The 43992-nt window shown below is 73.5% G+C and carries 39 protein-coding genes; 19 read left to right on the top strand and 20 right to left on the bottom strand.

All coding sequences use genetic code 11. The annotated features are described in order from the left end of the window. Positions 1-131 precede the first annotated feature (131 nt). Positions 132-1901 (top strand): ABC transporter ATP-binding protein, encoded by a 1770-nt coding sequence (locus ACFV9Q_RS04730; protein WP_377233391.1) that lies wholly within the window; start codon positions 132-134, stop codon positions 1899-1901. Between the two features lie 116 nt (positions 1902-2017). Here the strand turns inward: ACFV9Q_RS04730 and ACFV9Q_RS04725 are convergent, their stop codons facing one another. Beyond that, positions 2018-2488: a winged helix-turn-helix transcriptional regulator gene (locus tag ACFV9Q_RS04725; protein WP_377233390.1), complete on the bottom strand. Its 471-nt coding sequence runs from the start codon at positions 2486-2488 to the stop codon at positions 2018-2020. 74 nt (positions 2489-2562) lie between these two features. On the opposite strand from ACFV9Q_RS04725, the gene ACFV9Q_RS04720 reads away from it, so the two are divergent. Further along, complete coding sequence (locus ACFV9Q_RS04720) at positions 2563-3825, top strand: MFS transporter (protein ID WP_377233389.1); 1263 nt, start codon at positions 2563-2565, stop codon at positions 3823-3825. Next, positions 3825-4529 (top strand): SDR family oxidoreductase, encoded by a 705-nt coding sequence (locus ACFV9Q_RS04715; protein WP_377233388.1) that lies wholly within the window; start codon positions 3825-3827, stop codon positions 4527-4529. Before ACFV9Q_RS04720 ends, ACFV9Q_RS04715 begins: the two co-directional genes overlap by 1 nt. Positions 4530-4538: 9 nt before the next feature. Here the strand turns inward: ACFV9Q_RS04715 and ACFV9Q_RS04710 are convergent, their stop codons facing one another. Next, entirely contained in the window at positions 4539-5705 is a 1167-nt protein-coding gene (locus ACFV9Q_RS04710) for a sensor histidine kinase (protein WP_377233387.1), read from the bottom strand. Beyond that, positions 5702-6364 carry a response regulator transcription factor gene (locus ACFV9Q_RS04705; RefSeq protein WP_377233386.1) on the bottom strand — a complete coding sequence of 221 codons (663 nt, stop codon included), beginning with the start codon at positions 6362-6364 and terminating at the stop codon, positions 5702-5704. Before ACFV9Q_RS04705 ends, ACFV9Q_RS04710 begins: the two co-directional genes overlap by 4 nt. 88 nt (positions 6365-6452) lie before the next feature. Between ACFV9Q_RS04705 and ACFV9Q_RS04700 the strand changes: the two genes are divergently transcribed. Then, positions 6453-7124, top strand: coding sequence for a M15 family metallopeptidase (locus ACFV9Q_RS04700; RefSeq protein WP_377233385.1), 672 nt, complete (start codon positions 6453-6455; stop codon positions 7122-7124). Between the two features lie 28 nt (positions 7125-7152). Here the strand turns inward: ACFV9Q_RS04700 and ACFV9Q_RS04695 are convergent, their stop codons facing one another. The 3 genes from ACFV9Q_RS04695 to ACFV9Q_RS04685 all read right to left on the bottom strand — a co-directional run bounded on the left by ACFV9Q_RS04695 (position 7153) and on the right by ACFV9Q_RS04685 (position 15378). Beyond that, positions 7153-8190, bottom strand: a complete 1038-nt coding sequence (locus ACFV9Q_RS04695) for a DUF4037 domain-containing protein (protein WP_377233384.1) — start codon at positions 8188-8190, stop codon at positions 7153-7155. A gap of 908 nt (positions 8191-9098) precedes the next feature. Beyond that, a complete protein-coding gene (locus ACFV9Q_RS04690; protein ID WP_377233383.1) occupies positions 9099-10601 on the bottom strand; it encodes a BadF/BadG/BcrA/BcrD ATPase family protein in 1503 nt (500 codons plus the stop codon). A 127-nt stretch (positions 10602-10728) separates the two neighbouring features. Then, positions 10729-15378: a hypothetical protein gene (locus ACFV9Q_RS04685; protein WP_377233382.1), complete on the bottom strand. Its 4650-nt coding sequence runs from the start codon at positions 15376-15378 to the stop codon at positions 10729-10731. A 268-nt stretch (positions 15379-15646) separates the two neighbouring features. Here ACFV9Q_RS04685 and ACFV9Q_RS04680 point away from each other — a divergent pair, with 268 nt between their 5' ends. The 4 genes from ACFV9Q_RS04680 to ACFV9Q_RS04665 all read left to right on the top strand — a co-directional run bounded on the left by ACFV9Q_RS04680 (position 15647) and on the right by ACFV9Q_RS04665 (position 20262). Further along, positions 15647-16204 carry a hypothetical protein gene (locus ACFV9Q_RS04680; protein ID WP_377233381.1) on the top strand — a complete coding sequence of 186 codons (558 nt, stop codon included), beginning with the start codon at positions 15647-15649 and terminating at the stop codon, positions 16202-16204. A gap of 90 nt (positions 16205-16294) precedes the next feature. Then, positions 16295-16816, top strand: a complete 522-nt coding sequence (locus ACFV9Q_RS04675) for a DUF1269 domain-containing protein (protein ID WP_377233380.1) — start codon at positions 16295-16297, stop codon at positions 16814-16816. Then, positions 16813-17271, top strand: a complete 459-nt coding sequence (locus ACFV9Q_RS04670; protein WP_377233379.1) for a hypothetical protein — start codon at positions 16813-16815, stop codon at positions 17269-17271. Before ACFV9Q_RS04675 ends, ACFV9Q_RS04670 begins: the two co-directional genes overlap by 4 nt. A 207-nt stretch (positions 17272-17478) precedes the next feature. After that, a complete protein-coding gene (locus ACFV9Q_RS04665) occupies positions 17479-20262 on the top strand; it encodes a LuxR C-terminal-related transcriptional regulator (protein WP_377233378.1) in 2784 nt (927 codons plus the stop codon). A 36-nt stretch (positions 20263-20298) separates the two neighbouring features. Here the strand turns inward: ACFV9Q_RS04665 and ACFV9Q_RS04660 are convergent, their stop codons facing one another. The 8 genes from ACFV9Q_RS04660 to ACFV9Q_RS04625 form a co-directional block, all read right to left on the bottom strand. Further along, positions 20299-20706, bottom strand: coding sequence for a hypothetical protein (locus ACFV9Q_RS04660; RefSeq protein ID WP_377233377.1), 408 nt, complete (start codon positions 20704-20706; stop codon positions 20299-20301). A gap of 31 nt (positions 20707-20737) precedes the next feature. Next, positions 20738-21649, bottom strand: a complete 912-nt coding sequence (locus ACFV9Q_RS04655) for a haloacid dehalogenase-like hydrolase (RefSeq protein ID WP_377228352.1) — start codon at positions 21647-21649, stop codon at positions 20738-20740. Continuing rightward, a complete protein-coding gene (locus tag ACFV9Q_RS04650; protein ID WP_377233376.1) occupies positions 21646-22704 on the bottom strand; it encodes a formylglycine-generating enzyme family protein in 1059 nt (352 codons plus the stop codon). The genes ACFV9Q_RS04655 and ACFV9Q_RS04650 overlap by 4 nt, the downstream gene beginning before the upstream one ends. Then, positions 22701-24200 carry an arylsulfatase gene (locus tag ACFV9Q_RS04645; RefSeq protein WP_377233375.1) on the bottom strand — a complete coding sequence of 500 codons (1500 nt, stop codon included), beginning with the start codon at positions 24198-24200 and terminating at the stop codon, positions 22701-22703. The genes ACFV9Q_RS04650 and ACFV9Q_RS04645 overlap by 4 nt, the downstream gene beginning before the upstream one ends. Positions 24201-24331: 131 nt before the next feature. After that, entirely contained in the window at positions 24332-25054 is a 723-nt protein-coding gene (locus ACFV9Q_RS04640; RefSeq protein ID WP_377233374.1) for a ZIP family metal transporter, read from the bottom strand. A gap of 117 nt (positions 25055-25171) precedes the next feature. After that, positions 25172-26455 (bottom strand): ABC transporter permease, encoded by a 1284-nt coding sequence (locus ACFV9Q_RS04635; RefSeq protein WP_377233373.1) that lies wholly within the window; start codon positions 26453-26455, stop codon positions 25172-25174. After that, positions 26452-27147 (bottom strand): ABC transporter ATP-binding protein, encoded by a 696-nt coding sequence (locus ACFV9Q_RS04630; RefSeq protein WP_377233372.1) that lies wholly within the window; start codon positions 27145-27147, stop codon positions 26452-26454. Before ACFV9Q_RS04630 ends, ACFV9Q_RS04635 begins: the two co-directional genes overlap by 4 nt. A gap of 110 nt (positions 27148-27257) precedes the next feature. Beyond that, positions 27258-27968, bottom strand: a complete 711-nt coding sequence (locus ACFV9Q_RS04625; protein ID WP_377233371.1) for a GntR family transcriptional regulator — start codon at positions 27966-27968, stop codon at positions 27258-27260. 167 nt (positions 27969-28135) lie between these two features. On the opposite strand from ACFV9Q_RS04625, the gene ACFV9Q_RS04620 reads away from it, so the two are divergent. The 4 genes from ACFV9Q_RS04620 (at position 28136) to ACFV9Q_RS04605 (ending at position 32089) form a co-directional block, all read left to right on the top strand. Beyond that, the gene (locus ACFV9Q_RS04620) at positions 28136-29521 is read left to right on the top strand and encodes an MFS transporter (RefSeq protein ID WP_377233452.1); all 1386 of its coding nucleotides are present in this window, start codon (positions 28136-28138) and stop codon (positions 29519-29521) included. Beyond that, positions 29518-30540, top strand: a complete 1023-nt coding sequence (locus ACFV9Q_RS04615) for an L-idonate 5-dehydrogenase (RefSeq protein WP_377233370.1) — start codon at positions 29518-29520, stop codon at positions 30538-30540. The genes ACFV9Q_RS04620 and ACFV9Q_RS04615 overlap by 4 nt, the downstream gene beginning before the upstream one ends. Before the next feature lie 89 nt (positions 30541-30629). Beyond that, entirely contained in the window at positions 30630-31142 is a 513-nt protein-coding gene (locus ACFV9Q_RS04610) for a DUF664 domain-containing protein (RefSeq protein WP_377231731.1), read from the top strand. A 74-nt stretch (positions 31143-31216) separates the two neighbouring features. After that, positions 31217-32089, top strand: coding sequence for a DUF4184 family protein (locus ACFV9Q_RS04605; protein ID WP_377233369.1), 873 nt, complete (start codon positions 31217-31219; stop codon positions 32087-32089). Positions 32090-32095: 6 nt separating this feature from the next. On the opposite strand, the gene ACFV9Q_RS04600 is transcribed toward ACFV9Q_RS04605, so the two are convergent. Next, positions 32096-32608: a MarR family winged helix-turn-helix transcriptional regulator gene (locus ACFV9Q_RS04600; RefSeq protein WP_377233368.1), complete on the bottom strand. Its 513-nt coding sequence runs from the start codon at positions 32606-32608 to the stop codon at positions 32096-32098. Between the two features lie 5 nt (positions 32609-32613). Further along, positions 32614-32973: a nuclear transport factor 2 family protein gene (locus tag ACFV9Q_RS04595; protein WP_377231126.1), complete on the bottom strand. Its 360-nt coding sequence runs from the start codon at positions 32971-32973 to the stop codon at positions 32614-32616. A gap of 155 nt (positions 32974-33128) precedes the next feature. On the opposite strand from ACFV9Q_RS04595, the gene ACFV9Q_RS04590 reads away from it, so the two are divergent. Continuing rightward, positions 33129-34682 carry a zf-HC2 domain-containing protein gene (locus ACFV9Q_RS04590; RefSeq protein ID WP_377233367.1) on the top strand — a complete coding sequence of 518 codons (1554 nt, stop codon included), beginning with the start codon at positions 33129-33131 and terminating at the stop codon, positions 34680-34682. Positions 34683-35002: 320 nt separating this feature from the next. After that, positions 35003-35797, top strand: a complete 795-nt coding sequence (locus ACFV9Q_RS04585; protein ID WP_377233366.1) for an SDR family NAD(P)-dependent oxidoreductase — start codon at positions 35003-35005, stop codon at positions 35795-35797. A 24-nt stretch (positions 35798-35821) separates the two neighbouring features. Here ACFV9Q_RS04585 and ACFV9Q_RS04580 read toward each other — a convergent pair whose 3' ends face one another. From ACFV9Q_RS04580 to ACFV9Q_RS04570, 3 genes are read right to left on the bottom strand one after another with little or no spacing between them, the layout of a single operon-like run. Next, positions 35822-37171, bottom strand: a complete 1350-nt coding sequence (locus tag ACFV9Q_RS04580; protein WP_377233365.1) for an SLC13 family permease — start codon at positions 37169-37171, stop codon at positions 35822-35824. Between the two features lie 52 nt (positions 37172-37223). Continuing rightward, positions 37224-37703: a hypothetical protein gene (locus ACFV9Q_RS04575; protein WP_377233364.1), complete on the bottom strand. Its 480-nt coding sequence runs from the start codon at positions 37701-37703 to the stop codon at positions 37224-37226. Beyond that, the gene (locus ACFV9Q_RS04570; RefSeq protein ID WP_377233363.1) at positions 37637-38614 is read right to left on the bottom strand and encodes a hypothetical protein; all 978 of its coding nucleotides are present in this window, start codon (positions 38612-38614) and stop codon (positions 37637-37639) included. The genes ACFV9Q_RS04575 and ACFV9Q_RS04570 overlap by 67 nt, the downstream gene beginning before the upstream one ends. A gap of 120 nt (positions 38615-38734) precedes the next feature. Between ACFV9Q_RS04570 and otnK the strand changes: the two genes are divergently transcribed. The 4 genes from otnK (at position 38735) to ACFV9Q_RS04550 (ending at position 42351) form a co-directional block, all read left to right on the top strand. After that, entirely contained in the window at positions 38735-39973 is a 1239-nt protein-coding gene (gene otnK, locus ACFV9Q_RS04565; protein WP_377233362.1) for a 3-oxo-tetronate kinase, read from the top strand. Then, positions 39970-40644, top strand: a complete 675-nt coding sequence (locus ACFV9Q_RS04560) for a class II aldolase/adducin family protein (RefSeq protein ID WP_377233361.1) — start codon at positions 39970-39972, stop codon at positions 40642-40644. The genes otnK and ACFV9Q_RS04560 overlap by 4 nt, the downstream gene beginning before the upstream one ends. A 21-nt stretch (positions 40645-40665) precedes the next feature. Then, the gene (locus ACFV9Q_RS04555; RefSeq protein WP_377233360.1) at positions 40666-41454 is read left to right on the top strand and encodes a DeoR/GlpR family DNA-binding transcription regulator; all 789 of its coding nucleotides are present in this window, start codon (positions 40666-40668) and stop codon (positions 41452-41454) included. A gap of 96 nt (positions 41455-41550) precedes the next feature. Further along, positions 41551-42351, top strand: coding sequence for a CHAD domain-containing protein (locus ACFV9Q_RS04550; protein ID WP_377233359.1), 801 nt, complete (start codon positions 41551-41553; stop codon positions 42349-42351). Positions 42352-42424: 73 nt separating this feature from the next. Here the strand turns inward: ACFV9Q_RS04550 and ACFV9Q_RS04545 are convergent, their stop codons facing one another. Then, positions 42425-43399, bottom strand: a complete 975-nt coding sequence (locus tag ACFV9Q_RS04545) for a helix-turn-helix transcriptional regulator (protein ID WP_377233358.1) — start codon at positions 43397-43399, stop codon at positions 42425-42427. A 77-nt stretch (positions 43400-43476) separates the two neighbouring features. Here ACFV9Q_RS04545 and ACFV9Q_RS04540 point away from each other — a divergent pair, with 77 nt between their 5' ends. Next, complete coding sequence (locus tag ACFV9Q_RS04540) at positions 43477-43926, top strand: SRPBCC family protein (protein WP_377233357.1); 450 nt, start codon at positions 43477-43479, stop codon at positions 43924-43926. Positions 43927-43992 lie beyond the last annotated feature (66 nt).

Here is a 43992-nt window from a genome sequence, read left to right as displayed (position 1 = left end):
ACCCCCTACGGCCCCGTGACCCCCCCCCAGCAAAAGCTGGGAGGGCTGGCGTCGTGTGGGTTTCCGGCCGGCAACCCCGCAGATAGCCAGCACTCAGCGCTTCGGGGGCGGGGGTGGATAGCATGTGCGGCATGGCTGCCGAGAAAGCGCTTACCGCCCCGATCCGCGTCGACAGCACCAAGCCCGCACGGTCGATCCTGCGGCTGCTCGCCCGGCGTCCCGGCCGCATGACCGTGGCCGTCGCGGCGTTCACCGTCAAGGAGATCCCGATGTGGTTCCTGCCGGTGGTCACGGCGGCCGTCATCGACATCGTGGCCACCGGCGGCGAGGTGCGCGACGTGCTGGTCTGGTTCGCCGTGGCCGCCGTCCTGCTGCTGCAGAACTTCCCCAACCACCTGGTCTACACGCGCAGCTTCATGACGGTGGTGCGCGACACCGGCGCCGGCCTGCGCAACGCCCTCGCCGCCCGGTTGCAGAGCCTGTCGATCGGGTACCACTCGCGCGCCAGCTCGTCGGTGGTGCAGTCCAAGGTGGTGCGCGACGTCGAGAACATCGAGACGATGCTCCAGCAGGTCACCCACCCCCTGCTCTCCTCGCTCATGGTGCTGGTGGGCGCCGTGACGATGACTGCCCTGAAGGTGCCGCAGTTCCTGCCCGTCTACCTGCTCGCCGTGCCGCTCGCGCTCGGGCTGCGCTGGTTCACGGCGCGGCGCTCACGGGACCGCAACGAGCGGTTCCGCCGGGAGGTCGAGGGCTTCGCCTCGCGCGTGGGCGAGATGGCCTCGCTCATCCCGATCACCCGGGCCCACGGCCTGGAGCAGACGGCGGTCACACGCCTGGCCGCCGGCGCCGACGGCGTGCGCCGCGCCGGCCTGCACCTCGACATGCTCAACGGCCGCGTAGCGTCGCTGTCCTGGGTGACCATGCAGCTCCTGGGCGTCACGTGCCTCGCGCTCGCCGCCGTCTTCTCCCTGACCGGGCTGCTGCCGGTCACGGCCGGCGAGGTGGTGCTGCTCTCCAGCTACTTCACGCTGCTCACGCAGGGACTCACCCAGCTCCTCATGCTCCTGCCGGTCACGGCGCGCGGGATGGAGTCGGTGCGCTCGATCGCCGAGGTGCTGGAGGAGCCCGACCTGGAGGAGAACGAGGGCCGCCGCACCGTGGACGCCGTGGCCGGCGAGCTCACGCTCGACCACGTGCACCACCGCTACCCCGGCGCCGACGAGGACGCCCTGGACGACGTGACCCTCACGATCCCCGCCGGCCAGACGGTGGCCTTCGTGGGCTCGTCCGGCTCGGGCAAGTCCACGCTGCTCAACCTGGTGCTCGGCTTCATCCGGCCGACGTCGGGCCGCGTGCTCGTGGACGGCGTCGACGCCCAGGAGCTGGACCTGCGCGCGGTGCGCCGCCACGTCTCGGTGGTGCCGCAGGAGTCGGTGCTCTTCGAGGGCACCATCCGTGACAACATCACCTACGGCCTCCCGGACGCCTCGGACGACGTCGTGCGCGCCGCGCTGCGGGACGCCAACGCGCTGGAGTTCGTGCAGGCGCAGCCGGACGGCTGGGACACCGTGGTGGGCGAGCGCGGCGCGCGGCTGTCGGGCGGGCAGCGGCAGCGCATCGCGATCGCCCGCGCGCTGGTCCGCGACCCCCGCGTGCTGCTGCTGGACGAGGCGACCAGCGCGCTGGACACCGAGTCGGAGACCCTGGTCAAGGAGGCCCTGGGCCGCCTCATGCGCGGGCGGACGACGCTGGTCGTCGCGCACCGGCTGTCCACGATCCGCCAGGCCGACCGGATCGTCGTGCTGGAGCACGGCCGGATCGTCGAGCAGGGCACGCACGACCACCTGGTCGCCCACGGCGGCCGCTACGCGACCCTGCACGAGACCCAGGCAGGCTGACCCTCTTTCTCGCCGAGTCAGTGCCGTGGTCGGACACACCCACTGACTCGGCTCATGGGCGACGCCGAGTCAGTGGGCTGGTCGGACCAAGTCACTGACTCGGCACCCGGCTACGGTCACGCCGCCGTCGTCAGCGAGCCCGGGCCCGGCACCACCGAGACGTCCTCGGGCGGCAGCTCCCGGCCGTCCTCGGTCAGGAAGGCGACCCGGACGGGCTGCTCCGTGGCCGCCTCGACGTACACGACCGACGGCCCGAAGCCCGAGGGCCGGTGCTCGTCACCCCACGCCGCGAACGCCGCCAGGACGGTCTTGAGCTCAGCCCCGGCCTCGGTGAGCACGTACTCGTCACGCTGCCGCTGACCCGCGTCGCGGTACGGCCGGCGCTCCAGCACGCCGCCCTCGACCAGGGTCTCCAGCCGGGCGGTGAGGACGTCGGGCGCGATGCCGAGGCGTGCGCGGAAGTCGGCGAACCGCGTGTAGCCGAAGAAGGCCTCGCGGACCACCAGCAGGGTCCACTTCTCCCCCAGGACCTCCAGGCTCCGGGCCACGGAGCAGCGTGCGTTGCGTTCGCGGGGCGTTGTGCTCATGCCCACATCCTATCTAGGTTGTCTTTTCCAATCCAGGTGCTAGGTTGTGATTCCCAACTCAGATAGGAACCTCGATGACTTTCACCTGGGCGGCCCGCGGCAGCCGCTGGGCGGCGGCGGCCGCGGTGGCCCTCGCGCTCTGGGCGTCAGCGGCACCGACGCTGATCTACCCCGTCTACGCGGCGCAGTGGCACCTCACCACGGCGGTCACCACCACGGTCTTCGCGGCCTACCCCGTCGCCCTGATCGCGACGCTCCTCCTGCTCGGCGGCCTCGCGGAGACCGTGGGCAACCGCGGAGCGATCCTCACGGGCCTCGGCTTCCTGGGCCTCGGCGCCCTCACCTTCCTGCTCGCGCCGAACCTGGCGCTGCTGCTCGTGGGCCGTGCGCTCATGGGCGTCGGGGTGGGGCTCAGCCTCGGTCCGGCCACGAGCGTCATCGCGGCCTCCGGGTCGGACGACGCCCGCGACCGCACCGGCGCGACCACCGCCGCGGCGTCCGCCGTGGGGCTGATCACCGCGCTGCTCGTGGGCGGCGCGACCGTGCAGTTCAGCCCCAGCCCCCTGCACGCGGGCTACGGGGTGCTGCTCGCCGGCGTCGTCGTCGCCGTGGTGGCCGCGTGGTACCTGCCGCGCCGCCTGCGCGCGGGGGCGCGCCGCTGGCGGCCGCGTCCGCTGGCCGTGCCGCGGCACCGGCGGCCGTTCGTGGCGGGCGCGCTCGGCGTCTCGGCCGCCTACGCGCTCGGCGCGATCTTCCTGGGCATCGGGGCGCAGTTCGCGCGAGACACCGTGCACTCCGACGACGCCTTCGTCAACGGCGTGGTCCTCGCGATCTCCGCCGCCGCCATCGGCGTGGTCGCCCTGCTCGCCGGGCGGCTGCGCGCACCGACCGCGCTGCGGCTCGGCGCCGTGGCCGCGCTGGTCGCGCAGAGCCTGATGCTCGTCGCGGGCGCCACCCACTCGATGACCGCGCTGGTCCTGTACTCCCTGATCGGCGGCGCCGGCTACAGCCTGCTGTTCTCCGGCGGCGTCACCCTGGTCACCCGCAGCGCGCCCGCCGAGCACCGCGCCGCGACGACGTCGTCGGCCTACCTGGTCGCCTACCTCGTGCAGGCGGGCACGGCCCTCGCCGTCGGCCGGCTGGCCACAGCGCACGGGCTGCAGACGGCCCTCGTCGTGGGCAGCGCGACCGTCATCGCGTTCGCGCTGGCCGCCGTGCTCACCGTCCGCGCCCGGGCCGCGGCGCCGGCAGCGCCCACCGTTCCTCTCGACACCTCTTCCCTCGACACCGTTCCCGTCGACACCGCACCGCACCACCTCATGAAAGCGAGCTCGTGATGACTGATCTGAAGAACGCCGTGGTCCTGATCACCGGCGCGAACGGCGGCCTCGGCCGCGCGTTCGTCGCGGAGGCCCTCCTGCGGGGCGCCGCCAAGGTGTACGCCAGCGCCCGCACGCCCCGGGAGTGGACCGACCCCCGCGTGGTGCCGCTGCCCCTGGACATCAACGACCCCGGGTCGATCGCGGCCGCGGCCGAGCTGGCCGGGGACACGACGGTGCTGATCAACAACGCCGGGATCTCCGACCGCGGGCGGCCGGTGCTGACCACGGCGCTCGACGACATCCGCGCGGTGTTCGAGACCAACGTGTTCGCGCAGCTCGGCGTCACGCAGGCGTTCGCCCCGGTGCTGGCCCGCAACGGCGGCGGCGCCATCATCAACATGCACTCGGCGCTGAGCTGGTTCGCCATGGGCACGTACTCGGCGACCAAGGCGGCGTTCTGGTCGTACAGCAACGCGCTGCGTGTGGAGCTCCTGGAGCAGGGCACGCAGGTCCTCGGCGCGCACCTCGGCTACACGGACACCCCCATGACCGAGCGGCTCGACGTGCCGAAGGAGGACCCGCGCGACATCGTGGCGGCGATCCTCGACGGGCTGGAGGCCGGTGAGCCCGAGGTGCTGGCCGACGACACCAGCCGCCGGGTCAAGGCGGCCCTGTCCGGCCCGCTGAGCGACCTCTACCCGCAGCTCCAGACCGCGTGAGGGAAGCGCCTAGGACGGCGGGAAGGTGACCGTCGCGGTCAGGCCGCCGTCCGGGCGCGCGGCGAGCGCCAGCTCCGCGCCGTGCGCCCGGGCGATCGACGCGACGATCGACAGCCCGAGCCCGCTCCCGGCGACGCGGTCGGGGCGGCGCGTCCGGGCATCGGCGCGCACGAAGGGTTCCGCCAGGGTCGCGACGACCGCCGGATCGAGCGGCGCCCCGGTGTTCTCCACCACCAGCGTCGGACGACGGCGGTCATCCAGCCGGGTGCCGACCCGGACCTGACCGCCGGCGGGGAGGTTGTGCCGCACGGCGTTGCCGAGAAGGTTGGCGGCGAGCTGGCCGAGCAGCACCCGGTTGCCCTGGACCGCTGCCGCGTCGAGCGTCAGGACCAGCTCCGGCACGCCGTCCCCGGCCGACGGCGGAGCGCCTCCCGCCGGGTCGGGCCCGCCTCCTGCCGGGGCCGGCGCATCCAGCTCCGGCAACGCTTGGACGGCCTCGCGGACGACGTCGGCCAGGTCGACGGGCTCGGCCCGGAGGCTGTCGTGATCGAGCCGGGCGAGCTGCAGCAGGGACTCGACCATCGCGATCGAGCGTTCGTTGGTCTCGTGCAGCCGGCTCAGCAGGCGGTCCACGTCCCGGCCGGCCGGATCCGCCTGCGCCACCTCCAGCAGCGCCTTGACCACGGTGTTGGGCGTGCGCAGCTCGTGCGAGGCGTTGGCGGTGAACCGCCGCTGCTCCTCGAAGGAGCGCTCCAGCCGGGCGAGCATCATGTCGAAGGTGTCGGCGAGCCGGCGCAGCTCGTCGTCCGGCCCTTCCAGGGCGATCCGGTGGTCGAGGGCGCCGTCCGCGGCGAGCGCCGCGGCCTCGCTGATCCGGTCGAGGGGGCGGAGCATCCGGCCCGCCAGGATCCAGCCGCCGACCAGGCCGACGAGCGCGAGGAAGCCGACTGCCGCCGCCGACAGGGGGACGGCGACGTCGAGGAGGTCCGAGCGGTTGGGCGCGAAGCCCCCGCCGTCCTGGACCATGAGGTTCTCGTCGGGCACGTAGCGCAGCACCAGCAGGAGCGCGGCGAACAGGGCCGTGCCCGCCAGCACGAGGAACCCCGCGTAGCTCAGCGTGAGCCGCAGGCGCACCGACAGCCCGGCGCGGCGCTGCCCGACGGCGGGGGCGGTCACGGTTCCCCGAACCTGTACCCGACGCCAGGCACTGTGTGGATCAGCCAGGGGTCGCCCAGGCGCTTGCGCAGCGTCGAGATGGTGATGCGCACGGCGTTGGTGAACGGGTCGGCGTTCTCGTCCCAGGCACGGTCGAGCAGCTCCTCGGCGCTGACGACACCGCCGCCGGCGTCCATCAGCACCTGCACCACGGCGAACTGCTTGCGGGTGAGCGCGATGTACCGGCCGTCGCGGTAGACCTCGCGGCGGTAGGGGTCCAGCCGCACGGGACCGAGCTCGAGCACGGGCGGCGTGGTCGCCTCCGGCCGCCGGGCCAGCGCGCGCAGCCGCAGCACCAGCTCGCGCATCGCGAACGGCTTGGTCAGGTAGTCGTCGGCGCCGAGCTCGAAGCCGCTGACCTTGTCGGTCAGCTCGCCGGCCGCGGTCAGCATGATGATCCGGACCGCGGGGTGCTCCGCGACGACCCGGCGGGCCACGTCATCCCCGTGCACCACGGGGACGTCCCGGTCGAGCACCACGGCGTCGTAGGGGTTGGCGGCCACCAGGTCGAGCGCGGCCGCGCCGTCGTTAGCGACGTCGGCGGCGATCGCCTCCAGCCGGAGCCCGTCCCGGATCGCCTCGGCGAGGTAGGGCTCGTCCTCCACCACCAAGACGCGCATGTCAGCACACGCTACCGGCGGGCACATATCCGGGGCGTATCCAAAAGCGAAGACGCCCCGGCAACGTCGGCCCCGGTGGGCTGGGCACATGACTCGATACGAACTGGCCCACCCGCCGGCGCACGTCGGCCGCCCGGCCCGGCACGTCCCCCGACCGCGACGCACCCGCCGCCCGATGGCGTTCACCCTCGTGGTGGCAGCCGTGGTGCTCACCGCGTTGTTCGGCGTCTATCCCCTGCTCGACCGCGGCGACGCGCCCGTCGTGCAGAGCATCGACCAGGTGCTCGACCGGGGCCTGCCCGGTTCGGCGGGCGACCCTGGGTCGACCGGCGTGGCCGGCGGCGACATCCCGGACGGCGCGGCGACGCTCGACGACGACCTCCCGGCGATCACCAATCTCGACGCCGATCTCGCCGCCGCCGTCCGCGAGGCCGCCGCCGACGCCGCGGACGACGGCATCGACTTCTGGGTCACGAGCGGCTGGCGCAGCCCCGCGTACCAGCAGCGGCTGCTCGACGACGCCGTCGCGGAGTACGGCAGCCTGGAGGCCGCCCGCGAGCGGGTCAGCACGCCCGAGCTGTCCGAGCACGTGAGCGGTAAGGCCATCGACATCGGCCCGACCGAGGGCGCCTACTGGCTCATCCAGCACGGCGCCGAGTACGGGCTGTGCCAGGTCTACTCCAACGAGATCTGGCACTTCGAGCTGCTGACCGGGCCCGGCGGCGTGTGCCCCGAGCTGCTGGAGAACGCCGGCGGCTGAGGCCGCACGCGCGCGGGGCCGCGCCCGCTCAGGTCCGCGAGGCCCGGGCCAGCCGCCCGCGCGCACCCGCGTCCGTGAGCGTCCCGACGTCGTCCACCCACTGTTCGACGCCGCCCCGGTGCGGCAGCGCCCGCACCTCCGGGTCGGCGACGGCGGCGCGCAGCACGCCCGCCACGTCGCGCAGGCCCGTGAACGGCCGGTCGTAGAAGTCCTGGCACACCGGGCCGTCGAGCACGGGCAGGCCCACGGCACGTTGCCGCGCGTGCAGCGCCTCGCACGCGGCGCGCAGGGCGGCGTCGCGCTCCTGCCAGGTCCCGGCCGCGAGCGCCCTAGCCAGCTCGTCGCCGACCGACGACGCCACGGGCAGCCGCCCGAACAGCGTGCCCGCCCACTTGGGGTACGGCGGCCAGTGCCGCTCCAGGAGGAAGCCGAGCCGGACCAGGGCGGTGACCAGGCGTGCCGCGAGGAGCCGGGAGCCGAGGTCGTCGCCGCGCTGCCCGGTGCGCCCCACGAACGGCAGCTCCTGCTCGACGCGCGTCCACTCGGCGGCCAGCACGTGCAGCCAGACGTCGTGCGGGTACCACGCGAGCCGCTCGCGCAGCGCGGTGAGCTCCCCCGGCGCGTCCTCGAACACCGGTCCCGCCGTCACCTCCAGCACGGCCTGCCCCGTCAGCGACAGCCAGTCGGTGACGCCGAGGCCGCCGCCGAGGCCGCCGCCGAGGTCGAGCCCCGTGCGCGACCGGACGAGATCGACGGGCGCGGCCACCTCGACCCGGTGCCGGACGACCGGGTCCCAGGTGACGGGGAACGCCGTGGGCAGATCCTGGTACGACGGCGGGAGGGACACGGCAAGCACCTCGTCGACCTCACGGACCCGCTCTGCCGGGACCAGAAGCGTCAGTCGCAGGCCCCAGTCGTGGTCGCGCGAGGTGTCGTCGTCCAGACCCAGCACGTCCGAGCCGGAGCCGAGCCGGCCGGCAGCACGTGGCACGTCCGGCAGCTTCCGGTCCAGGATCGGGCGGACGACGTCGGCCCAGTACGCACGGGCGAGCTCGGTTCCGGACATGCGGTCAACCTAGGAGCCGCGACGAGGCGGGTCCAGGTGATTCCCGCCCGCCCCTGTCCCCGCCCCGTGGCGCCTGCTCCTGTTCCCGCCCCCGTCGCATCCGCCCGAGTTCCCGCCCGTTGCGCCTGAGCCGCACCCTGGACCGGCCGCGGCGGAAAGCGTGGTCCGGGCTCCGGGGCACACACCACTGGTACGAGGGGTGTCGGCAGAGATGAACCACGTTCCACCTTGCCTCACATAATCTGGCTCACCCGAACAGTCCACCCACGGCGAACCACGCCTTCGGAATTCCGGCTCAGGCAAACTATTCGGCCGACGTGAACCTGGTGCGGCACCATCCCAGAAGATATCGCTCAGCCGAACAATCACGTGAGCAGTTACCAGGTAAAGCTATATATCGGGAAATCCGGCACAACCGAATATTTCGGCAATGCAGAACACGTGCGGTTGCGCCTCGGATAATTCGGCTGAGCGGGATAGTTCATCTCGGGTTGATCGAGTCAGCACAGGACGCACGGAATTCAGCCCAGCCGACACCCACCGTCCGCGTTCGCATCCCCCACGGCCGCACGATCAGCACCACACCACCGGTTACCAGCACCACCGCAGCGGACCAGGTTGTCAGGCCCACCGCAGCGGAGCAGGTCGTCAGGGCCCACCGCAGCGGAGCAGGTCGTCAGGGCCCACCGCAGCGGAGCAAGTCGTCAGCACCACCGCAGCGGAGCAAGTCGCCAACACCACCGCAGCGGAGCAAGTCGTCAGCGCGCCGCACCGGAGCAAGTCGTCAGCGCGCCGCACCGGAGCAAGTCGTCAGCGCGCCGCACCGGAGCAGGTTGTGACCACAGCGCACCGGAGCAAGTTGTCAGCACCACCGCGGCGGAGCTGGGACGCGCCGTCCGCCGGAGGGCTCAGCGCACGCTGGCGGTCACGGCCCGCGCCGTGAGGCAGGTCCATCCGCCCACGTAGATGCGGTCGCCGTCAGCCAACCAGCGGCGCTCCCCCGGGCGCAGGGGTTCGGTGGGCAGCGCGTCGCCGCGCGCGGCGACGTAGGTCCCGTTGGCCGACCCCAGGTCGACGACGCTCCACCCACCCTCCGACCAGGCGATCTCGCAGTGCCGCCGAGAGACGCCGGTGTCCTCGCACACGATGTCCGGCACCACGCCGCGGCTGCGCGAGGCGCGGCCGACCACGAGCCGCTCCCCCGTCAGCGGCACCACGGCGTCGGTCACGGAGCCCGCGGCGGTCCCGGCGGCCGCCGAGGCCGGGGACGTCCGCGACGACAGGGGCGACAGGGCGGCCGGGGACGCCGGGGACAGTCCGTCCTCCGGAGCCTGCTCGGCCGACCACTCGTAGTCCGACCGGACCTCGACCGCCCAGGCGGTGGGGGCACTGGGCTCCCGCAGCGGCCGCACGGCGGGCAGGACCACCCGGGGCAGCGTGACGGAGTCGTCGGGCCGGGGCGTCGCACCGATCCGGACCGCCAGCAGCGGCACGTGCTCCTGGACGACGTTCGGGTGCGCGGCCATCATGCGCGCCAGGGCCAGCGCGCCGTCGAGCGGCAGGCCGGCGCTGGGCTGCACGCGCACGTCGTCCCGCTTCTCCAGGAGGTGCTGGACCACCATCGCCCGCAGCGTCGGCGCGTGCATCAGCAGCTTCCCCGTGGTGACGGCCACCGGCACGACGCCGGGGTGGCTCAGCACCGCGCACAGCCCGTCGGCCAGGGAGCGCGCGGCCTCGTCGAGGATCTCGCGGCATGCCAGGTCGCCGTAGTCCGCCGCCGTGATGACCTGGGGCGCGAACCCGGCGAACAGCGACACGTCGTTGACGGCGGCCCACCGCTCCCGCCGTCCGAAATGCTCCTCGGCGGCCCGGACCAGGCCCGGCGACGCCCCCATGCGGCGGCCGTCCATCGACCGGGCCGCGGCGTCCAGGCCGCGGCGTCCGATCCAGGCGCCGCCGCCGTTGTCGCCGACGTGCGGCCCCATCCCGTCGGCGAGGTGCCAGCGGCCGACGTCGTCGCACGCCACGGCCACCGCGCCCGTCCCCACGGCCAGCGTGGCGCCCGACCCGGTGCCGATGGCGCCCAGGTGCGCCGTGACCGCGTCGCTCGAGACGGCCGTCGAGGTGGTCCGCAGCTCCTCGGACAGGATGTCGTGCACCCGGTTGGGGTCGAGCGTCCCGGACTGGGTCATGGACCGGAACCCCCGCATCCCGACGGCGGCGGCCGACACCCGCGGGCGCCCGCCGAACCGGGCGGCGAAGCCGCGGCACAGCTCGCGCACCACCTCGGGAACGGTCGACCGCCCGCCGACCATCGTCGCCGGCGGGCCCGTGACCTCGTAGGACACGCCGCCCCGCCCGGAGCTGAACCGGAGGCGGGAACCCGTGCCGCCGATGTCCACGCCTACCACCCGAGCGTCCACTTCGAGGCCCTTTGCCCCGCCCTGCTCCACAGTCACAATCGGCACCGGCACATATTCACCCGGGATGCCGCATTCCGCATGTGTCGGCTGTCATACGACGCGGCGCCGACCCCGGTCACCGTGCGCGCCGGACACGCACCCCGAGCAGGAGCGCGGATCCCAGCACCAGGAACACCACCGCGGCCGCCAGCAGGCCGGCCACGTCGGTGCCGGTCGTCGCGAGGTCGCCACCGTCGGGTCCGGGCGCGGCACCCGGTCCGGGCGGCACGTCAGGTCCCGGACCCGGCGGGGACGACGACGGCGTCGGCGTCGGCTCCGGCGAGGGTGTGGGCGTCGGCCCCGGCTCCGCGGTGTTGGTCACCGCACACTCCACCGACGCCCCGGGTTCGGCGACGAGCTGGAAGCCCGGTGCGTCCCCGTCGGCGTCCTCCGCCCCGGCGCAGGTCACGGGGCCCGCCGTCCACCCGTCGACGGGCTCCGGCTCGGCGATCGTGTATCCGGCGCCCGCCACCAGCCCCGTCCACGACACCGTCGCGGACCCCGGACCGGTGCCCGAGACCGTCTGCGTCCCGGGCTCGACCGCGTCGTCCGGCGTGAGCACCAGGTCGAACGCCCACTCCAGGTCCGGGTCCGCGCCCTCGACGGTCTTGGTCACGGACACGTCGGCAGGCGCCGCCGTGTTGACCGCCTCGCAGGAGAGCACGAGCCCGGCCGTCACGGTGAACTGGAACCCGGCCGCCCCGGGGTCCTCGTCGTCCGCCCCCGAGCAGGTCAGCTCCGCGGACCAGCCCGTGCCGGGATCCGGTTCCGTCAGGCTGTAGGACGCGCCGAGCTCCAGGTCGGGCCAGCTCGCCACGGGCTCCTCGTCGGTCACCGTGACCGGGACCGCGCCGTCGGGACCGGTCAGCACCAGGTCGAACGCCCACGGCGCATCCTCGGCCCAGCCGGCGACCGACTTCTCCGCGGTCAGGCTGCCCGCCTCGGCGGTGTTGGTGAACGTGCACAGCACGGTCTCCCCCAGCCCGACGTCGACCGTGACGGCCGGGATCTCGACCGTGACCTCCCCGGCCGCCCCCGTACAGGTGAGGTCCGTCAGGGTCCACCCCGGCGGCAGGTCCTCGCCGACCCGGTACGGACCGGGCGTCACCGGTCCGCTGCTGAAGGGCTCGCCCGCATCGGTCAGCACGAACGGCTCCTGAGGCCCGCCCTCGGGCCCCCAGGCGAAGTCGAACCCCTGCGGTGCGCCCGCGGGGCTCGTCTGCTTGTCCACCAGGAGCATGCCCCAGGGCGCGTTGGTGTAGGTGCAGGTCACCGTCTCGCCGGGGTCGAGCTGGACCGAGCCGACCAGCCCGTCCGCGCCCGACGGCTCCCCGTCGGGGTCGCCGTCTACGCACGTCAGGTCGGTCCCCTCGAACCCGTCCTGCTCCAGTTCCGTCACCGTGTAGGCGCCGGGGTCGACGTCCGGGAACGACTGCACGCCCGTGCCGTCCTGCGTGGTGATCGAGAACTGGGGCGGGTCCAGCCAGTCACCCGTGAACTGGAACTCCCCGTCGCCGTCGGTCACCGCCTTCGCCACCACGATCGTGCCCGTCCGGATGTTCTCGACCGTGCAGTCCCCCACGTCCCCCGGGTTCACCGAGAAGTCGCTCAGGTCGTCGATCACGAACGGCTCGCCGCCGTCCGCCGGAGTGATCGTGCACGTCAGCTCCCCCTCGATCCAGCCGTCGGCGCCCGACTCGACGAGCGAGTACCGCACACCGGGCACGACCTGCGGGAGGTCGACGGTCGTGGTGCCGTCCACGGTCGTGACGGGCACCACGATGGGATCGACCGCCTCGTCCAGGTCGGTCAGGACGAGCTCGAACTGCCCGTCACCGCCCACCGAGGTCTTGATCAGGGTGCCGGACCCCTGCACCGCGGTGTTGACGAAGGTGCAGGAGACCGCCTCGCCGACGGGCGCGACGAACTGCAGGCCCGGGCTGTCCGGATCGACGTCCTCGATCCCGGTGCACGCGGTCTCGGCGGTCCATCCGGGTGCGTCGCCCTCGGTGATCGAGTACGTCTGCCCCGGCAGCAGTCCCGACCACGTCACCGTCTGCCCGGACTGCCCCGTGCCCGCGACGGTCTGCGGCGAGGCCTCGCCCGCCGGGAGGGGGTCGATGCTCAGGTCGAACTCCCACGGCAGGTCACCGCCGATGCCCGCGGCCACCTTGGACACGCTGATCGACGACGTCTCCACCGTGTTCTCCGCCCCGCAGTCCAGCACCTGGCCGGGCGTCAGCACCACCTGGAACCCCGGCGCCGGGCCCAGGTCGGTCAACCCGGTGCAGGTGATGTCGCCCCGGGTCCAGCCGGCCGGTGTCGTCCCGCCCTCCCGCAGCGTGTACTCCACGCCGGGGACGAGACCGTCCCACTCGACGGTCGGTGCACCGGAGGTAGCCGACCGGGTCACGACGTCGCCACCGGGGTCCACCAGCTCGAAGTCGAACGACCAGGGCAGGTCCGGGCCCGCGCCCGCGACGGTCTTGGTGAGCGACGCCGCGGCGGGTTCGGCCGTGTTGGTGAAGAAGCAGACGATGACGCCGCCCGTGGGCAGGTCCACCTCGACGCCGCGCCCGTCCGCCGTCGGCGTCCAGAAGTCGTCGTTGCACTCCAGGCCGCTCAGCGCCCAGGCCGGTTCGTCGGCCGGTTCGGTGATCGTGTACACGCCGGCGTCGAGGTCCAGGAACGTGCGCAGGGCGACGTTGGGCGGCTCGGAGCTGCCGTTCAGCGCGAACGGCGTCGGGTCGCCCTCCGGCGGGGTGAGGACGAAGTCGAACTCCTGGTCGAACTCGACCGGCTCCGTGCGCTTGATGACGGTGATCGACCCGGGCAGCGTGTTCGTGAAGAAGCACCGCACGGTCTCCCCGGGCAGCACCGTGAGGTCGATGGCCCGGGTGGCCGGGTCCCCGGAGTGGTCGGCGCCGCCGTACGTGCAGGCGAGGTCGGCGAGGACGGTCGCGGGATCGCCGTCGTCGGTCAGCTCCTCGAGCGTGTAGGTGCCGGCCGGGACGTCGGTGATCACCTCCTCGTACAGCGTGCCGTCGCCCTGCTCGACGTCGATCGAGAAGGACTCGCCCCCGGGGATGTCGCTCGCGAAGTCGAACGTGCGCCCGTCCACGCCGTGCGCCTCCTTCGAGACGATCACCGTGCCGAGCTGCGTGTTGGTGAACGTGCACGTGATCTCCTCGCCCGCCACGGGGACGACGGTGGCGGCGCGCTCCTCCACGGTCGCCGGCGACGTGCACTCGATCTCCGGGGGCAGCCAGCCGTCGGCCGCCGCCTCCGAGATCGTGACGGGCGCACCCGTCGGGACCGGGAAGGACATGCTCTCGCCGTCGCCCAGCGTCACCGGGTCCTGACCGGTGACCTCGAACCCGAAGGTGTCCGGCGCGCCGTCCGGCTCGGTCTGCTTCGTGACGGTCACGACGGCGGAAGCGTTGGTGATCACGCAGTCCGTGGTGTTCCCCGGGGTGACCGGGAACCGGTCCGACGGGTCGTCGAGCACGAACTGCTCCGGCGGGCCGCCGTCCACCGGGATCGCCGTGCAGACGAGCGACTGGAGCGCCCACGGCGGCGGGATGTCGGGCTCGGTCATCGAGAAGGAGGAGCCGGCGAGCACGTCGGGGTACGTCTTGGTCTCGCCGCTCGCCACGGTGTCGACCAGGGTCTCCACCGTGGGCGGTCCGGGCAGGACCGGCCCGGTGTCGCTGGCCACGGTGAACCCGAACTGGTCGCCGTCGGCCGCGATGTCGGGCACGGTCTCCTTGGTCACCGTCAGGGCGCCGCAGTTGGAGATGCTCGTCCGGTCCGGCGCGTGGTCGGCGAAGTCCTGGATGTTCGCGTTCGGGGAGTTCCCCGTGCGGGTGAACATCGCCGAGACCTGGAAGGTGGAGCATGCCTCGGGCGAGAACAGACCGGCGGAGCTGAGGTCGATCGCGAACTCGCCGAACGTCTCCTGCGGCTGGTTCGTCAGGGGCGGGCCCTCGGTCCGCACCCCGACCGACCAGTCGAAGTCGGCGGTGCCCGGCTGCCGGATCCAGGTTCCCGCCCCGAGCGGGTCCGCGCAGCCGTCGCCCGCCGCCGGGGTCCAGCGCTCGACGACGGCGGTCGTGCCCGACGCCGCGTAGTCGAACTCCAGGAGCACGTCGTCGCACCGGCCGGGTTCGGGGCCCTCCAGGCTCTGGAAGATGCTGACCTCACCGTTGCCCACGTACCGCGTCCAGTACCCGTAGAGGATCGCGTGGCGGCTGCCCGCCGCGTCCGTGACGATCTCGACCCCGTACCCCGTGGAGCAGAGGTCGCCCTTGGCGTTGGGATTCGACGGCCCGGGCACCCACGGGTTGGTGCCGGGGTTCTGGCTCGGTGGCGCACCGGTCGCGTCCGGGTTGGCGTTGCAGGAGGCCGCCACCGTGCCGTTGTCCCAGGCGAAGCCGCCCTGCACGACGCCGGTGGAGCTGTTGCCCTGCTCCGTGACGTACGGGCCCGTGGGCGTGAACGTGAAGCCGCCGCCCGGCTGCACGTCCGTGATGAAGTCACCCCAGTTGAAGGTCTCCGGCGGAGCGGCAGGGTCCGTGGTTCCGTCGAGCGACATCCCGGTCTGCAGGCCCGACGGCTCCAGGGTCGCGGCCGCGGCCGGTGCCGCGAGCACCACGGGCACGACGACGGCCCCACCCGCGAGCGTGATCGTGGCCAGCGCTGCCGTCCAGCGGCGCGCGCCGCTCACCCGACAACCGTCTCGAAGAAGCTCGCCCTCGGCACCGGTGCCTCCTTGTCGCCCGCGCCTGTTCGGTGCGCGGCACCTCGACGCTACGAACCAGGTCCGAGGACCGCCACCGGGGTGCGGGTCAGTTTCGTCAGATGGAATACCGTCGACCTCGCCCGGCCAGGGCACCGGCGTCACCCGAACAGGGTGACCCGGCGGGGCCCCGGCCGCCCGAGGCTGAGACCGTGCGCACCCACCACCGTCGGCCGACCGATCCCGGGGACCCGTGATGTCCGCCCTCATCGTCACCCTGGTCGGGCTCGTCCTGCTGCTCGCGGGGTCGCTGTCGGTGCGCCTCGCCGTCCTCGCCGCCGGGTTCGGTGTGTCGTGGATGCTCGCCGAGGCGATGGGCGCCGACACGGCCACCGCCCTGCTCGTGAGCGTCGCCGGCGCCGTGCTGGCGTTCCTGCTCACGCTCGTGGCGGCCCGGCTGCTGTTCTTCGTCTGCGGCCTGTGCGTCGGGGCGCTGGTCGGGGCCAGGCTCTTCGTGCTGGTCCAGGGCGGTACCGCCGACGTGCTGCTCGCCCTCATCGTGGTCCCGGCCGTGGCCCTGCTGTGCGCGTTCCTGGCCCGGCGGCTGCAGCGCCGGTTCCTGGTGTGGGGCACGGCGGTGGCCGGGGCGGCGCTGGTCCTGTCCGGCGTGGGCCGCCTCTGGACCGACGCGGGCGAGCTGTGGAAGCCGGAGAGCGGCGGCGCCGTCGTCCTGATGCTGGTGCTGTGGGTCGTGCTCTCCGTGATCGGCAGCCAGGTGCAGAAGCGCACCACGGCGCGCCCGGCCGACCGCTAGGAGGTTCACCGGGAACGGGTGATGCCCGCCCCCGGCGCGAGCGGTGGAGTGGCAGTGTCAGGCCACCCGCGCGAGCCCTAGGAGCCCTCGATGTCCCAGTCCACGCTCACCGCCTGGAAGTTCAAGACCGCCGACGGCGCGGACGAGGCGGCGAAGTCGATCCAGCGGCTCGCCAAGGAGCGGCTCGTCACGATCCACGACGCCGCGACCGTGCGGTGGGACACGGGGGCCAAGAAGCCGAAGACCCACCAGCTCTCGTCGCTGGCCGGGGCGGGGGCCCTCGGCGGCGCCTTCTGGGGGATGCTCTTCGGCCTCCTGTTCTTCGTCCCCCTGCTCGGCGCGGCCATCGGCGCCGCCACCGGTGCCCTGAGCGGCGCCCTCACGGACGTGGGGATCGACGACGGTTTCATCAACCGGGTCCGGGACAAGATCACGCCGGGAACCTCCGCGCTGTTCGTCCTGTCCTCGGACGCCGTCGTCGAGAAGATCCAGGACGCCTTCGCCGGGCAGGAGGCGCCCGAGCTCATCTTCACCAACCTCGACGCCGAGCAGGAGGCCGCGCTCCGCGAGGTCTTCGGCGACGAACGATCTACCGACGAGGAGAAATCATGACCAGCGCAGCATCCGGCTCCGAGCCGATCCCGGGGACCTACCCGAGCGGCCGCGTGAGCTCCACCGACTACGGGCAGACGAGCACCGTCGCCCTGACCACCTCGGCGTTCGCCGGGGTCATGCTCATCATGGTCTCCGTGTTCCAGATCCTGCAGGGGATCGCCGCGACCGCGGCAGGCACGGTGTACGTCACGGGCGCCGAGTACGTGTTCCAGCTCGACGTCTCGACCTGGGGCTGGATCCACATCGTCGTCGGGGCGATCGCGCTCGCCACCGGTATCGGCGTGCTCGCCGGGCAGACCTGGGCGTACGTGGCCGGCATCGTCCTGGCCGCTCTGTCGGCCCTCGCGAACTTTGCCTTCATCCCCTATTACCCCGTCTGGAGCCTGGTGATCATCGCCTTCGACGTGTTCGTGATCTGGGCATTGTCCACCCTTGTCGCACGGGGCGACTGAGCGCCTGCGCACGGGGTGAATCCACCCCGTGCGCAGGCATCGTCGAAGAAGGGCGCGCATGATTGCAGGTAAGCGTGTGACCGATTCCTGACCGGGCATTCCGGAGGTGCGGGAAATACGTGAATTCCTGGCCGGTGGGGTTCCCCCGTCACCGGCCGGCGGCCAGGGGGCGGCCGCCACTTCACCGTCGAGTGAGGAATCCGCGGAATGCGCGCCAACCCGAGCCCTCCCGCCGTCCGCCACGGCGGAACCCGCGCACCCCGTGCGCCCCGCGCGTCACGGGCCGGGTACCCGGCCGGCGCACCGGACCGGGCGGGCACGTCCCGCCGGCCGGCCGACGACGACGACCTCCTGCCTCGCCTGCCCCGCGTCTACGTGCCGCGGCTGCGCCTGTGGCAGCGGCTCGACGCCGCGACCGAGAGCGCCGTGACGCTGCTGGTCGCCCCGGCGGGTGCCGGCAAGACCCTGGGTGTGACCGGGTGGCTGCGGAACGCTCCCCCGGCGCACGCCGAGCGCGCCGTCTGGGCCCGCGCCGACGGCTCCTGGACCGCCGCGCGGGTCGACGCCGCGCTCGAAGGGGCGGGCGCACCCGGCGAGCGCGAGCCCGGTGAGCCGCCACCACTGGTCGTGATCGACGACGCCCACCTGCTGCCGCCGTCGGCCCTGCGCCGCGTCGACGAGCGGCTCAACAACGCGCCCGACGGCATGCGGCTCCTGCTGCTCAGCCGCTGGGTGCTGCCGCTGACCCGCCTCGTCCCGGAGCTGCTCGGCAACTTCACGCTCCTGCGGGGCGACCTGCTGCGGCTGAGCGACGCCGAGGCCGCGGAGCTCGTCGCGGCGCACGCCCGCACCGAGGACCGGCAGGTGCTCGACGCCGTGGCCCGGCACGCCGACGGCTGGTGCGCCGCGGCCGTGCTGGCCGCCCGCGAGCTGAGCGCCGCGCCCGACCCGGCGGCCGTGGCCCGCCACCTGGCGCACGACGTCACACCGATGGCCACGCGCGTGGCGGGCGAGGTGTTCAGCACGCTGACCCCCCGCCAGCGGCACCTCCTGCTGTGCATCGCCGGCGACGGCGTCGTCACGGTGGCCGCGGCGGCCCACCTGTCCCACGACCAGCACGCGGGCGAGATCCTCGCCGAGCTGGAGGACACCGGCCTGCTGGTGATGCGCGCGGACCACGGGTGCGACCCGGGGCCGGCGGAGGGCACGCCGGCCGAGGGCGGCTTCCGGGTCCACCAGCTCCTGGCGGACGTGGTCCAGCGACAGCTCGCCGTGGGCGGCGTCGACGCCGCGCGCGCCCGCGCCACCGTGATCCGCGCCGTCAGGCTGGACATGGCGCGCGGCAACCTCACGCGCGCGTTCGCCCGGCTCGTCCGGGTCGGGGCGCCCACCGAGGCCGCCGACGTGCTGGCCCGGGACGGCGTGCGCATGGTGCTCAACCAGTGCGAGCACGACGAGGTGGGCGAGTTCGTCCGGGCCCAGCCCGAGATCGTGGACCGCCGGCCGGACATCTGGTTCGCCATCGCCCTCGACTGCTGGATCCGGGACGACCTGGAGGGGGTGCGGCACTGGAGCGACCGGCTGCTGGCCGCCCAGCGGCGGTGGTCGCCGTCCTGGCCGGCGGGCGGGCCCGAGGGCCTGGACGCGTCGATCGCCTGCCTGCGGCTGTGGCGTGTGGCGCTCGGGCTCGAGCCGGCGTACGCCGCCGTCGGCCACGCGAAGCGTGTGGTGGTGGCCTCCCAGAGCCGGCCGGCCGTGCGCGAGGCGAACGCCGACGTCCTGCCCGTGCTGGCGGCCGAGCTGGGGGTGACGCAGAACTGGCTCGGCGAGCTGACCGAGGCCGAGACCAGCCTCACCCTCGCCGTCAGCCTGTCGCGCAGCCAGGGCCTCGCGCCGCTCGGGGTCCTCGCCCTGAGCCACCTCGCCTTCACCCAGTACATGCGCGGCCGCGAGAACGCGTGCGTGGAGCTGGCCGGCGAGGTCCTCGTCGCCGCCGACGCACCGGGGGCGCGCACGCTCCCGTTCGTCGCCGCGCGCGCCCGGCTGGCCCGGCTGCTCGCACGCCTGCTCGACGTGCCCTCGCCCACGGGGCCGGTCGAGGCGCAGGTCACGGCCGCCGACTGGCACGGCGCGGACCTGTGCACCCGCTTCTGGTTCCGCGTCTGGGAGGCCCGCCAGGCCGTCCTGGCCGGCGGCGTGGTCGAGGCCCGGCGGATCCTCACCACCCCGCGGGAGAGCCAGCGCCTGACCGACGACCAGCTCCCGGAGCACCTACGGGTCGCGCTGCTCATGGAGCAGGCGTTCGTGGCGGTGCTCGCGAGCGACCGCGAGACGCTCAAGTCCCTGCACGGCACCCTTGACGCGCTCGGCGCCGTGGGCGAGGCGGCGCTCGTGCAGGGCCTGCGCGCCGACCGCGAGGGGGACCGCCGCGGCGCGGCGGTCGCGTTCGAGGCCGCCGCCGCGGACGCCGCGTACTCGCAACCGCCCACCCGAGCGCTCGCGCTGGCGTGCGAGGCCCAGCTCCTGGACGCCCTGGGCGACCCGTCCGGCTCGCAGGACCGGCTGGCGGAGGCGATCACCGTCACCGAGGCCCGCCGGAACGCCGCACCGTTCCTGGGCTGGACGCGCCAGGGCACGCCCGTCGCGACGCTGCTGCGCCGGCTGGTCGAGCGGCCGGCCGGGTCCTGGGTGCAGGAGCTCGCCGCCACCGCGGCCGAACGGCCCGACGTGACGGTGCTCTACGCCTCGATGACCGCGACGCCCCGCGAGCTGGGCGAGGTGAGCCTGGCCCTCGTCCCGCCGGCCCTTAGCCCACGCGAGCGGGAGGTGCTCAACGAGCTGGCCCGCGGTGCGACGTACGCGGACATCGCCGCCGCGCTGTTCGTCTCGGAGAACACCGTCAAGACGCACGTGTCGAGCCTGTACACCAAGCTCGCGGCGTCCCGCCGCAGCGAGGCGCTCAAGATCGCGCGCAGCTTCCACCTGCTGTGAGGACGACCCTGCTGTGACGACGCCGGCCGGCGCGGCTCAGCAGTCGAGGTCGGCCACCACGTCGTCCTTGGCGTCCTTGACGCCCTGCCACTCGTCGCGGAGCGTGTCGATCGCGCCCGAGACCGTCGCCTCGCCCGCGACGTCGTCGACGGCCTTCTGGAGGCCGTCCCACGCCTGGTCGAGCTCCTCGGAGCGGTCCGCGACGACGTCGGACGCCGCCGAGTCGAACTCCTGCCACGCCTGGCTCAGGTCGTCCCGCGCGGCCCGGACCTCGTCGACCGTGGCGTCGGGCGTCAGCGTGGAGCGGAAGTCGTCCAGCGCGGCCGTGAGGTCGTCGGCCGCGCCGCACGCCTGCTCCGTGTTCTGCTCCGGGGTGTCGCCGCCGGAGCATCCGGCCGTCCCCAGCAGCATCAGCCCGATCAGGATCCCTGCTGTCCGTCTCATGTCCGCACCTCTCTGCTCACCGGATTCCTGCTCACGGGAACACGACCGCCCAGTCGTCCTTCATGCTGACGGTCGTCCAGCCGAGGCGGTCGGCCGTCGCCGTGATGGGCTCCGTCGTCTCGAAGCTCTGGGCCTGGCTGGCGTAGGCGAACTCCCGCTCGGGGTCGTCGTGGTCCACCAGCAGGGACAGGTGCGGCCCGTCGGCGGCCGCCGCCCACTCCAGGAGCTCGTGGTCACCGGCAGAGTTCCCGGCCGCGAGCACCGGCGCGCGGCCGAGCTGGGCCTGGATGTTCGTCACCTTGGCGGCGCCCTCGTTGACGTCGCCCAGCACGCGGGCGGTGCGCCGCAGCTCGGGCCGGCCGTTCGCGTCCTGCCCGAGCTCGTACGCGATCATCGTCCCGACCACCCGCTCGGGCGGCACGCCGTACAGCTCCTGGCTGACCGAGCGGACGAACTCGGTGCCGCCACCCGTCACGACGCCGACGGTGAAGTCGAGCGCCCGCAGGGCGTCGAGGAGCTCCAGCATCGGCCCGTACCGCACCGCGCTCAGGGGCCGGCCCAGGGTCGGGTGGGCGCCGGCGCGCAGGAACTCGCGCACCTCGCGGGTGAACGCGCGCGGGTCGAGCCCCTGGAAGAGGCCCGCCAGGGCGAGCGCCACGCGGGCCAGCCCGATCTCGCCGACGGCGGCGCTGTCGCCCGCGAGCACGGCGCGGAACTCGGCCTCCCCCGCGAGCGACGGGTCCTCCTCGACCCGCCGCCGCAGCGCGTCGACGTAGAACTCGTACTGGACGTAGGTGGGCCGCTCGCACCACAGCGTGCCGTCGTTGTCGAAGTAGGCGACGCGGTCCTCGGGCGGGATCGTGGCGGCGTCGTCGAGGAACCCGAGCAGGGCGTCACGCGTGCGCCCGGGGCGCCAGGACGGGAGCCGGCTCGCTTCGTTCATCGTGGGTCTCCGGACGGTGCGACGGCGGACGGTGCGACGGCGTCGGACGGTAGGACGGCGTCGGGAAGCGCGCGGACGCAGCGGAAGCCGATGTGGCTCATCCCGGTGTCGACCGCCTGCGGCCGGCGGGCGGCGGGCCGGTAGCGCCGGCAGTAGGTGTCGGCGCAGAGGAAGGAGCCGCCCTTGATCACCCTGCGCGGCACGGCGAACTGCGGCTGGCGGGCGTCGCGGCTGGTGTCGGCGTCGCCACCCCGGGGATTGACGGGCGCGCAGCAGTCGTGGGCGGCCGCGGCGGGGTGGCGGTCGGTCCACCAGTCCGCCGTCCACTCCCAGACGTTCCCCGCCATGTCGTACAGGTCGTACCCGTTCGGCGGGAACGAGCCCACCGGGGCCGTGCGCGTCCAGCCGGAGCCGCCGGTGGACCGCCACGGGAAGTCGGGGCCGTCCCACGTGTTCGCCAGGACCCGCCCGCCGGGCCGGGCCTCGTCGCCCCAGGTGAAGCCGGCGCCGTCGAGCCCGCCGCGGGCGGCGTACTCCCACTGGGCCTCAGTGGGCAGGCTCGCCCCGGCCCAGGCCGCGTAGGCGGCGGCGTCCTCGTGCGCCACCTGCACCACGGGGTGGTCGCCGCGGTCGTCGACGCCGGAGCCGGGGCCCTCCGGGCGCCGCCACGACGCCCCGGGGACCCAGGCCCACCACTGGCTGAGGTGGCGCAGGTCCACCGGGCCGGGCGTCGGGGTGAACACCATGGACCCGGGCGCGAGGTTCTCGGGTGGGGCGCCCGGGTAGAGGGCGGGGTCCAGCGGCCGCTCGGCGACCGTCACGTACCCCGTGTCCGCGACGAAGGCGTCGAACCGCTCGTTCGTCACGGCGTACCGGTCGATCCGGAACCCGTCGACGCGCACGGGATGGGCCGGCGCCTCCTCGGGGTAGTGGTCGTCGGAACCCATGCGGAACAGCCCGCCGTCGAGCCGGACGGCGTCCGGCTCGACGGCGTGCAGACCGACGGCGGGCGGGTCGCCACCGGCGACGCGCGGGTGGTCGGTGTACGCCGTCATGCGCTCGCCGCACCCGCCTTGAGCTTGGCGAGGACCTGGTCGACGCTGAACGACGCCGGCTCCTGGCGGGCCGGGAACTCGGCCAGCGTCGCCACCATCCGGGCGACGTAGGCCTGGGCGGGCACCGCCAGGTAGATGTGGTCCAGCATCCAGTCGAAGTAGGTGTTGGACGTGATGTCCGCGCGTTCGAACGGGTCGGTCCGCAGGTTGAAGATCTTCGGCGCCCGGAGCTGGACGTAGGGCTCCAGCCAGATGTCGAGGGTGCCGGCCGCGCGCTGCTCCAGGAACACCATCTTCCAGTTGTCGAAGCGCAGGGCGGTCAGGTCGCCGTCGTCGGAGACGTAGAAGAAGTGCTCGCGCGCGGACTTCTCGCTCTCCCCGGTCAGGTAGGCGAGCTGGTCGTGCCCGTCGAGGTGCACCTTGTAGCGCGTGCCGCCGAGGTCCGTGCCCTCCCGCAGGCGGTCCGCGATGACCGGCTCCCCCGCCGCCGCCAGCAGCGTGACGAACCAGTCGGCGTGGCTGAAGAGCCCGTTGAGCACCGTGCCCGCCGGGATGTGGCCCGGCCAGCGCACCATCGCCGGCACGCGGTAGGCGCCCTCCCAGTTGGAGTTCTTCTCGTTGCGGAACGGCGTCATCCCGGCGTCCGGCCAGCTGTTCATGTGCGGGCCGTTGTCCGTGGAGTAGATGACGATGGTGTTCTCCGCGATGCCGAGCGCGTCGAGCTCGTCCAGCAGGCTCCCCACGACGTCGTCGTGGTCGAGCATCGTGTCGTGGTACTCCGACTGCCACCGCCCGGCCCGGCCCTTGCTCTCGGGCTTGCCGTGGGTGCGGAAGTGCATGTGCGTCGAGTTGAACCACACGAAGAACGGCTGGTCGGCGGTCGCCTTGTCGCGCATGAAGCCGAGCGCGGCGTCCCGGAACTCCTCGTCGACCGTCTCCATGCGCTTGCGGGTCAGGGGGCCGGTGTCCTCGATGCGCTGGGTGCCGTCGCCGTTCGCCCAGCAGTGGAGCACACCGCGGGGGCCGTACCGCTCGCGGAAGTCGGGGAAGTCCTCCGGCCGCGGGTAGTCACGCTGCTCCGGCTCCTCCTCGGCGTTGAGGTGGTACAGGTTGCCGAAGAACTCGTCGAAGCCGTGCTGGGTCGGCAGGTGCTCGTCGCGGTCGCCGAGGTGGTTCTTGCCGAACTGGCCGGTGGCGTATCCCCGCTCCTTGAGCGCCGTCGCGATCGTGGGGTCCTCGGCCTGGAGCCCGAGCTTCGCGCCCGGCATGCCCACCTTCGTGAGCCCCGTGCGGTACGGGTTCTGCCCGGTGATGAACGCTGCGCGGCCGGCGGTGCAGCTCTGCTCGCCGTAGTAGTCGGTGAACCGCGCGCCCTCGTCCGCGATGCGGTCGATGTTCTGGGTGCGGTACCCCATCACGCCGTCGGAGTAGGCGCTGATGTTGGTGATCCCGATGTCGTCGCCCCAGATCACGAGGATGTTCGGTGTGTCGGCCACGCTGCCTCCTACGGCTCGGCGGCACGGGCCGCGGTCTGCTCGGGTGCCCCCATGCTCGCCGCGGGGTGCCCGGCGGGACTCCCCCAGAACGGGTGAGCTGCGCGACGACGGAGGCCCGGCAGCGCGGACGGTCAGATCGCGGACATCATGAGGGAGACGGCGAAGCCGATCGCCACCAGCGAGCCGGTCGCCACCCCCTCGACCTTGTACGACTCGGGCAGGAGCGTGTTCGAGACCATCGCGAGCAGCGCGCCCGCCGCGAAGCCCTGGGCGGCCGCCCCGGTGCGCCCGGTGGCCGGGTCGAGCAGCAGGAAGCCGAGCGCGGCGCTCACCGCCGAGACCAGCACGACGACCGACCACATCCACAGCACCCGCGACCGGGCCCAGCCCGTGGCGCGCAGCCCGCTGGAGGACGACAGGCCCTCCGGGAAGTTGCTCAGCACGATGCCCGCCAGCAGGGCGACGCTGACGTCACCCTGGAGGACCGTCAGGCCCAGCACGAACGACTCCGGGACGCCGTCGAGCACCGAGCCGAAGACGATCGCGAGCGGGTTCCCGTCCGCCTGCGCGCCATCCGCGTCCTTGCGCCCGCCGCCGCCCTTGCGGCCCAGCCACCAGTCCCCCACGGTGAACGTGGCGGCGCCCAGCAGCGTGAGCAGCCCCACGAGGCCGACCGACGCGGTCTTGACCGCCTCGTCGACCAGCTCGAAGGAGACCGAGCCGATGAGCAGGCCGGCGCCGAGCGCCATGACGACGGCGATGAACCGGCGGCTGGGCGCCCCGGCGTAGGCGACGAGGGCGCCGACGACCAGCGCCGCCGCGCCGACCGCGCCCCACAGCGCGGCTACGAGCATCGGGGCGCCGTCAGGAGCATCGGGCCGGTCAGGACGCCGCCGTCGTCCGACAGGTTCATGCACTGAAAAGTAGCCGGACGCCTCCTTCGCCGCGCGGCGAAGGAGGCGTCCGGTCACTCACTCGTACCGCAGCGAGGAGATCGGGTCCTGCCGGGCGGCCCGCAGCGCGGGCAGCGTGCCGGCGAGGAACGCGATGGCCATGACTCCGAGCACCACGGCCGCGACCGTCACCGGGTCGAACGCGATGAGCGTGAGCCCCGGGAGGTTCGCCAGGAGGTCCCCGGAGACCCCGCCCACGAGCTGCCCGACGCCGATCGCCGCGAGCACGCCCAGGGCGCTGCCGACCAGGCCGATGACCACCGCCTCGATGCTGAACAGGGCGAAGACGCGCGGGCTGGACAGCCCCATCGCCTTCATGAGCCCCACCTCGCGGGTGCGCTCCTGCACCGCCATGAAGAGGGTGTTGACGATGCCGATGGCGGCCGCGACCAGCGCGATCACCGCGAACCCGTTGAGCACGAGCACGATGGCGTCGATCACGGAGGTGATGGTGCCGAGCTGGTCCTCCAGGGTGCTGGCGGTGTAGCCGGCGTCCTCCAGCCGGTCCTGGAGGGCCTGCGTCGCCTCGTCGCCCGCCGCGGCGTCGAACGAGACGGACGCCTGGGCATACCGCGTGGTCTCCGCCTCCGGCGCCCCCGTGGTCTGCAGGTCGTAGAGCTTCTCGGCGAGCGTGTCGTTGGGGATCGCGCCGGCCATGCTGATCACGCCGGGCTCGGCGATGCCCACGACGTCCGCCTCGGTGGTCACCTGGGTGCCGGTGCCGTCGGTGACGGCCAGCAGCACGGTCTGCCCGACGGCGTCGGCCGCGGTGCCCAGGTCCAGCGGCTCGAGGTAGCTCTCGGGCAGCACGACCTGCGGGTCGGCGGCGTCGAGGTCGACCTGGGTGCCGGACGCGAGCTCGACCTTCATCCCGGGCACGAACTGGGAGATCGAGAGCTGGAGCTTGTCGCCGCCGTCGTGCTGGACGTAGTCGGTGGTGACGTTCTTGACCGGCTCCACGGACAGGACGCCGTCGATCCCGGCGATCGTGTCGATGTCGTCGTCGGTCAGGGCGGTCGCCGTGGCCCCCGGCGGACCCTCGACGGCGATCTGGTCGGGGTCGTACTCGGCGGGGCCGCCGTCGGTCGGCGCGTCCTCGTTCGTCGCGGTGACGGTCATGACGTCGTCGACGCCCACCGAGGCCACCGTGTCGTCGATGTACCGGTTGATGCCGGTGCCCAGGCCGTTGGTCACCGACAGCGTGAACGCGCCGATGAAGATGGCCAGGACGGTCAGGCTGGTCCGCAGCCGGGACCGGAACGCGTTGCGGAACGCCGTGGTGACGACGTCGAGGGCCCTCATGCCGCCACCTCCGCATGCTCGGCGACCAGGCCGTCGCGGATGTAGACGCTGCGGTCGCAGCGGGCGGCGAGCTCCTCGTCGTGCGTGACGACCACCAGGTTGATGCCCTGGCGCCGGTTCAGGTCGAAGAGGATGTCCTCCACGACGGCGCCCGTGGCGGTGTCGAGGTTGCCGGTCGGCTCGTCGGCGAAGATCACGCGCGGCGTGTTGATCAGCGCCCGGGCGATGACCACGCGCTGCTTCTGCCCGCCGGACAGGTCGTTGGCCTTGTTGCCCGCCTTGTCGTCGAGCTCGAGCTGGGCCAGCGCCGCCATCCCGCGGGCGGTGCGCTCGCGGCGCGCCACCCCGGCGATCTTGAGCGGGAGCGTCACGTTGTCCAGCACGCTGGCCTGGGCGTTGAGGAAGAACTGCTGGAAGACGAACCCGAAGGCGCTGTTGCGGGTGTGGTTGAGCTGCCGTGCGGACAGCCGCGACGTGTCGGTGCCGTCCAGGGTGATGGTGCCCGAGGTGGGCCGGTCGAGCAGGGCGAGCAGGTGCATCAGGGTCGACTTGCCCGAGCCGCTCTTGCCGACGATCGCCAGGGACTCGCCCCGGGCGATGTCCAGGTCGAGGCCCTTGAGCGCCTCGAAGGCGCTGGGGCCGGACCCGTAGGTCTTGCGCAGGTCATGGACGGAGATCAGTGGGGAGGCCACGTCGGCCGCCTCTCGTGGTGCCGGGGATGTTTGACGTGACCGACTCTGGTCCACGGCGGGCGCGCGCGAATCGTCCCAGCGATGACTCCTGTGTACCCCCCTGGTACCGCCTACTCCCAGACGGCGATGCTGCGGCGCACGGGCACGGTCCCGTCGTCCGCGGCGAACAGCTCGGGCGAGCGCTGCCGGGTCTTCTCGATGTCGTCGAAGACGGCGCGCAGGTGCGCCCGGAGGCTGTCGCGGGCGCTGGAGATGTCCCCGGCGACCACGGCGTCGAGGATGGCATGGTGCTCGTCCACGAACCGGCCGACGCCGTTGGTCTCGTGCAGGCCGAGGCGTCGCGCGCGGTCCAGGTGTCCCTTGGCCGCCACCACCGTCGACCAGGCCCTGCCGTGCCCGCTCAGCCGCAGCAGGCCGTGGTGGAACGCCTCGTCGAGCGCGAAGAACCGCTCGATGTCGAGCCCGGGCTCGCGCTGCTGCTCCAGGTTGGCCCGGAGCTCCGCGAGCAGGTCGGCGTCCAGCGTCCCGGGGATGTCGTCGAACGCGGCCAGCTCGACCGCCTCGCGGAGGAACTGCGCGTCGGCGACGCGTTCGGCGTCGACCCGGGACACGAAGGACCCGACCTTGGGGAAGACCCGGACCAGGCCCTCCTCGCCGAGCAGGATCAGGGACTCGCGCACCGGCGTGCGGCTCACGCCGAGGGACGCGGCCAGCTCGTTCTCCGACAGGGAGGCCCCCGGAGCGAGTTCCAGCGTGAGCACCTTGCGCCGCAGCGTCTCGTAGACGACGCTCCGGTTCGATCGGGTCGAGGCTTGCCCCATGCCCGGAGTCTAGACGAGAAGACGCCCGCTCCCATGCCACCGACGGTTGACACAGACTTGTGGACGCTGCTTACATACAAGGCCTGCCACACATCGGCCGTCGCAGCCGTTCGGACAACGACGTCAGTCAAAGAAGTCAAGGAGCACCTCCCATGGCGGACACCGCTATGACCTCACCGGGCAACACCTCACCGGGCAGCTCTCCGGGCAACGCCGTCACCCGGTCCACCAAGGACCTGACCCGGGCCGCCGTGTCCGGCTGGCTCGGCACCGCCATGGAGTTCATGGACTTCCAGCTCTACTCGCTGGCGGCCGCGATCGTCTTCAACCAGATCTTCTTCCCCGGGGTCAGCCCCGCCATCGCCCTGATCGCCGCGATGGCCACCTACGGCGTCGGGTACGTGGCGCGGCTCGCGGGCGCCGTCTACTTCGGCCGCATGGGCGACCGGATCGGACGCCGCAAGGTGCTGTTCCTGACCATCGCGCTCATGGGCGTCTCGACCACGCTGATCGGCGTGCTGCCGACCTACCAGATGATCGGGATCGCCGCGCCGATCCTCCTGGTCGCGCTGCGGCTGATCCAGGGCTTCGGCGCAGGCGCCGAGATCGCGGGCGCCACCGTCATGCTCGCCGAGTACGCGCCCGTCAAGCGGCGCGGCCTGGTCGCCTCGCTGGTCTCGCTCGGCACCAACTCCGGCACCCTGGCGGCCTCAGCACTGTGGGCCCTGCTGCTGGTCGTGCTCAGCGAGGAGCAGCTCCTGTCCTGGGGCTGGCGCCTGCCGTTCCTGCTCAGCTTCGTGCTGATGATCTTCGCCGTCTGGATCCGCCGCAACGTCAAGGAGAGCCCGGTCTTCGAGGCCCGGCCCGACGTCGTCGACGGCGTGGCCCTGACCCGCGCCGAGGTCAAGGAGACCAAGGCCGCACCCGTGCTGGAGGCCGCACTGACGCAGCGCAAGGGCAAGGCGTTCTTCCTGGCCCTGGCCCTGCGGTTCGGCCAGGCGGGCAACTCCGGCCTGGTGCAGACCTTCCTGGTCGGCTACATCGCCACCAGCCTGGCCATGGACCGGGCCCTGCCCACCGAGGCCATCATGTGGGGCTCCATCGCGGGCTTCGTGACCGTGCCCCTGGTGGGCATGCTCGGCGACCGGTTCGGCCGGCGCGCCATCTACACCGCGCTGTCCCTGCTGACCATCGCGTTCGCGTTCCCGATGATGCTGCTGATCACCAGCGGCAGCACCGCCGCCCTGCTGTTCGGCATGATCGCCGGCCTGAACCTCGGCGTGCTGGGCCTGTTCGCCCTGGAGAGCGTGACGATGGCGGAGCTGTTCGGCGCCCGCACCCGGTTCACGCAGCTCGCCCTGTCCAAGGAGATCGGCGGCATCCTCGCCACCGCGATCGGGCCGGTGATCGCCGCGTCGCTGACCGCGGCGACCGGGAGCTGGTGGCCCATCGCGGCGATGCTCATCGTCTACTCGACGATCACCCTGGTGGCGGCGCGCCTCTCCCCGGAGACCCAGGGCCGCGACCTGGTCCAGCTCGAGGACGCGGCATGAGGGCCGTCGTCGTCCACGGCGCCGGCGACCTGCGGGTCGAGGAGCGCCCCGACCCCGTGGCCGGGCCCGGCGAGGTCGTCGTGGCCATGGAGTGGGGCGGCGTCTGCGGGTCCGACGTCGCCTACTGGAAGAACGGCGCCTCCGGCACCGCCGTGCTGCGCGGCCCGCTCGTGCTGGGCCACGAGGTCGCCGGGCGCGTGGTCGCGAGCGGCCGCGGCGTCACCGGCTGGGCGCCCGGCACCGCGGTCACGGTGCACCCGGCCCAGGCCACTCCCGAGTCCGTGCTGCCCGACCGGCTGGCCGGGCGCACCAACCTGCACTCGCAGGTCCGGTACTTCGGGTCGGCCGCCTTCGACCCCCCGACCGACGGCGGGTTCAGCGAGCTGCGGGCCGTCCCCGCGGCTCAGCTCCGCCGTCTGCCCGACGGCGTCGGCACCGAGCTGGGCGCGCTGGCCGAGCCGCTCGCCGTGGCGATGCACGCGGTACGCCGGGCCGGCGCCGTCACCGGGCGCGACGTGGTGGTCAACGGCGCGGGCCCCATCGGGTGCCTCGTCGTGGCCGCCGCGAAGCACGCCGGCGCCGCCTCCGTCACCGCGGCCGACGTCTCCGACACCTCCCTGGCCGTGGCCAAGGAGCTCGGCGCCGACCACGTGCTCAACGTGGCGGGCGGCGACGTGCTGCCGCCCGACAGCGAGCTCGTCTTCGAGGCCTCCGGCGCCCCGGCGGCGCTCGGCGGCGTGCTGCGGGCCACGGCCCGCGGCGGCACCCTCGTGCAGGTCGGCAACCTGCCCGGCACGGCGGCCCCCGCCGCGCTCGGCGACCTCGTGACCCGCGAGATCACGTGGATCGGCGCCTACCGGTTCGTCGAGGAGATCAGCGACGCGCTCGCGGCGCTGCGCGACGGGCTCGACGTGTCCGGCGTGATCACCCACCGGTTCGGCATCGAGGAGGCCGGCGCGGCGCTGGCGGCCGCCGCGGGGCGGGACAGCAGCAAGGTGATGATCCGGCTCGCGGGCTGAGCGTGCGCCGTCGGCGGGCTGATCAGCCGCCGTCGGCGGCGCTGTGGCATCGTGGCACCGCACGCGACGTCGAGGCCTGAGGGGGAACGATGCGGGGTACGGATCTGCTGGTGGACGCATTCGGCCGGATCAAGGAGACGGTGCACGGCGCGGTCCGGGGGCTGTCCCCCGACGAGCTCGCCTTCCGGCCCGACGACGGGTCCAACTCGGTCGCGTGGCTCGTCTGGCACCTGACCCGGGTCCAGGACGACCACGTCGCCGACGCCGCGGGCACCAGCCAGATCTGGTCGGACGACGGCTGGGACCGCCGGTTCGGCCTGCCCTTCCCGGCGGAGGAGACCGGCTACCGGCACGACGCCGACGAGGTCGCCGCGGTCCAGGTCTCCTCCGGCGACCTGCTGACGGGGTATCACGACGCCGTGCACGACCAGACGGTGCGGTACCTGAACCGGCTGTCCGACGACGACCTCGACCGCATCGTCGACACGCGGTGGGACCCACCGGTGACGCTCGGTGTGCGGCTGGTCAGCGTCGTGAACGACGACCTGCAGCATGCTGGTCAGGCGTCGTACGTGCGCGGTCTCGTGCTGCGTCGCCGCTGAACCTCCCCCCGCTCCTCCGGCGGCCGCTCCCCACACCCGGGGGCGGCCGCCGGCTCTGCCCCCGAAGGACCCGCATGCCGTTCACGCTCTCGCACCCCGCCGCGGTGCTGCCCCTGCTGCGCCGCCCGTTCAGCGCCGCCGCGCTCGTGGCCGGGGCGGTCGCGCCCGACCTGCCGTACTTCGCGCGCAGCACGCCGGTCCCCGTGAGCGCCCAGTCCTGGTACGAGCCGTTCCTGAACGCGACGACGTCGCACTCCCTGGTCGGGGCCGTCACGGTGAGCCTGCCGTACGCGCTGGCGCTGTACGGGTTCCTCCGGGTGGCGCGGCGGCCGGTCGGGGCGCTGCTGCCCGCCGTCGTGCGGGCCGACGCCGCCGGAGCGGGCGGGGCCGGCGCGCCGCGGACGACGGCGCCGGGCGCGCCGCTCGCGCGCACCGGGTGGGTGCTGCTGTCGCTGGTGATCGGGATCGCCACGCACCTGGTGTGGGACTCCTTCACGCACGGCGACGGCTGGGTGGTCACGCATTTGCCCCTGCTGAGCGCCACGGCGTTCGGCGATCTCACGTGGGCCCGGCTGCTCCAGCACGTGAGCACCGTCGTGGGGCTCGTGGTCATCGCGGTGTACCTGTGGCGGCGGCGGTCGCGGATGCCGGGGTGGGGTGCGGTCCGACAGGGCACGGCGGCCTGGCGGACGACGCACCGCGGGCTGTGGGCGGTCGTCGCCGTCGCGGTGGTCGGAGCCGTGCTCGGCACGCTCCGCTGGTGGTCCGCCGGGTCGTCGTCCGACGCCGCGGGCCTCGCGCCCCGGGACATCGTCGAGGGTGTGCTCTCCGACGTCGCGACCGGGGCCGGGGCGGCCCTGATCGGCGCGCTGCTGCTCTACGTCGTGGTGTGGTGGGCGATGCGGGGCGCGCGCTCCGCCGCTAGGGATGACGCCGCTCGGGGATGACGCCGCTCAGGGGTGGTCCGCGGGGCGTGGGAGCGTCCCGTGCGCGATCAGCTGGTCGTAGACGCGCTCGAGCGCGCCCGCCAGCTGCCGGGTCTGCGCGCCCGACAGCGCGTCGAGGAAGACGGAGCGCACGAACGCGACGTGGCCCGGCGAGGCCCGGCCGAGCAGGGCACGCCCCTCGTCGGTCAGGGTGACGTCCGTGGCCCTGCGGTCCCGCGCGCTCGGGGTGACCTCGACCAGGGTCCGGCGAGCCATGCGCAGCACCTGGTGGGACACCCGGCTTCGTTCGGCGCCGATCCGCGTGGCCAGGTCGGAGACCGTCATCCGGCCGTCCGGGTCGCTGGTGAGCGCGACCAGGACGTCGTAGTCCGCCAGCGAGACGTCGGCGTCGGCCTGGAGCTGGTGGTTCATCTCGTACCGCAGGCGCAGGTGCACCTTCATGTAGGCGTACCAGGCGCGCGCCTGGTCGTCGTCGAGGAACGCGAAGGGCGACTCGGGAGGGACGTCGTACCCGCCCATGCCGGTCAGCGGAACAGGACTGTGTAGACCTTGGCGAGCAGCCCGTCGCGGACGAAGCCCATGTCCGTCCCGCGGACGACCGGCGGCGCCCCCTCGGGTCCGAGCGCCCACGCCAGGTAGCCCAGGTCCTGCACCTGGTAGAAGTCCCCGTCGGGGCGGAACACGAAGCCCGGCGCCCCGTCCAGGATCTCCCGCACCTTCGTGTCGAGGGCCTCGTGCCCCTCGACCTGGCCCTCCGCATCGGCAAAGACGACGTCCTCGGTGTAGGTCCGGCGGATCGCCTCCGCCCGGCGGGCGGGGTCGCGCTCGCCGAAGACCTCCAGCAGGTTGGCGCGCATCAGCTTCTCAAGGCTCGGGTCCGACATGACACCCTCCAGATTTACGTGAAGTTTCACTCAAAGTAGGTGTCCCCGCGCCGCCCGTCAAGCCCGTCGTGCGTTGACGCACATTCTTCGGTTCATCGCGCGGCTTCCGCCCGACCTCGGTGGAATGGTCCCCGAACGGGAGGGGATGGACCGGTATGACTGCCGCACGCGCGTTGCAGCTCGACGACTGGGTGGTGCACCGGCCCAACGTCGTACGCTCCGTCGCGGCACGCGTACCCGGCATCGACGCCGAGGAGGCCACCAGCCGCGCCCTCGAGAAGATGGTCCGGATCGTCTCCACCGGCGGCACCATCGACGACCCCGCCCCCTACTGGCGCAGGGCCGCGGTCAACGAGGCCATCTCGATGACCCGGGAAGCAGGCCGCAGCCGCCCGGTCGAGGACGACACCCTGGAGCTGCTGACGCCCCCGGTCGCCGGTACCGAGCTGGGCGCGGAGCGTGCGGCCGACGTCTCCATGCTCCGCTCGGCGCTGTCCGACCTGGCCGACGACGACCGCAAGATCCTCCTGGACCGGCACGTCCACGACATGGCCGTCGCCGACATCGCCGGCGACCTCGGGGTCCGTCCGCACGCTGTGACGATGCGGCTACGGCGAGCCGAGGAACGCCTCGCCGGGGCGTTCGCCGCCGCGCACGCCCAGACCGTCAACGAGCCGGAGTGCCGCACCACCCGCGCCGCGATGCACGACTACCTCAAGGAGCGGCTGCTCCCCCGCCGCCGCGCCCGGGTCGAGGCGCACATGGACGGCTGCGCCGAGTGCACGCGCGCGTTCGTCGACGTGCGCGAGGTCTCCTGGATGCTCCGCGACCTGGGACAGCACCTCGTCGCCGGCGCCGTGGCCACGGGTGCGCTGGGCGCCGCGGTGGCTGGTGCGGCGGGTGCCGGGGCTGGTGCGGGCGCGGGCGCGGCGGGAGCCGCCGGCGCCCCGAAGCCCGCGTTCGGCAAGAAGGAGGCCGCGATCGTGGCCGGTGTGCTCGCCGCGCTCGCGATCGGCGGCGGTGCGGCGGCGCTGGTCGCAAACCAGCCGGACGAACCCCCGGCCGCCGAGTCGGCCGCGAACCCGGGTGCGGGTGAGGGCGGCGGGGGCGCGGGCGACGGCGCGGGTGCGGGTGCGGGCGACGGCGGGGCGGGGGCCGGTGCTGGCAGCGGCGAAGGCGCGGACACCCAGGCTGGCGGCGGGACCGAAGGTGACGGCGCCGAGACCGGCCAGGACGACGGCGGTCGTGCTGGCGGCGGTGCGGACGGCGGTGGTGCCGATTCGGGTGCCGGATCCGACCCGGCGGACCTGCCGGGCGCGGACCTCGCGGACACGGTGACAGGGTGGCTGGCCGACCTCGGGATCCCGGTCGGCACGTCCGAGGAGACGGGCGGCAGCTCGGCCGACGGAGCCGGGGACGGCAGCGCAAGCGACGGCGAAGACGGCAGTGCAAGCGGCGACGGCACCGGCCAGAGCGGCACCGGCCAGAGCGGCACCGGCGAGAACGGCACCGGCGAGAACGGCACCGGCGAGAACGGCAGCGGCACGGACGGCACTGACGGACCGAGCAGTGCCGACGGGTCGCGACCGGGCCTCGGCGCCGAGATGACGAGCTGGTTCGCCCGGCTCGGCGTCGCGGGCGTCCCCGCGTTCCTGGTGCTCGTCTTCCTCCTGTGGCTCTGGGACCGCTGGTCCCGCGCCGACGACTGAGTGCCGCCGACTGAGCGCCGCCGAGGAACGTCCGCCCCGACGGCGCGGTTCCGGCGTCCGATGCCGGGCAGGTCCGGGGGTGACGTGACGGGTGGAGGGGTGGTCGGCTGGGCCGGATCTCGTTCGGCTGGAGCCTGCGTTTGCGGGCTCAGCCGGATAGTTCAGGCTGGGTGAACTGGACAGGGCCACGCCGGACGGAGTTCGGCCCACCCGGCACCCACGCCCCAGGTCAGGTCGCCTCCGGACGGTCGATCGACTCAGTCGGTCGGCCGGCTTCCGGGCGGCCGACCGACGAAGCAGACGAGAGAGCAAGGGGAAAGATGCGCATCGATCTGACCGGCAGGACCGCGCTGGTGACGGGCTCGACCCAGGGCATCGGGCGGGCGATCGCCGCGACGCTCGCCGACGCGGGCGCCCGGGTGGCGATCAACGGACGCCGCCCCGACGGCGTCGTCGCCACGATCGACGAGCTGCTGGAGGAGTCGGCGGACCGGGACCTCGTGGCGGCGACCGGCGACGTCACCGACGCGGCGGGGGCCGCGCAGGTGCTCGCGGCCGTGGGCGACGTCGACGTGCTGGTCAACAACCTGGGCATCTTCGGCAGCGTGCCGGCCCTGGAGATCGACGACGACCAGTGGCGCCGGTACTTCGAGGTCAACGTGCTGGCGGCCGTCCGCCTGACCCGCGAGACGCTGCCCGGCATGACGGCGCGCGGCTGGGGGCGGGTGCTGAACATCGCCAGCGACTCGGCCATCGTGATCCCGGCCGAGATGATCCACTACGGCGTCTCGAAGACGGCGCTGCTGGGCGTCTCCCGCGGTTTCGCGAAGGAGGCGGCAGGCACCGGCGTGACGGTCAACACCGTCATCGCCGGCCCCACCCACACCGGCGGCGTCGAGAACTTCGTCTACGAGCTCGTCGACGAGACCCTGCCCTGGGAGGAGGCACAGCGGGTGTTCATGCGGCTGTACCGCCCGCAGTCCCTGCTCCAGCGGCTCATCGAGCCGCAGGAGATCGCGAACATGGTGGCCTACCTCAGCTCGGCGCTCGCCTCGGCAACCACGGGAGCCGCCGTCCGGGTGGACGGCGGCTACGTGGACTCGATCGTGCCCTGAGGCGCGGTTCCGGCCAGGGGCGGGTCAGGCCCAGAGGAAGGGCACGACCATCGTCAGCAGCGTGACGACCGGGCCGATGACCACCATCGACAGGCCCCAGATGGTGAGGTTCCGGTTCACCGTCGGCCGGTCGTGCTCCACCGTCGAGGCGACGATGGTCGCGCCGGTGGTGCCGAACGGCGCGCAGTCGACCAGCGAGGCGGAGATCGCAAGGGCGTAGATGAAGCCCGTCATCTCCAGGCCACCGCCCGGGATCAGCAGCGGCACGGCGAGCGGGATGAGCGCGCCGATGATGCCGATGGTCGACGCGAACGCCGAGACCAGGCCCGCCACGATGCACAGCACGAGCGCTGCGACGAGCGGCTCACTGACCGAGCGCGCGGCCTCGCCGAGCTGGTCGATGGCGCCGAGCCGCGTGAGCACCTCGACGTACGTGATGATGCCGCCCAGCAGCAGGATGGTGCTCCAGTCGATCCGCGAGATCCCGCGGCGTCCGACGCCGGGGTCCACGAGCGCGAGGATCACCGCGATGGTCAGCGCGACCACGCCGAGGTTGATGTCGACGTCGAGCGTGGTGAGCAGGAAGAACCCGCCGATCAGCACCAGGATCGAGACGATCACGAGCACCTGCATCGCCGTGATCTTGGCCGGCGCCTTGACCTCCGTGCGCTCCAGCGTGGCGACGCCGCCGCCGGACCCGCCCGTCGCGCCGCCGGACCCGCTGGTACCGCCGCCCGCGCCGCCGGCCGACCCCGAACGGGCCAGCCGCGTGCGCTGGATCAGCTCGCGCCCGCCGAACAGGAAGAAGGCGGCGAGCACGACCAGGGCGTTGACACCGACGGACAGGCCGAACATCAGGCCCGCGTTGTACGGGATGTCCGCGCTGGAGGCGACTGTCTGGACGGTGATGCCGACGATGCTGGTGGGCGCGAGCGCGCCACCGACGATGGCGGAGCTCATCGCGATGCCCATCATCGTGGAGCTGATGCGGTGGGTCGCGGCCAGGCTCATGGCGATCGGCACCACGGCGAACGCGGCGTGCGAGGTGCCGAGGCAGGCGACGCCGGTGGCGATGAGCCACAGGCCCCAGGGCAGCAGCGCGACCCGGTCGCCGATCAGGCCGAGCGAGCGGTCCACCAGCCAGTCGATGGTGCCGGTCTCGCGCGCGATGCCGAACAGGTAGGTGATGCCCACCAGGATGATCAGGGCGTCGACGGGGAACCCGCCGAGCACGTCGTCGAGGCCTTCCCCCACCACGCCGATGCCCACCACGAAGGCGGCCACCAGCGCGAGCGCGCCCATGTGGACGTTCCGCAGCGCGGAGATCCCGAAGACGAGCGCGAGCCCGATCAGGGCGACGATCTCGGCGGTCATGCCGTCAGCTCCTTGCGTGAGCGTGCGGCCTGCGTGCACGGGGCGAGAATCGTCATCGATCGTCTCCGTTCGTGGTGGTGGTGCGGGCCGTGCCCGCGAGGTAGGCGGCCAGCGCGGGCGCGTCGACGCCGTCGACGTCGGCCAGGCCGATCAGGGTGCCCGCGGCGACCGGACGCGCGAGGCGCGCGCCGTCGAGCAGGTAGTAGGGAGCGACGGCGTCGGGGGCGGCAGTCTCGGCCGGGTCGATCATCACGGGGGCGACCCCGGCGATCTCGTGGTGGTGGCCCTCGACGCGCAGCGTCGTGCCGACCGCCAGGTCCTCGGCCGCGCGGGCGGCGAGCAGCGTCGTCCAGCGGGCCGGCGGGGCCGGGACGCGGTCGACCGCGGCGTGCACGGTCAGCGGCGTCTCGACGCCCATGTAGTGGTACGGCCAGTAGATGCAGGCGTACTTCCCGTCGCGGCTGATCACGTGGCCCTTGCCGCGCAGCAGCTCCCAGGTGACCGGGTCGCCCGTCCGGACCACGGCGAACACGCCCCGGCGAAGCTCGCCTCGCCCGGCAGCCGGAGCGCCGAGAAGACGTCGACCACGCCGTCGCGGGTCAGGATGCCGCCGTCCTCGCGGGCGGCGTAGATGTCGGCGAGCTCCGCGATGCGGGCCACGGGGTAGTGCATGGCCTCGACGTCGGCGGACGTGCCGGTGCGGGTGGCGACCACGGTCATCTCGCACGAGTCGGCGGCGGCGGCGCGCTTGAGGCCGCGCACGGCGTCGGCGCGACGGGCCAGGGTGCCGGCGACGTCGTCGCCCAGCTCCAGCAGGTCGAGCAGCGCCGGGGCCTCGACCGTGACGCCGGCCTGGGTGACGCGGCCGGTGGCGGGGTCGAGCTCGAGGTCGTACTCGCCGGACTTGCCGATCGCCACGACGTCGAGGCCGACCGCGCTGACCCAGTCGACCAGGCGCAGCAGGTTGGCGGGCTGGTCGCCGTCGCCGGGCAGGTAGCTGAGGCCGTTCGCGGCGGCGCGCGCGCCGAGGTCGGCGCCCACGACGGTGTCGACCTCCTTGCTCACCATGACCACGTGCGTGCCGTGCTCGAGCGCGGCCGCGGCGTAGCCGAAGCCGGCTGCGACACGGCCGCAGGCCTCGACCAGGACGTCGACGCCGGTCCAGTCCAGGGCGTCGGCCGAGGCCACCAGCGCGATGCGGTCCTGCTGGACCAGGCGCGCCGTGCCGGCCGGGTCGGCCGACTCGGCGACGCGCTCGGCCGGGTAGCCCAGCTCGTCGAGCATGCGCCGCACGCCGGCGACGTCGGGGTCGACCAGCACCGCCGGGCGAATCTCGGGCGTCAGCGCGAGCTGCGCCAGGAACGTGCGCCCGTAGCCGCCGTTCGCACCCGTCAGGGCGACGCGGAGCGGGGCTCGCGTCCGGGAGACGTGATTGAGGATCACCGTTGTTCCGATCGTCGTGCACCCGCTCGGCGTTCGAGCGGGCTGGCGGCAACTGTGCCACAGTTTCTAACATCGTCCAACTTCGCATCAAATACTCACACGGTGTGAGAAGATCTGAGCATGCTCGGATCCATCGCCGACGACTTCACCGGCGCCACCGACCTCGCGACCATGCTGCGCACGTCCGGTCACCGCGTCTCCGTGGTGATCGAGGACGGCACGCTCTCCCCCGCCCAGCTCGCCGAGGTCGACGCCGTGGTGGTCGCGCTCAAGACGCGCACCGCGCCGCGCGCCGAGGCGGTCGCCGCCTCGCTCGACGCGGTGGCCCGCCTGCGCTCGTGGGGCGCCGACCGCTTCTACGTGAAGTACTGCTCCACGTTCGACTCGACCGACGAGGGCAACATCGGTCCGGTGCTCGACGCGGTGGCGGACACCGTGGGCGCGGACCGCGCCGTCGTCGTGCCCTCGCTGCCCGCCAACGGGCGCACGGTCTACCAGGGGCACCTCTTCGTGGGCGCCGACCTGCTGGAGAACTCCTCGATGCGGGACCACCCGCTGACCCCCATGACCCGCTCGCGCGTCGCGGACCTGCTGCGCCCGCAGACGCCGCACGACGTCGGCGAGGTGCCGCTCGCCGCGGTGCGGCAGGGGGCCGACGCCGTCCGGGACGCGCTCGACGCCTCGGCCGCGCGGTACACGGTGGTCGACGCGATCACCGACGACGACCTGGTGACGATCGGTGCCGCCACGGCGGCCGACGTCCTGGTCTCGGGTGGTTCGGGCCTGGCACTCGGTATCCCCGGCCCGCGGCTGCCCGACGCCCTGTGGTCGGCCCCGGCGTCCGGCCGTGGCGCCGTCCTGTGCGGCAGCGTGTCGGCGACGACGCTCGCCCAGATCGCGCACGCCGCGCGGACGCAGCCGGTGCGGCTGATCGACGTCGCGGCCGCGGTCGCCGACGAGCAGGCGACGATCGCCGCGCTCGCGGCGTGGGTCGAGGAGCAGTCCCCGGACGCGCACCCCGTGGTGTGCGCGGCGCGCGAGCGCTCCGACGTGCGCTCCGACCTGGACGGCGTCGAGGTGGCGCCGGTGGTCGAGCGGGTGCTCGCCGGGGTGGCCCGACTGCTCGTGGAGCGCGGGCTGGTGACGGCCCTGATCGTCGCGGGCGGCGAGAGCAGCGGCGCCGTGGTGCGGGCGCTCGGCGTCGGCGCGCTGCACATCGGGCCGGAGCTGGCTCCCGGGGTCTGCTGGGCGGCGGGCGACGTCGACGGCAGCACCGACAAGAACGTGGCGCTCGCGCTCAAGAGCGGCAACTTCGGCGGCGAGGACCTGTTCACCCAGGCGTGGGAGGTGCTGGCATGAGCCTCTCGACCGACCCCGCCGCCCAGGTGACGGGCCCGGTGGCCGCGCTGATCGCGGCCGGCCGCCAGCTCGTGGAGGCGGGCCTGAGCCCCGGCAGCAGTGGCAACGTGAGCGTGCGCGACGGCGACCGCGTCCTGATCAGCGGCACGGGCACCTCGCTCGGCCGGCTGACGCCGGACGGCATCGCCGAGGTCTCGCTCGACGGCACGCACCTGGGCGGCGCGCGGTCCTCCAAGGAGACGCCGCTGCACACCGCGTTCTACCGGCGCGAGGACGGCTACCGCGCGGTGGTGCACGTGCACTCCCCGCACGCCGTCGCGCTGGCCTGCCTCGCCCCGTGGGCCGCGCACAACGCGGTGCCGCCGCTCACGCCCTACTTCGTGATGCGGGTCGGGCAGGCGCCCCTGCTGCCCTACCGGCACCCGGGCGACCCGGCACTGGGCGACGACCTGCTGGCCGCGCCGTGGCCGCTGCGCGCCGCGCTGCTCGCCAACCACGGCGCCGTCGTCGCCGGGGCGAGCCTGGACGAGGCGGTCGACCGCGCCACGGAGCTGGAGGAGGCGTGCCGGATCGCGCTGCTCACGGCGGGTTCGGAGCGCCGCGAGCTGGCCTCGGACCGCATCCGCGAGCTGGCCGACCGGTGGGGCAGCCCATGGACCCCGGAACCCTAGACTGACGCGCAGGAGGCGATGATGGCGAAGACGACGGCGCTGATCCCGGAGCAGCGCAGGCAGCAGATCCTGCGGCACCTGCGCACGGAGCAGGTGCTCAGCTACCGGCAGATCACCGAGCTGCTCGGCATCAGCCAGATGACCGCGCGCCGGGACGTGGCGCTGCTCGCCGAGCAGGGCCGGGTGCGCGCGACGCAGGGCGGCGCCACCCTGGTGACCCGGCTGCTGAACGAGCCCCGGCGCGCCGAGAAGGCGGTGACCGGCCTCGCGGAGAAGACCGCGATCGCCCGCGCCGCGGCCGAGATGGTCACCGACTCGATGACGCTCTACCTCGACGCCGGCACCACGGTGCAGGCGATGCGCCCGTTCCTGGAGGAGCGCACCGGGCTCACGGTCGTCTCGAACGACCTCAGCACGGTACTCGCGTTCCTCGACCACCCCAGCGTGGACCTGATCAGCGTGGGCGGTCGCGTGGACCCCGACAACCAGTCGACGATCGGCCGGCTCGCCGCGCTGACCCTGGCGGAGCTGTCGCTGGACATCGCGTTCCTGTCGTCGAGCTCGTGGGACGCGCGGCACGGTGTCACGACGCCGGTCGAGGCCAAGATCGAGGCGAAGCGCGCGGCCATGGCGTCGGCGACCACGACCGTGCTGCTCGCCGACAGCGGCAAGTTCGGCAGCTACGCCAAGTACCGGGTGCTGTCGCTGGACGAGCTCGACACGGTGGTCTGCGACCTGGCGCTCGACGACGCGGACGCCGAGCGCATCGAGGCCCTGGGCGTCGACGTCGTCCGCGCCCCGCTCACCTGACCCCCGCGATAGCCTGGGTGAATCGCCACCACCGACGACGGCACGACGCGCCCCGGGACCGCGGGCGAGCTGCTGACCCTCGCGGTCGGCGACCTGGTGCGCCGGATCCACGACGACGTCCCCGCGGCGCTGGCGGACGAGCCCGACGCCGTGCACCGGCTGCGCACGTCTGTCCGGCGCCTGCGCAACGTGCTGGCCGCGTTCCGCCGGTACCTCGACCGGGACGCCGCCGCCGCGCTCCGCTCCCGGCTCAAGGAGCTCGGCGACGTGCTGGGCAAGGCGCGCGACCTGGAGGTGCGGGCGCAGCAGGCCGCCGCGGCGTCCGACGCCGCGGGCCTGGACGACGACGCCCGGTCCGCTCTCGTCGACCCGCTGCGGGCTGCCCACCTGCATGCCCACGCGGAGGCGGTGCGCTGGGTCCGGTCGGAGCGGAGCCGCGACCTCGACCGGCTGCTGGCCGAGTGGGCGACCCGGCCCCGGCTCGGCGACCGGGCGGCGCAGCCGGCCAGGAAGGCGGCCCGCCGGACGGTGCGGCGGCAGGCACGGCGCACCCTCGACGCCGCGCCGCGGCTCGCGGACCCCGAGGCCGCCCACGAGCTGCGCAAGGCGGCGCGCCGGCTGCGGCACACCTGCGACGCCGTCACCCGCGAGCCGGTCCGGCTGCTGGGTGACAGGACCAAGGCCCTGGGCGACGTCGGCCACCGGATCCAGTCCGTGCTGGGCGACCACCGCGACGCCCTGCTCCTCGCCGAGCACGTCCGCGACCACGCCCGGGTGCGCACGGACGACTCCCGCGCGTACGACGACGTCGTGGACCTGTGCCAGGGCCGCGCCCTGTCCGCCCTGGCGGCGCTCCCGGCCACGCTGGGCGACCTGGAGCGCCGGGCCAGGGCCTAGCGGATCGTCGACTTCGGTCGGTTGCTCTGAGATCGGTCCATCGATGGACCGATCTCAAAGCAGGCGACCGATCTCACGACCCGGGGCCGTCAGGGTCAGGGGTCCCCACCGCCGCCGCCAGTCGCTCCGCGAGCGTCGCCACCGCCGCCCGCAGCTCCGGGCCGTCCTCGACCCGGAAGGCGAACGGCACGCTCGCCAGCCACTCCTGCGCGTACATCGCGGGGTTGCGGGTGGTGCCCGTCAGCACGCACCGGTCCTCCCCCACGGCTTCGAGGCGCCCCATCTGCGCGCCGATCCACGGGGCGACGTCCGCGAGCGGGGCGTCGAACACGACCCTCGTGGTGAACTGCCAGCCGGTGCCGAGGTGCTGCTCCAGCGCCGCGACGGGGTCGAGGTCGGCGGGCGGCTCGAACGGCCGGTCCGTGTGCTCGACGGCGACGACCCGGTCCACGCGGTAGGTGCGCACGGCGTCGGCGCGGTGCGAGTGGCACAGGAGGTACCAGCGCCCGTACCGGACGACGACGGCCCAGGGGTCCACCTCGGCGACCCACTCGCTGCCGGACTCGCCACGGTAGGTGACCAGCACGCGCCGTCGGGCGGCGACGGCGGCGACGAGCTCGCTGGTGACGGCCGTGTCCGGGCGGGCCGCATACCGGTCCGGGGCCGCGGACGCGTGCTCACGCAGGGTGGCGGCCTGCCGGCCGACGTCCTCGGGCAGCGCGCGGATGACCTTGCCGAGCGCGGTGCTGACGAGGTCGTCGGCCTCGGGGTGGCTGTCGAGCACGGCCATGACCAGGCCGAGCGCCTCGGTCTGCGTGAACGTGACCGGCGGGAGCCGGGTGCCGCGCCCGAGCCGGTAGCCGCCGTGCGGCCCCCGGGCCGAGGTGACGGGGATCCCCGCCTCCCGCAGGATCTCGACGTACCGGCGGGCGGCCCGCTCCGTGACGCCGAGCCGGTCGCCGAGCTCGTCCGCCGTCGTGCCCGGGCGCGTCTGCAGGATCTCCAGGGCGCGCAGCGCGCGGGCGGTGGGGCTGGTCTCGGACGGCACGTCTGCAGGCTAGACCTCGGCGAGCGAGTGGGCCGCGCCCGGGTGAGGGTGAAAAGACCCGACGGAAGGAGACGCTCGTGGCCAGCATCACGAAGTCGATCGACGTGGAGGTGCCCGTGCGCACCGCCTACAACCAGTGGACGCAGTTCGAGCAGTTCCCACGGTTCATGGAGGGCGTTCAGGAGATCCGTCAGCTGGACCCGACCCATACGCACTGGAAGACCTCGGTGGGCGGGGTCGAGCGCGAGTTCGACGCCGAGATCACCGAGCAGCACCCGGACGAGCGGGTCGCCTGGGCCAGCAGGACCGGGCCGCAGCAGGCCGGTGTGGTCACGTTCCACCGGCTCCAGGACGACGAGACGCGCGTCACGGTGCAGCTCGACTGGGCACCGGAGGGCGCCACGGAGAAGGTGGGCAGCGCCCTGAACTTCGACGAGCGCCAGGTCCAGGGCGACCTCGCCCGGTTCAAGGAGTTCATCGAGTCGCGGGGCGGTGAGACCGGAGCCTGGCGCGGCGACGTGAGCTGACCGAACGTCCGCGGCCGCGGGCGAGGGCAAGGAAGGAGAACGGCATTTGGGCGCCTTCCTCCCCCA

The sequence above is a fragment of the Promicromonospora sp. NPDC059942 genome (assembly GCF_042731755.1).
Classification (GTDB): domain Bacteria; phylum Actinomycetota; class Actinomycetes; order Actinomycetales; family Cellulomonadaceae; genus Promicromonospora.
The sequence above is the reverse complement of the archived record's forward strand: the minus strand, read 5'-3'. Positions and strand labels throughout refer to the sequence as shown.

Excerpts from the sequence above, each read along its gene's own strand:
- ACFV9Q_RS04585 (WP_377233366.1), top strand. The coding sequence starts at position 35,003 with ATGCGCATCGATCTGACCGGCAGGACCGCGCTGGTGACGGGCTCGACC.
- ACFV9Q_RS04590 (WP_377233367.1), top strand. The coding sequence starts at position 33,129 with ATGACTGCCGCACGCGCGTTGCAGCTCGACGACTGGGTGGTGCACCGG.
- ACFV9Q_RS04695 (WP_377233384.1), bottom strand. The coding sequence starts at position 8,190 with ATGTCCGGAACCGAGCTCGCCCGTGCGTACTGGGCCGACGTCGTCCGC.
- ACFV9Q_RS04660 (WP_377233377.1), bottom strand. The coding sequence starts at position 20,706 with ATGAGACGGACAGCAGGGATCCTGATCGGGCTGATGCTGCTGGGGACG.
- ACFV9Q_RS04705 (WP_377233386.1), bottom strand. The coding sequence starts at position 6,364 with ATGCGCGTCTTGGTGGTGGAGGACGAGCCCTACCTCGCCGAGGCGATC.
- ACFV9Q_RS04715 (WP_377233388.1), top strand. The coding sequence starts at position 3,825 with ATGACTGATCTGAAGAACGCCGTGGTCCTGATCACCGGCGCGAACGGC.
- ACFV9Q_RS04580 (WP_377233365.1), bottom strand. The coding sequence starts at position 37,171 with ATGACCGCCGAGATCGTCGCCCTGATCGGGCTCGCGCTCGTCTTCGGG.
- ACFV9Q_RS04625 (WP_377233371.1), bottom strand. The coding sequence starts at position 27,968 with ATGGGGCAAGCCTCGACCCGATCGAACCGGAGCGTCGTCTACGAGACG.
- ACFV9Q_RS04620 (WP_377233452.1), top strand. The coding sequence starts at position 28,136 with ATGACCTCACCGGGCAACACCTCACCGGGCAGCTCTCCGGGCAACGCC.
- ACFV9Q_RS04615 (WP_377233370.1), top strand. The coding sequence starts at position 29,518 with ATGAGGGCCGTCGTCGTCCACGGCGCCGGCGACCTGCGGGTCGAGGAG.
- ACFV9Q_RS04605 (WP_377233369.1), top strand. The coding sequence starts at position 31,217 with ATGCCGTTCACGCTCTCGCACCCCGCCGCGGTGCTGCCCCTGCTGCGC.
- ACFV9Q_RS04665 (WP_377233378.1), top strand. The coding sequence starts at position 17,479 with ATGCGCGCCAACCCGAGCCCTCCCGCCGTCCGCCACGGCGGAACCCGC.
- ACFV9Q_RS04610 (WP_377231731.1), top strand. The coding sequence starts at position 30,630 with ATGCGGGGTACGGATCTGCTGGTGGACGCATTCGGCCGGATCAAGGAG.
- ACFV9Q_RS04600 (WP_377233368.1), bottom strand. The coding sequence starts at position 32,608 with ATGGGCGGGTACGACGTCCCTCCCGAGTCGCCCTTCGCGTTCCTCGAC.
- ACFV9Q_RS04675 (WP_377233380.1), top strand. The coding sequence starts at position 16,295 with ATGTCCCAGTCCACGCTCACCGCCTGGAAGTTCAAGACCGCCGACGGC.
- ACFV9Q_RS04730 (WP_377233391.1), top strand. The coding sequence starts at position 132 with ATGGCTGCCGAGAAAGCGCTTACCGCCCCGATCCGCGTCGACAGCACC.
- ACFV9Q_RS04595 (WP_377231126.1), bottom strand. The coding sequence starts at position 32,973 with ATGTCGGACCCGAGCCTTGAGAAGCTGATGCGCGCCAACCTGCTGGAG.
- ACFV9Q_RS04725 (WP_377233390.1), bottom strand. The coding sequence starts at position 2,488 with ATGAGCACAACGCCCCGCGAACGCAACGCACGCTGCTCCGTGGCCCGG.
- ACFV9Q_RS04650 (WP_377233376.1), bottom strand. The coding sequence starts at position 22,704 with ATGACGGCGTACACCGACCACCCGCGCGTCGCCGGTGGCGACCCGCCC.
- ACFV9Q_RS04555 (WP_377233360.1), top strand. The coding sequence starts at position 40,666 with ATGGCGAAGACGACGGCGCTGATCCCGGAGCAGCGCAGGCAGCAGATC.
- ACFV9Q_RS04700 (WP_377233385.1), top strand. The coding sequence starts at position 6,453 with ATGACTCGATACGAACTGGCCCACCCGCCGGCGCACGTCGGCCGCCCG.
- ACFV9Q_RS04560 (WP_377233361.1), top strand. The coding sequence starts at position 39,970 with ATGAGCCTCTCGACCGACCCCGCCGCCCAGGTGACGGGCCCGGTGGCC.
- ACFV9Q_RS04720 (WP_377233389.1), top strand. The coding sequence starts at position 2,563 with ATGACTTTCACCTGGGCGGCCCGCGGCAGCCGCTGGGCGGCGGCGGCC.
- ACFV9Q_RS04640 (WP_377233374.1), bottom strand. The coding sequence starts at position 25,054 with ATGCTCGTAGCCGCGCTGTGGGGCGCGGTCGGCGCGGCGGCGCTGGTC.
- otnK (WP_377233362.1), top strand. The coding sequence starts at position 38,735 with ATGCTCGGATCCATCGCCGACGACTTCACCGGCGCCACCGACCTCGCG.
- ACFV9Q_RS04635 (WP_377233373.1), bottom strand. The coding sequence starts at position 26,455 with ATGAGGGCCCTCGACGTCGTCACCACGGCGTTCCGCAACGCGTTCCGG.
- ACFV9Q_RS04680 (WP_377233381.1), top strand. The coding sequence starts at position 15,647 with ATGTCCGCCCTCATCGTCACCCTGGTCGGGCTCGTCCTGCTGCTCGCG.
- ACFV9Q_RS04655 (WP_377228352.1), bottom strand. The coding sequence starts at position 21,649 with ATGAACGAAGCGAGCCGGCTCCCGTCCTGGCGCCCCGGGCGCACGCGT.
- ACFV9Q_RS04670 (WP_377233379.1), top strand. The coding sequence starts at position 16,813 with ATGACCAGCGCAGCATCCGGCTCCGAGCCGATCCCGGGGACCTACCCG.